The following is a 57671-nucleotide window of genomic DNA, read 5'->3' on the forward strand; positions in this document are numbered from 1 at the left end:
TTTGAAATTTATTGAAAGAGGGGATGCCGACTTAATTCTGGAAATTCCGTCAGGTTTTGAACGAAATCTGGTGAGAGAAGGTAGTCAGAAAGTCAATATTGCTGCAGATGCCATCAACGGAACGAAATCGAATATTGGAAATGCGTATTTAAACGTTGTGCTGGCAGATTTCAGTTCTGACCTTGATATTCGATATAAATTACCGCAACAATCAGCTTCAGCTTCTCCTTCATTAATTACGTTGAACAGCACAAACTGGTACAATCCGAGAGCAGAATATAAATATTATATGGTTCCAGGTATTTTGGTATTGCTGCTTACTTTGATTGGCGGATTTATTACGGCATTAAATATTGTAAAAGAAAAAGAAATCGGCACGATTGAACAGATAAATGTAACGCCAATTCAAAAATGGCAGTTTATTTTAGGCAAACTCATTCCTTTTTGGATTGTTGGAATGATGGTTTTTACCATTGGACTTATCGTTATGTATTTGATTTACGGAATATTTCCGCTTGGAAGTCTCTTCGTTTTATATCTGTTTGCAGGAGTTTATTTAATAGCCTTATTAGGTTTGGGACTTTTGATTTCAACATTTGCCGATACACAATTGCAGGCCATGTTTATTGCTTTTTTCTTTATGATGATATTCATGCTTATGAGCGGTTTCTTTACAAGTACTGACAGTATGCCAAATTGGGCAAGAACCATTTCAGAATTTACGCCTGTTACGCATTTCATTAAAGTGGTTCGGCTTATTGTTTTAAAAGGAAGTGGCTTGCATGAAGTGGGAAGAGAGCTTCTGTACTTGTGTATTTTTGCTGTTGTATTGAATGCTTTAGCAATTTATAACTATAGAAAAACAAGCTGATGATTATTTATATTATAAGTATTGGCGCCAATTAAAATTACGAGCTCGTTGTAGGCATTAATTTCTTTTTTTATTAATTTACATCACCTTAAAAAACAAGCTTTTCTATAAAACTAAAAGATGGTGAATAACAAAGAAGAGAAAAAAGAACAAAGCGCTGTATATCTGCTTCCTTGGGTTACGGCAATTGCTATGTTTATACAATCATTGGATGGGACGATTCTCAATACTTCACTGCCATCAATAGCTAGAGATATGGGATATTCTCCAACCGAAATGAATTCGGTTATTGTAACTTATACACTTACGTTGGCAATGTTTATTCCGCTCTCGGGTTGGCTCGCTGATAAATTTGGCACAAGAACCATGTTTATGATTGCTGTCTTTTTGTTTATTATGGGATCTTTATTTTGTGCGCTTTCTGTTGATTTAAGAACTTTTAATATGGCGCGTGTTTTACAGGCAGTTGGAGCTTCGATGATGGTGCCGATTGCACGATTGGCTATTTTGTATCAATATCCAAAAAGTGAATTACTGAAAACAATGAATTTTATAACCTTATTTGGATTATTAGGAATGGTAGCAGGGCCAAGTTTAGGAGGTTTCCTTTCTGATAATCTGAGCTGGCATTGGATATTTTTGGTAAATATACCAATTGGTCTTATCGGAATTTCCATGGCGTATCGGGTTATGCCTAATTTTAAACATGCAGTTGGGAGGTTCGATTTTAGGGGATTAATGTATTTTAGCTTAGCGCTGATTTCTATTACTTTGGTTTTAGAACTTATAGGGAGCGGTCGAACACATATGATCGTAATTTTAGGTTTATTGTTTCTATCGGGCTTGCTTTCTCTCTTCTACTATATTCATTATAAAAGAACCGAAAAACCTATAATCGATCTACGTCTTTTAAATATAAGAACCTTAAAAATAGGGCTGATAGGAAGTTTGATTACGAGATTAGGAATAGGAGGACTGCCCTTGCTGTTGCCACTGATGTTGCAGACAAGTTTTGGTTACTCGGCTTCTGTATCAGGATTATTGTTGCTCCCTTCTGCCTTGTCAAATGTGGCTGTGAAACCTTTTATGGTGCATATTATAAAATTTTTTGGGTACCGAACAGTTTTGATAAGTAATACTATATTGCTGGGAATTATATTAATTATTTTGGGATTTGTAACACGAGAAACTCCGCTTGGCTATTATATTTTGCTGATGATTTTCTACGGAATTTTTACTTCTATACAAATGTCTGCAATGAATACTATCACACTTTCAGATCTGGATCAAGATACAGCAAGTGGAGGAAATACAATGCTTGTTATTATGCAGCAGCTTTCGGTAAGTTTTGGAGTTTCTGTAGCCAGCCTTTCGCTTTCTCTATTTCAGACAGGTATTTTCGAGTTGGATACAGCCAAAGCATTTGAATACACTTTTATTACATTGGCTGTTTTTACTATTTTTTCAAGTTTTACCTTTTCAAAACTGACTAAGACAGATGGACAAGGGTATGTGTGATTTTATTTAAAAATCCTTCCAATAATTTTTCCAATTTCAGCAAAATCATCGACGTTGCTAACCGCTCTTTTTTCGGTTGTATTTTCAAGAGTTTTTGAAAAAGGAAAAATCAGCAAGTAGTTATTATTACTTAAATTTTTATTCAACAATTCTGGTACTTCACGCATCTGTGGGAAATATGAATGCATTCCTCTGTCTGCCATAAGTATAATAAGCCCTTCATCTTGTTTCAAATTGTAGGCAGCATTTTCGGCTTCCGACCAGCTTTTCACCACATTAAATTCCCCTTCAATATCTGCTTTTTTGGCAATTCGAGTTAAAATTTGCATGGTTCGATCATTTCCATAAAAACTGATTATAGCTCCTGAATTACGTCCAATATTCCAAATTTTAAGCATCGAATGAAAAAAACCGGCATCTTTTTCTGCTTCAGAAGGAATCAGTACAATATATTTTTTGATAGTGCCAATAGGCTGTACGCCATGGTATACCAATAGATTGATGTTTTTATTGTGAAGATATCCATTATAAAGATTATAGATAAATGAAGCAGAAAAGCCTTTATTTTCTTCCAAACCGATTATTAAGTCTGTGATATTATGTTCTTTTATGGCATTATTGATTCCGCGCACCACATCCGTATCATGACGTGTGATGGCATTGAGTTTTACATCTGCAGCCGAAGCAGTGTTTACAGCATCGCCCAATATTTTTTCAGCATTTTTTACTGAGGATTCATTCGCATCTTCATTAATAATATTGATGCCAAAGAGCTGTTTGTTTTTGCTTGTTTTAACCATCATTCCAAGATTAACCATCTTTTCTACTGTATCTTTATGATTAAGGGCAAGAAGTATATTCTCAGTCTCTTCATTATTTCCGGATACCGTATTGTCATTATCGGCCTGTGCAATACGCTGTGCGCTTGCCATCGAAACAAAAGAAGAAACCGTACAAGAAACGAGTATAAGAAGAATACTGCCGTTAAGAACATGTTCATTTAAAAGTCTTAGCGGTTCTCCAGTGGCTGTTTCACCAATAATAATATTATACCCAACCATTACAGAGGCAAGGGTAGCAGCAGCCGATGCCGAACTCAGTCCAAAGATAAGCTGTCCTTCATCATTGGTAAGTTTGAAAGTCTTTTTGGTTAAATAGGCCGCCACATATTTACCGCCGATAGAAGCAATAAGCATTATTGTAGCAACACCAAGTGTTTCCCAACTTTGAATAAAAGCATTAAAATCGATTAGCATTCCTACACTAATTAGAAAGAACGGAATAAAAATAGCATTACCTACAAATTCTACACGATTCATCAATGATGAGGTATGCGGTATAAGCCTGTTAAGAGCAAGACCAGCAAAAAAGGCTCCAATAATGGCTTCAATACCCGCAAGTTCTGCAAGAAGTGCCGCGAGATAAATCATTACAATCACAAAAATATATTGCGATATTTTGTCTGATACATTCTTGAAAAACCAACGCGCAATAATCGGAAACACCAACAGAACAATTAAGGTGAATAAAACCATTGAAATTGATAATTTCAGCCAGAATGCTGTCCCAACTTCTCCTTGTGACATTCCGACCACGACTGCCAAGACAAGAAGCGAAAGAACATCTGTAATCATTGTTCCGCCTACAGTAACATTTACGGCAAGGTTTTTAGAAATTCCCATACTGCTTATCATTGGATAAACGACTAGAGTGTGGGAAGAAAAAAGACTTGCGAAAAGTACCGAAGTAAGCAGAGAAAAATTCAGAATGTAATAACCGCCTAAAAAACCGAGTATAAATGGCGCTGCAAAAGTGTAAATAGAGAAAGTGATGCTTTTCCATTTGTTTTTCTTAAAATCGCCCATATCAATTTCGAGACCAGCCAGAAACATAATGTACAATAAACCCGTAGTTCCCGTAACTACAATGCTGCTGTCTCTAGAAAGCACGCCAAATCCGTTTGGACCAATTAAAGCACCAGCAATAATAAGTCCGAGAAGATGGGGAACTTTAATTTTATTAAGCAGTAAAGGTATGCATAATATGATAATAAGTTCTATTAGAAATTTTAATAAAGGATCCTCTATTGGAAGTGTGATATGGTGTATACTAAGAAACATTCGTTATTTTTTTTGGATAGGAGTTAGTTCAACCGAAAATACTGCTTTACAGTTGTCCTGTCCAGTTATAGTTTGCGTACCTTTTATGACATTCTTTTTAATATCATTGAGCATAATATTAAATTTGGATGAGTTTTTGAAGGTACTGTCTTTTACTGATTCTAATAGTATTTTTTCAGGACTGTATTGTGCTTTAAATACGCGGATAAGTTTGTTATTGTTGAGTACATTGGCATAAATTCCAGTAGAATCGGAAGTGAATTTCCAAGTTTCGCTGCGCTGGTCACCAATAACATAATTACTGCAATTAGATTCTCTGCAGACCATTTTGCTGTTCCAATCTTGTGCGAGATTCTCTGGCCAATTTTTAATTTCAGTAATCGTGTCTTTGGTTTGTACTAATGCCGAGAGACTGTCTCTCATTTTCAATAAAGATTCATATTCAGCTTCTTTGTCTGCAAACTGCTGTTCGCGATGTAAAAGCTCGTTTTCTCTTTTGGAGAGTTCCTGCTCTTTTTTGTTGTTACACGAAAAAAGCAGAAGGGCTAAAACAATAAGAATGGGCTTTTGTAAAGACATATTTTTTGGTTTGGTATTTACAAGTTAAGAAAAAAATGAGATAAAAGCTAATGTGGCTTGGAATCTTTGGGGTTGTGATTAGAAAAGTAACAATAAAAAAATGTGAAGTTTACAGAGATATTTGTGCTGTTTTTAAGTTGAACATTTTGCAGAGCGTAGGCATTCTTTCAAAAAAATGTTAACCTCTTAAATGCACAAAACCCCGCCATTGGCAGGATTTTGACTAGTATTTATTCGATTCCTTTTTGTCGATTTTTTTTGCGTTCACGAGAAAGCTACTTGCACCAGCAGGGTGTCTCGTCCTAAAAGATGAAACTATGCTTTTTTTTTGTGCAAAAATGCCAGAGACATTTTTTCAATTAAATATATAAGGAGGGCATTTCCGCAGAAAAAAAACAAACATTTAAAACCTCGCCGTTTTTGGCGAGGTTTCTTGTTTTTTTATGGTTACTCTTTGTCGATGCTCTCTGCGGGCACGGAAAGAATTTCCGCGCTATCGTTGCGCATATCTGAGCGATCGGGTAATAAATCGCTTAAAAAGACAAAAGCCACTCCGTTATAGAATGGCTTTTGTGTTTTTGATTCTCTTTACGTTCACGAGTGGGACGCTCGCGCCAGCAGGGGCTATTTACTTCTTAGATAGCAATCCTTTTTTCTTCCAGCCTTATTTATAATAAAAAGCTTATTCCCTTTTATTAAATATTTATCCACTCCATTCATATCAGAATTTTTAATTTTTGGGCTTAAACTATCCTTAGATTCATTAAAAAATTCCGAAGTTAAAATTAAAGTATCAGAGTTCACTTTCCACTTTCCTATTATTTCTTTATCATAATATCTAAAATTATAAATAAAACTTTTATCTAAATTTAGCCTTAAGCTAACTTCAGATTTCCCATAGAGTGTACAGGTGCTAAAATAAGTATTTGTCTTTATTGATTTACAACAAATAAATAAAGCTAAAAGTAAAAATATAAGTATTTTTTTCATTATCTTCTTCTATAATAAGTTCTTCCATCAATTCTAAAGGCATGTCCAATTCTATTTGCAATATTTTGTAAATGTTGTTGTTGATTTGGTGAACCAATTGTACTACTGGTTGGTTGTACATTGTTAAAATTATATGGACCAGTAGGAATTCCCGAATATTCAGCAGGCAAATTATTTGCACTATAATTATTTTTATCTCCAAAAAGCGCACCTCGTTGGTAGGCTTCAACTTCATCATTTTTATCGTAAAATAAATTTGTATAAGGCACTCCAGATAATGCAGGACCTATACTATAATTACCAGTTTCAAATTGAAAAGCATGTTTAAGCTCATGTGCAAATAATCCTAAAGAAGTACCACTTGACACAGAAATATCTATATTCCCATTTGCAAAATTAAAACTTGTACTATTAGTTGTTGATGTATTTCCTATTGCATCTGATTGAGTGCCATTTGAATCTTCTATTACGTTATAAACCTGACTAGATGCTGCTAATGTTGCAGTTTCTCCTCTCGTTGTTTCTAATTCAGCATTGTTTGTTGTAAGCGAATTAATATTTCTATTCCATCTAGCTATTTCCCTATCACTACCTCCGTTTGAAATTTTAGATTGATAATCTGCAATACTTCTATTGTTTTTTTCTTGTCTAGAATTTATATCTGCTATCAATCTATTAACCCATCGCCATGCGCTTTCAGTAAATTCATTACCATCAATATCTAAATTAAGTACAGGGTTGTTTCCTGCATAATGATAAGGCGAAGTCGAAACATATTTTTCTGCCAAATTATCAATGTTCATCCAACGTCCTAAAGCAGAGTCGTAATTTCTCCAACCATAATCATACATGTTAAGTCCTAGCTCGTCTTGGAGCTCTTTATTGTTGTACTTATACTTTTGAGCAGTTGAATTTCCAAGATTATTAAAAGTTTCTAAATGCGATTTTTGTTTTAAACCGAATGGGTAATAATTATTTTCTTCAACAATGCTTAAACTTTTATTATAACTTAGTCTAATATTTCCTAAATGGTCTTTGTACTGATAAATGTACTCATAAACTCCCGAATTACTATGAACATATCCTTCTGGATGTGCAAAAAACTGCAAGTTACCATTTTCATATTGAAAGCCTCCAGCGTAATCTGTGATAATACCATTTACTACTTTCCTTTGTTTTACTCCCATTGCATCGTAAGTGTAATCAATATTACTTCCTTGAATGCTAATCTGATTAGGCAGATTTAAGTAATTGTATGAAATATTAGTAATAGCTTTGTTGGCATCAGTTTTTATATTATCATTGATATCATAACTATAATCGTTATTAGTGCCACTAGATCCGTTATTGAATCCTTGACTATTATTAGAACTATCTTCTACTTTCAGAAGTCTATTACCGTTATCATAAGTATAACTCAAATTGTCTATGATGCCATAGCTTGGTGTATTTAATATGGTATTTCCATTTCTAAACATTGTTAAGATGTTTCCATTTTTATCATAAGATGTTTTTTCGTTATAACGGTCTAAATTGTCTTTAGCATCTATTAAACGGTTAAGGGCATCATAGCTATATTGATAACTTTTTAAGCTTGGATCGGTATTACCCGTTCTCCATAGAGTTTGACTTATATTACCATTATATAAGGGGTTTCCAGCTGATGGGACATTATAGTTTATTTGAAAGGCAAATAGATCTGTTCCCATGTTATTAATTTCATTAATACTTTTGAGCCATCCTCGCACATTGTATTTATAATTAATAGTTTGTACCCCACCAACAACTTTTGTAATTAATTGGCCTAAATTATCATAGGTGTTAGAGGCAATTGTTTCTTCTGCTTGACTGTTAATTTTTTGCTTTTGCGTTAATAAACGTCCTGTATGATCGTAAGTAAAATTATCAATTATTTGAATTGTCGCATTACTGCCTTTTTTATGGGTAGTAGTTGCCGTTGTAGTTTTTCCAATAAAATCTAATGTTGATTTTATAGTATTGCTAGCATCAAGAAAATTGTTTCTATTGTATGTATAAGTATTTCTTCCTTTTGCATCAAAGTAGCTAACAGAGGTAGTCCATGTGGAAGTTCCTAAAACACGTGCTTTTGTACAAACTGGTAATCCTTTTGGTGCTGTATTATATAATTCAATAGGTGTAGCGCCGTCTAAATCAATATCATTATAATGATCATAGTAGGTAATTGTCATAAGGTCTATACCATTTTTTGGAAAAGCATTATTGGAATAAAAGATGTTCACACTATTAATATTTAATGGTGATGATGTTCTATTTTCAAATACGAATGCACTTCCATTGGCTAACCCTTGTATGAGACTACGTGAAGTTTCGGAATTATTTACATATTCGCCAGTGTATATAGGTCTTCCAAAGGCATCATATTTGGTAAAGATCCATTTATTCGTTGATTTTAATATTGCGTCTTGTGTTAAAATCGGTCTATTCAGTTTATCATAGACTATATATTCCCAGCCTTTTCCTGGAAGTTTTTTTTCTACAGGACGGTTCTTACTGTCATATTTATACTGATAGCACAAATCATTGAGGATGTTTTCATTACTGTTTACAATTATAGCGCTAAAGGTGCTGCCTGCTTGGGCATGAAAACCTTTAGTAGGATCATTTGGATCAGGTGCTAAAACTATTGTATTACTAGCTATTAAGTGTAATGGACTTTGTGAAGTAACGGTTGCAGTAGAGGTTACATTGGCTTGAATATTTGTTGCCGTAGAAAAAAGATCTGCAGCTTTTGGTGGAATCACATAAGTTAGGTTGCCGTAAATGTCATAAACATAATAAGTGTCGTGGGGTACCTCTGAAGATATAATTTGTCCATTATCATCTTTGTAATCAGTATAGCTCCTCTTTAAGATGATACGTCCTTCTTTATCTTTAAATTCTTCGGTAGTATTATTTTTTCCTGAACTCCAGTTTTCATCTTTAGTTATATTCTTATATAATTGTAAATTGTTATAAGTTCCCTGAAGTTCAATATTTGGAATTTCTTTATTGCCATTAAAAAAAGATACCACAAAACGTTTTACATTATCATTTGTGACGTCATTTGCATAATATTCGAATTTAATATTATGATCTCCATCCCAAAACTTATTTAGAACCCAAGAGGCACCTGGTGCACTTTGTTTCCTTACTCTGCTTAAAGGAGAAGCTTCAGAATACTTTTCAGAGAAAGCATTACCCAGTCTTCCGTATGGGCTTGTAAAATCATCAGGAAACTTATTGGCATAAAATTCATCTAGTTCGTAGATATCTCCATAATAATCTGCTATAAGACTAGATTCAAAATTAAAACTACTAGAAGTACGAGCATAAGGAAGGTATTGTCTTTTCTCTCTTCCAAAATAGTCATATGCAAAAGGAGTAATAATATCCTCTTTTTGACCTCCTGCTTGCTTATCAATACGTTGCCAAGGACGTCCTAAACCATCAAAATAAGTGATTGTCTCTTTTTTTTGATCGGCAGAAACACTTCCGCTAGTTGTTTGTACTTGATATGTTGTGCTTTTAATATAATTTTTTGTTGTTGTTTGAGCTAAAACCATTAATGGTACTAATATAGCTGAAACAAGATATATTTTCTTTTTCATATCCATAGGTTTTATTGCTTATAATTATACTCATTTTGGCTAACCAAATAGCCATCAGCATCTACAACTTTTATCAATTTTCCAAATTTATCATACTGATAATACATCGTATAGCCTTTTGTATCTGTAATACTAGTTACGCCAATTAAAGGATCATAAGTATAAGTTGTTACCATAGCATTTACTGCTGCATTTCTTAAATTAGTTAGTGCAGTGCGTAGTGTGTTTTCCAATGTTGCTGAATTATCAGAATTTGAAGCATTTACAGCATTCGTAATAGAACTCTGAATGTTTGCGGCATCTGCAGCGGTAAAATTTTCAAGTTTAGCAATCGGGTATTGGTCATTGTATCCCCAAACATAATATGTTGATGGACCATCAGGATATTTGGCTTCTAGCAATTTTCCTTTTGCTGTGTAATTCTCAAAATTTAAAACAGATTTATAATAAGAACTATAAGCACTCTCAGAAATCGGAGAGTTAAACTCCGTATTAAATATGGTTTTAGGTAAGTAAAACCCCAAATTCAAATTGTTAAAGTACTCCGTTTTTTTACCTTCCGTTACAATATTATTTTTGATTGTAATAGTTTCTACTGGCGTCCCAACTATATTTTTGCTGACCATTCCATTACTTACAACATTATTAAAATCAAAAGGATATTTTATCTTTTCTATTATTTGGATATTGTCATTTGAATAAGAAGTAGATTGAAGTAAATCCTTAGAATTGTAACCATAATTTGTTTCCGAAATCATACTTTTTCCATCATCAGTTTTGAGGGTATTGGTAAGTTTTGTTTTTAAAGGGTATTCAATTTTGTAATAATACTCTAGGACATCACTATCAAATCTTTTCTGTCCTCTGTCTCTAAATGCTTTTATAAGATTACTGTAGGTTGAGGTATATTCAAATTCTTCTTTCTCTACAAGCGTCTTTGGCCCTCCTTGACTTGTTTTAAATTTTTCTGTAGATTTTAGCAATCCATTAGTGTAATTAATATAAACAGGAGAGTCTGGAAAATTATCATCAAACCTATCAGACTCATTATTATTATGAAAATTATATCTTGTGGTGGAAACATCATCTTCTTCGTCAAGAATATATTCTTCTACCCAGTCGTATGCTACAGAATTACCATTATTAAATGTTGATAAAGGAGCCTTAGATTCTGATACCTGCACAATACAACTCGCAATGTAATTTGGAATTCCTGCACGTCTTCCAAAATAATAAAATACAGGTTCTGTTAACATCATTCCTGTTTGATAAGTAAATCTTCTTCGTTTTGCATCAGTTATGATTTCGCTTATTCGAATACCTGCTGCTGTATAATTAGATGTTGGACTTGGAGTTGTCGTTGTATTTTCATAATACAATCGCCAATAAGCCAGTACATCTTTCGGTGGTGTATAGGCGGTAAATTCATACGTACCAGGATCTAACGTGTATTGCTTAATTGGTACCGAAGCTTCGCTTCCCTGTCCCAAAGGAGCCGATCCATGTACAAATTCATAAATGTGAGGACAATCATAAGTGTAAAGAGTATTTAAACTTGGGCTAATTTTCCTTATTCTACCCAAAGGATTTGAGTTAGAGTTACCATAATAATAACTTGGATCTATCGCACCTGTAGAATTTTCCAAATTTCCCGTAATCGTTAATGTGGTTGGATTAGTAATTTGGAAGGTATAAACGCGAGAAGGTGGATAAAGATCTTGATAAGGATTAGTGCTATAATAATTATAAACAGGCAAATCTTCTTGCAGATAATTGGTAAATGGGGGCGGAACCTCGTAAGTATTATTTTGAAAATAGCCTGCAGGAATCAAATTCGGTTCATATTTGTATTCTGCTGTTCCTCCTGTTGGATAGGTGATTTTTTTTAGCGTTCCAATGATAGCCTTACTAAAGTCTCCCTCTTTTTTAACTCCTGTATAATTTATATTGTTGATTTTTAATCCAATATAATAGTTTTCGCCATATGTTTTCCCATTCTGAAATCCCCAATAATCAACATTTTTAGAATTTTTGGCTGGAAAATTGCCTTCAAAATAGTCGAATTTATAGCCAGAATTAAGAGGAATGTTTGCAAAATATGCTGTGTTATACTCATTTGATGATGGATTCTCGGTGGTATATTCTGTAAGCTTATTTAATTTTAACCTTTTAAAAACATTAGCATACGTAGGATTTCCATTATAATCATTATTAAAATAACTGTAATCAAATTTGTAACATTTTATTAATGTATTAGTACTGTTATAAACACATACTGCATCTAATTTTTTACTATCTCCTTTTATATCTGATCGCTCAGAACTTGTGAATTCAACACGACCAAAATCACCTGAAATTGTTTTTAGCCTTAAGGCGGTATTTACCACTTTTGATTTATAATAATAAAGAGCTGTTTGGTTATTATAATTGTAATTCTCACAGGATTCTTGAGTTGGAAGATATTGCATCTCTGTATCATAAGTAAAGTTCACCTCGTTTCCTTTGTTTGTAATTATTTTACTAAGACACCAACTTGTTACCATAGCATAAGGGGCCTGTTGGTTGGGTTGAAAAAATGTCTCACAGTCTAAACGAAATGGGCTCCATTCTATAAAACTTGAGGGATCACTATCATATTTAGTATTAGAGGTTTGTATATTTTTGTTTAACCAACCAAGGCCAGAATAATTTCTTGTTATTTCCCATTGGTTATAAAAATATTGATTTCCTTCTTTATCTGTTACTTTAAAAGTAACGACACCTGGTGATCTCATAATTTCAATTTTTAAATTATGGGATTTATCAAACAAAACTGGGCCTCGTGATTTGTCAAGTATAAATTTACCATTCATGTTTGGCAAGCTATAATAAAAGATATCAGGCTCAGGATCATATTTTAAATCGTAATTAAGTTCTCCTAAAACTCCTGAATAATAGCATGATACTCCTGGATACCCACGCATTTCATAATGATTATCAAGCGTAGAACCTATATCAGGAGCATCATAGTAACCATTTTGGCAATATTGATAATTTTTGTCAGAACCTAGTAATAAAAAATCATCAACACTTTTAACTGTTCTCGATATTCTGCTACCAACATCAAGTGACCACCCTAATCCTACCCAAGTGGCTTCTTGATCCGCCCTTATGCCTGAAGCGTGATAATTAAGATTTATAGGAAGTTTAAAATCATCTGAATTGATTTCATAAAGGGGTATACTTATATTTGGTGTTCCAGTATAATATGTAACAGGCGAATCTGCATATTTAGCCAATTCAGCCGCCTCTGGAGTCATAGGTGTAATATGAGGATACGCTGTATCTAGATTTTGGGAGTAAATGTTCATTATGCCCGTAAATGTAATGAGAGCAGTAATAATTTTTTTCATAATTTAAGTTTAGATATTAGATTTTTTTTTGGTTTTAATGGCAATAGTTTTTATTTTGTAAGGCATGTTCAAAATGAATAATTTTTCAACAAGTATACTAGTTTTTTATGAAAGTTTAATATTACAATTGCAAGAATATGTTAACAAAGAAAATCTTATTTGTTAATATGTTTTAAAATGTAATTTGCTGCAAATAAGGTTTGTACTGTGGGAAAATAATTAAAATACGGTGTCCTAGTAAAATCAGCATCTAAGCTTTAAAATAAAAATTAAATCTTACACCTGTAATCTTTGAAAAATGTAATTTGTTACCTAATTAATTTGTAATTAAAATTGATATTTATTTTTTTGAATAGGGTAGCGTTATAAAATTGTTGCACTTAAAAAGAAATTTTATAAAACGTATTTGGCTATTTAGCTAACTTTAAAATAATTCTATTTTGTAAACAATGAAAATGGAAAGTTTTAAAACAAATCTGTATGAGGTAGAAATTAGAAAAAGAACTGTTTAGGAATGATAAAAATGATTGCGAGATAAATGGCTTTTTACTTTAATTAGTATTTAGAGTGGAGCAATTGTACTAATGATTTTTTTTGATGAATTATATACCAAGTAAAAAATGCTCAAAAGTTTAGAGACATTTGTGTAGCTTTCAGTTGAACATTTTGCAGAGCGGGGCATTCTTTCAAAAAAATGCAAACCTTTTAAATGCACAAAACCCCGTCATTGGCGGGGTTTTTGACTAGTATTTATTCGATTCCTTTTTGTCGATTTTTTTTGCGTTCGCGAGCAAGATGCTCGCGCCAGCAGGGGGTGTTTATTTTTCTTTCTTATATTTTTTTAGATATTCATTGGCCATTTCTCTTGTTTTATTATCAACTTTTGGTGAATTTAAAATATAGTATACGTCGTAATAAGCTTGGTTATAATGATATTTATTAGCCATTATAAGAGAATAATATAATGCTGATGTTTGCTTTTGTTCGCCAATATTATAGATCGATTGAATTTCAAAATAGGCTTTTGTGTCTCCATATTCTATAACTCTTTTACTTAAAGAATCCATCAGCTCTATATTTTTCAACTTCTTTTGAAAATAGCTAGCTGAATTTTCTGATTCTATAATTATTTCATCATCTTTTTTTTCTTTTTTACAAGAAGTGAAAATTGACAATAAAATAAAGAAAATTAGATTAACTTTAATTTGTTTCATAATAATAATTTTACTTTTTTCTTATTCTTTTTAAGACATCTGTATAAAGTTCTCTATGAACTCTTATACCATTTTTGTATGAGACCATATATCCTAGATTATCACCAGAATCTTTTATAGCATCGATTCCTGATATTTTATAAGTTCCATTCTTCAATTTTGAATAATTGTAATAACCTTCTGCAGCAACTACTCTCATCTTTGGATATGCTTTAGAAATTATTTTAGCCAGATTTACACCATTAATATCGTTGGTATCACCTGATTTACATGAAAACAAATAAAGAACTATTTCCAGCCTTATCTTTGGCATTTATCCAGTTTGGACTCATTTTTTCCATCATGCTTTCAAATGCTTCTACGCTAGTAATATTACCACCATTAATATAATCTTCAATAAGACCAGGCGCTCCATGTGTCTAAACACTAAATATTCCGTCTCCTTTTTTATATTTTCGAGTATTTACGATTATTAAAAACATCATCTTTAAAATATGTGAATAAATTTACTGGAGGCCCATCGTCACTAATGGTACCAATTTCTTCTAATTCGCCGACGGTTGCATTACATTTATCTTTATTTTTGTCATCCAACGTCTTTAGTATATCCATAGGTAACTCTGTGACTTTTAGAAAGTATAGAGTTTAACAACTATAAAAAAAATGCGCAAAGTCGGAGACGTTTGCGCAGCTTTTCAGTTGAACTCTTCGGGGCTCGGGAGCTCACAACACCATTATAGCCTTGAGTTTGTTTAATCACATTGAGGATTTATTTTTATTGGTAAATGGGGATATAAAAACCGTTCTATCGAATTCATATCTTCTACTCTCCAACTATAAACATCCATTTTTTTTATTCCATTTATATAAAACTCTTTTCTACTCACATCCGTTGAAAAACCTCCAATTTGAGAAGGTAAATCAGATATTTTATTTATAACAAAATTTAAACTATCTAAATCATTTTTTGAAGATATTTTAAAAGAGTTTATAGATTTTTCTAAATATAACTTTTCAAAAGGTCTTTTATAAAAATCCTTAGACTTACCATTAATTATTTCTCCATTTCCAGATTCATTAAAATATATTTTGTATACACATTCACCTGGTCCTCTAACCAATAGATAAAAAGGATATTTAGTGTAGTCTTCAGTTATTGTTTGCTTCTTACAACTTACTATTAAAATCGACAGGATAATTAATAATAAACTTTTTTTGATATTAAAAACCATAATTAACTCTTTGTTTATCTCCTTGTTCTTTACGTAATGAATTTTCTGTAGGGTATGAACCAGTTTTTTTTGAATCAGGTCTATAAAATCCATCAAAACCTACTGTATAAGCTTCTTCCTTATCGATTACTTCAGATTGAGTTTTACCAGAAGCATCTTTATAATAATGTGGAACATTTCCGTCCTTTACTTCTCCATTTAAAAACGCTAAACTATGAACTAATTCGTGATCGAAAAGGTTTGTTTGAGACATAACCTCTTTACTAACCTTACCAGTATTACTATCTTTTGCTAAATATAAGTGACCACCTCCTACATCGATTGTGGTATCAGTTCCTTTGCCATTTCTAGCGTCAGCCTGAGTTTTTGAATTATCATTTGTCGGACTTGTTGATGCTCCAGGTTTACCTGTTGCAATGTTTATAGTTAAAGCTTTATCACTTGATATTATATCTCTAATAAGCTCTGTTCCTAGTTTAAGATTACCAGTTCCTCTTTTTGCAATATCTATAGTGCCTGTCTTGCTATTATAAGCTAGTTTGTCATTTGTGATTTTTTGTAGACTAGATACTAAACCAGTTATTTGTTGATTTGTAAGTGTCTTTCCTGTTACTAAATCCTTTCTTCCAATAATAATCGGATCTCTACCATCAGGATCTATAAAAATTAATGGGTTATTGAAACAATAAACATAAGGACTATATCTACGCATTTTTTCTGCCAACGGGTCAATGTTCGTCCATCTTCCAAGTGCAGGGTCATAATTTCTTGCACCATAGTCGTAAAAGTTAAGACCCAGCTCGTCCTGAAGCTCCTTGCCGTTGTACTTATATTTATTATCCACACCATTTATACCGCCATTATATCCTTTATGCAGCAGCCCAAAGGCATAATAATTGTTTTCCTGTACAATTTCGCTAATGTTCACAGCACCGTTATTGTCTTTGTCCTGAAAGCTCAAACGTATATTGCCCAAGTGGTCTTTGTACTGGTAAATATAGCTATAATTTCCTGAACTGTTTGCAACGTATCCTTCCGGCTGTCCAAACTGTTTCAATGTGTTGTTCTCGTAAATAAAGCTGCCGGCATAATCGGTGGTGCTGCCAGTGCTTACGATTTTACGCTGTTTTACGCCTGATGCATCATACACATAATTTATGGTTCCGCCTGCCATATTTACAGTGACAGGGAGATTTAAATGATTATACGCTACAGCCGTAATGCCTTTGTTGGCATCGGTTTTCATATTACCGTTATTATCGTAGGTATATTCTGTTGCCGTATTGCTTCCATTATTAAAGCCTTCAGTATTCCCAGAAGCATCTTCCACTTTGGTAAGCCTGTTTCCAGCATCATAAGTATAGGCAAGATTGTCCATAGTTCCGAATGCCGTGGCAGCAGGATTGGTATTTCCTAATCTGAGGATGCTCATGATGTTTCCGTTTTTATCATAGCTCAGGTTTTCATTGTATCTGCCTGGGTTCAGTGCAGAATTGTCTGCTGCCTGAGTCAGGCGGTTTAAATGGTCATAGGCATAAGTGTAGCCTTTCAGACTGCTGTCCGCATTTGCTGTCTTCCAGAAAGTCTGGCTTATGTTTCCATTATACAGCGCCGTTCCCGATGTAGGAGTATTGTAATTGATCTGGAAGGCAAACAGGCTGCTTCCCGGTGCATTTACATTGTTTATTCCTTTAAGCCAACCTCTTATATTGTAGCTGTAATCCATATTCTGCAGACGCGATTGGGTTATTTTCCCTCCAACTGCTTTTGTTTTCAGCTGCCCTAAGTTATCGTAGGCATTCTGAGCAATGACTTCCTGAGCCTGTCCGTTTATGCTCTGCTTTTGAGCCAGCAGACGTCCTGTATGGTCATATTCAAAAACATCAGTAATGATAATTTCTGCATTGCTTCCTTTTTTATGCGTGCTTGCAGTTTCTAAAGCTTTGCCTGCAAAATCAAGCTTTGTTTTTACCGTCCCTGTCACTGCCAGATAATTGTTTTTGCTGTAATTATAAATCGCTCTTCCTTTTGAATCGTAATAGCTTGCGCTTGTAATCCAGCTGTTTGTTCCCAATACCCTTACTTTAGAGCAGGTTGCAAGCCCTTTGGCATTAGTAAGGGGAGTAACGCCGTAAGATACAGCCGCGGTTCCACCGTCCAGATCAATGCCGCTGTAATCATCATAATAAGTGATGGAAAACAGATCAATGCTCGTGTTTGGAAAAGCATTATTGGTGTAATTTACTGCTGTTCCATTAATTGTTAAAACCCCAGCTGTTCTGCTTTCAAGTATCGCTGAGCCATCTGCTGCTGCCTGTGCCTGCGTACGTGATAGGGCAGCGGTATAGTCCCCTGTGTAAACTGGTCTGCTGAAAGCGTCATATTTGGTAAAAAGCCATTTGTTGGAAGCCTTTAAATTGGCATCCTGCGTAAGTACGGGCCTGTCCAGTTTGTCGTAGACGATATATTCCCAGTCTTTTCCCGGCAGCTTTTTCTCTGCCAGACGGTTTCGGGAATCGTATCTGTACTGGTAGCATAGATCGTTTAAAACAGCTGCTGTAATGGCGCCGTCTGCTTTTGGCGGAATGACATAGGTTAGATTGCCATAAATGTCATAAACATAATAGGTTTCGTGCGGAACATTGGTTAAGACTCCATTTACCATAGAATTCCCGTATGTCTTTTTAAGCACTATTCTATCTTCTTTGTCCTTAAATTCTTCAGTGGTGTTATTGGTTCCAGAAGTCCAGTTCTCATTTTTAATGACTGTTTTATAAAGCTGGTTGGCGGCATAATACACGTTGGCTCCGCTATTGCCAAGAGCAATATCATATATTCCTTGTGAAGCATTCCATGCAGTCACTGCGGTAAATAATTTTACATTGTCTGCAGCGGCATTGGCAAGGTAGGCCGATTTTACTTCATGTCCCGATCCTTCTGCCCAAGCGCTTCCGGGCGCTGCCTGCGCCAAAATGCGGTTTAAGGGTGAATCTTCAAAAACTTTCTTTGAAAAAGGGTTAGGAACGCTGCTGCTAATGTCTGCAGCATAATTGGCAATATAATAATTATTGGCGGCTGTTTCGGCTCCTATTCTGTATGAGGCAACGGTTCCAGTGGCCATGTAGGGCAGATAGTCTTTATCCTGCCTTCCAAAGCCGTCATAGGCTACAGCTGTTACCAGATCTTCCTTGCTTGGAGAAGCTTTAATGGCAATGGACTGCATCGGCCTGCCTAAACCGTCAAAATAGGTGATGCCTTCCTTTACATCTTTATTGTTGGAAATTCCCGCCGAACTTGCCATCGGCGTTTGAAACGTTCTGGTGAAGATGTAATTTTCATTTGAAAAAGTGGGTGCGATATAGGAATCCGGATTAACAGTCGCTAAAAAAGTGCTTCCTGCCTGAATCAAAGTGTTCGGCTGTAATGTAATGCTCTGTGTAGCGATCAGTGTTTCTGATCCTGTTACGGTATAGTTGCTTTTAGTAATGTTTGCAGGAATCTGTGCGGTAGCTTTAAAGGAAATAAAAACCAACAGTACAGTTAAATGTTTTAAAATATTTTTCATCGCGTATATTAGTTTTTATAGTGATACTGGTTTTCAGAAATTAGATTGCCCTGTGCATCTTTTACAAACTGAAGTCTTCCGGCACTGTCATAGCTATAGGTAATTTTGTCGCCTTTAGGATCGGTAATGGTGCTTACCCCGACAAGCGGAAGATAAGTGTAGGTGGTTACCATGGCATTTGGCAGTGCCGATCTCAATGCATTAAGCGCAGCGATTAGATCTGCTTCAGTGCCCGTGTTTGAAAGGCTCTGCAGGGTTGCGACATAAGGCGCAACCTGGCTGTACACTGCGTTTTCCACTTTTGCTATCGGCTGCGATTTATTGTAGCCCCAGATAATGGAAACTGGGGTGCCGTTTTCTACGCTATATTCTATAACATTTCCATTGCCGTAAGCGGTTCCGCTAACCGCATCAGTATCATATAAATTGAACTTTATTTTACGGTTGGCATCATTAAAAGGAAAAGTTTCTACTAATCCTTTTGAGGAATGCATTTCTTTAGGCAAAAGCAGACTGCCTGTCGCGCTGCTCTGCTCATATTTAGTGATAGATTCTGAAGTCTGCACATTATTGACAAAAGTTTCTGTTTTTATGGGCTTGTCAATTTTATTCTGGTTTACCAGCTGCTGCATTTCTGCCGTCTGTCCTGTTGAAATCAAATCCTGAGGATAGCTCAGCTGTGTTCTCAGTGTTTCCAGTTTGCTGTTTATCGTTTCTGTTTTGGTCAGCTGGTAATGGGCAGGATTTTCATAGCTGTAAGTAGTTGTTTTTTGTGCTGTTGCAACTTCATTTTCGTCATAGTCCGTCTCGATAGTGGTGGTAATCTGTTTTTTTCCCTGTGAGGTTTTACCCATCGCATAATAAAACTGCCCAGAATAAAAGTCACTGCCTTGATTATATGGTGTAGCAAATGAAAGTGGGTAATCTCCAGGATGCACTTGTGACGGGAAATTATTGAAAACAACATTATAAGGTAGGCTAGACTGTTTTAGTATTGTATATCTATTTTCAACACTTTTAATTTTTTTGAATTTATTTGGCGTTATACCATCATTTTTGTAAGTATCTGTTCTAAGTAACGAGCCTTGGTTCCACAGATCATTTTTATAAAAACCAAAAGTATTCATGAGATTTAGAGTGGCCCCGATATTAAAAGAAAGCATGGTATTAAAAGCAGGATTTTTAAATATTGTTGGTAAGTTGGCACCCGAAATGTCAAAAAGACGAGTTATAGGTATGTTTTCATAATAATATTCAGTTTTTCCGTTTTGCTGTGTGCTATTATTTGAATCTATTTCAGTTACCTTTCCATAAGTAATAGAAGGTGAGCCTCCCATATTATTATCAAAGATCGAAGAAGTAGAAAAAATTGGCATAGCATCACTTTTTCTGTCTTCAGCAAATACACCTCTGACATAACTTCCATTGCCTTCTTCAACTAATACATTTTCGTTCTCATACTTGTAAAGTTTTGTAAACGAAGGATTGGCACTTTTGCCATCATAACTTTTGATAGATGCAATACGCAATCCGCCCACAAGTTTAGTTACTAAAGATGTCTGAGAGCCTCCATTTTCCTGCCATGAAGCCGTAATATAGGTAATTGGACAACCATAAGCAGATACCTGACCAGAGCGATACTCATAAGCACTTAGAGTGTGTGTGGATATTCCAAAATCAGCAGCAAATGTAACGGTTTGGCCTGGAAATTTCCCACCAGAATATAAAGGTCTGTTATAAATTACTCCATCATATACAACTCTTGTAGTTCCTCCAGACTCTTGTGTAGCTTCCGTAAAAGAATAAGTTATTTTTCCGCTTCCGGAAATATACGAAGAATTTGGAGTAAAAGGAATAGTTTGAGAAGAAGGCAGATTTGTTATATTGCAATTACGTCCATATGCAATTGCGGTTTCAGATCTATAATTGATAATAGGGGTTGATATGTTCTTGTAATACTTATTAGCTTCATATTCAAAAACTGTATAGCCGCCTTCTGGATAGGTTATTTTTTTCAATATACCAGATTGCATTAAAGTTTCATTTGCAGAACGATTCCCATTACCAACAGTACATGTTGCACTTTGATTAGCATAATCGGATATTCGTTGCACAATTGTTGGAGGCGATAAATTACCCGTGTTTCCATTTATATATCCCCAGTAATCTTTCCGCGTTGTCCCTCTTTCAGGTAGTGATGTACCATCATATTCAAAAGTATGTTTTACATTGAGAGTGTTATTTATAATCTGGTTTAGTTTTAAGGATTTCCTTCTACTGCTAAAGTTTCTTGCACTATTATAATCTCCTTCAGCTGCAGATGTTATAGATCCGCCAGATCTATCATAGTAAGTGTAATCAAAACTATATTCTTGAATTAAAGTTTTTACAGCATTTTTTAAACTGTATATACTTATTTTGTCTAGTTTGAAATCATCAACAAGATCCTCTCTCGTTTTTGTTGATGAAAAATCTATTACTCCATTACTAAAGTTTATAGAAGTTAGGTATTGTTTACTCGTATTTGTAGCGCCTGGAAAAATTGATTTTAAAACCGTATTACATGAAGCAAGAACACTGCTGCTTATTAAGGTTTCTCCTGTAACAATTTCATAATCTCTGGTATAGTCTATGGATTTGTATTTGAATGAAATAACATCATTAGGACTTTTGCTGTTTGCAGGAATAATTTCAGTTAAAAACCATGAAGAAATATAATCTGGTTTGTAAAAAGCAGTTACATTACGAACCATTTCATATGCATTATATCCGTCCAAACTTTGCCCAAATCGATAAATAGTACCATCATCTTTTGTTACTTCAATAGATGGAGTATTTGTAAAAAGTCCGTTATTAACTGAAGAGGTTTTCACCATAGTGTTTTGCAGATCTCTAAAAACAGGTTTATTGTCTACATAATAAAAAGTTCCTGAGAGTCCAGGAGCGTTTACTATAAATTCATCATAAGCAGTATCTACTTGCTCACCGCGAAATGAGTTGTATAATATTCGGTAATTGGCATCTGTAAAAGCTAAATTTGTAAGATCAGGAACAGTACCAACATCTGGTATGCCTTTTACATTTCTTACAATTGCTCCACCAGCATTTAAATTCCATCCTAAGCCCACCCAAGAAGCTAGCTCGTCCAATTGTATCCCAGAAGTGTTATAACTAAGACCTATAGGTACAGTCAATTCTTTGGCTTTTATCGTATAAAGCGGAATATTGACGTTTAATTTTCCTGTTGAATAATCTACAGGAAATAAGCCCTGTTTTGCAAAAGATGCTGCGTTTGGACTAACAGGGAAATAATTGGGTAGGTTGTTGGTAACTTGAGAAATAGCTGAATTTGTTATTAAAGCAACTAAAAAAAGAAATTTTAGAGTAGAAATTTTAGGCATATTGATTTATCGTTTTACTAACTTTTTTTTGTAAGAAAAATCAAATATAATTAAAACAAAGTTCAAAAATGTTAAAATTTGTTGTAATATATTAACAATGTATTGTTCATTGTTAATAATGGTTTTATTTAAAAAGTAATCCAATCGTGGTGCTAAATTCGAATCTTGGTAAACATCATTACTACTAAAAAACAGTCACAAAATCTTGTAGAATGGATTTGCAATTTGAGTCTTGCAGGAATATAATGAACAAAAAAACCTCGTATAATTACGAGGTTTTTTTAATCAAAATTTTTATTGAGTTTATAGCTTTATATCTACGAAGAAAATATTTTCAAATTACTTATTGATTTTGTTCAAAGCAAGATTTCCTAAAACTATTTCAGCTTTAGGACCTTGGTTGGTATTTTGTAAACTCTGAACTTTCCATTCGATGGTTCTTTTTTTAGGCAATGTATCAAGACTTATAATAATATTATTTTGATACCCTTTATAAAAAGCATCCTTATCTGTGTAATCAGATCCAATAAACCATGTAGAGTAATATCCTTTTAAACTTTCTTTATCACTAACTATAATTAATTGATATTTATTGTTAACTATTTCTGCTTTTTCGTTTTCTGCTCCTGAATATCTCCACTGATATTCTAACCATGCAGATTTAACATTTATTGATAAAGTATCATTAATCTTATACTGTTTTTTACTCGTTGCATATTCTTTAATAAAAACAGCTCTTGTTTTTGATTCTTCTATACTTGTGCTCACTCCAATACCGCCATTTTCAACAAAGAAATTGCAAGAAAAACTAGATATTGAAATCAGTATGCACAATAAAACACTTAAAGACTCTTTTTTTTTAAGCGAGTGATCCAGAAAAGTTTTAAGCTTCATGACATTTTTTTTAATTAATAGATTTATTCAAGCGGCCCTACAATAACTTTATATTGTGGTTTAGGGGGAAGATTTGGTAAATGTATTACTCTTCCTCCACGATTATTATTTATGATATAACTCATACGCAGATTTGGAATTGAAGTTAAATAAGTATTTGGATTATATGCATCAGGGGTATATCCAGGATTTAATCCGCCGGCAACTAAAGCACGGGAGGCTACATCAATACAGCTTGCATATAAAACATTATAATCGCTATCTACAGCTTCTGCTGCGGCTTCTTTCATTTGTTTGTCAGTTTTAGCATCTGTTTTAATCTCATAAAGGCGTGTGTACGAACCTTCTTTATCTCTATTATCTTTGCTTAATAAGAAATTTTTTAAACTTCCAACATATTTGCCTTTAACTGGGTTTTTATCAGATGGTCCATATGATCCTTTGTGTTTTGTAGTACCATTTTTAGAATAATAATAATAACCAGTTTTAGGGTTTCCAATTAAAACAGCTGCATGTCCTAGATTATGAACGTGTGCGGGAGCACTTAATACTATAATATCCCTGCCGTCAGGGTCAATATTGTTTATAGTATTATTGTTAACATAATTAAATGGAGATAAAGCTTTATAACTTTCTGATGACGGATCCATTGTTGTAAATCGTCCAATGCCAGGATCATAATTTCTAGCACTAAAGTCGTAGGTATTGAGTTGTAGACCTCCAATGTTATCGTCTTGCAATTCTTTTCCTCCAAATTTATATTTTTGTCCTGCGCTATTTCCTTTTCCTAAAACAAATGCACTATTGAAATCTTTTTGTTTTAGACCAAAGGGATAATAGTTGTTCTCTTCAATAATTTCAGAATTAGTTATACTGCCATTGTTGTCCTTGTCGCCGTAGCTTAAGCGAATATTTCCCAGATGATCTTTGTATTGATAAATATAATCAAAAGTTCCTGCATTATTTGCTGCATAACCTTCTGGATGATGAAAAAATCTTAAAATTGAATTTTCGTATACAAAATCATCGGCGTATTCCGTTATATCATTTGCGTTTATTGTCTTGCTTTGTTTTATTCCATTTGCATCATAAACATAATCTATAGTTCCTGTTGTAAGGATTATTTTAACAGGCAGGTTTAGATGATTATAGAATATACCTTGTGTGGAAGATGTGCCAATACCTTTATTTAAATCGATGGTCAAGTTTCCATTAAGATCGTAATCATATTCTTTTGCCGCTGTACTGCCATTTTTGAAACCTTCATTGCTTGGCGATAAATCTTCAACTTTAACAATTTTATTGCCATTATCATAGGTGTAGGTTAACTCATCCATTTTTCCAAATGTGGCTGCATTATAATCTAGATTTCCAAATCTAACTAAACGGTTTATATTACCATTTTTATCATAGTTTATTTCTTCATTGTATCTGCCTGGATTATTGGTTGAATTATCGTCGGCATGTTTTAATCTGTTTAAACTATCATATGTGTAATTGTATTTTTTTATGCTGGAATCTATATTAGCTGTTCTAGATAATATTTGACTAATGTTTCCATTATACAATTTACCTGAACTGCTATCATTGTAATTTATCTGAAAACCAAATAAATCATTACCAGATACGGTTAAGTTATTATTATCAGTATCTGAATCATTTATGGTTTTTAACCAGCCACGAATATTATAAGTCAAATTAACATTTTGCAACGCAGGTTGAGATATTTTTCCGCCTACATTTTTTGTAATTAAATGACCTAAATCATCGTAAGTGTTTGAAACAATTTTTTCTTCGGTTTGGCTGTTTATTTTTTGATTTTGAGTTAAAACCCTTCCCATATGATCATACGAAAATGAATCCTTTATCGTAACTAATGGCTGGTTAAGTTTTTGATGTGTAGTGACAGTTTCTAATGTTTTGCCACCAAAATCGAGCTGATTTTTTAGAGTAGTTACAATATTAAGATAGTTGTTCTTATTGTAGCTGTATATTAGTCTTCCTTTTACATCGTAATATTTTACATCTGTAATCCAGCTGTTAGTTCCTAAAACTCGAGTTTTAGAACAAATGTTTAATCCTTTTGCATTTGTAATAGGTGTTGTATTGTATGAATCAACAGCTGTGCCTCCATCTAATTCTGTTCCTAGATTACTATAATTATCATAATAATTAACGGTGAATAAATTTATACTTGTATTCAGTACCGTACCTGTAGGAAATGAATTATTAGTGTAATTGGCAGAAGATGTTCCAATTGTGGTCGATGTAGTAGTTCTTGTTTCTAAAAGATTAGCATTATTATTAGCAGCTGTTTGAACAGTACTTCTAGTTAGATTTACATTATCTGTATATTCGCCAGTATAAACAACTCTGTCAAAAGCATCATACTTGGTAAATAACCATTTGCGATTTGTTCGTAAATTTCCATCCTGAGTTAAAATGGTTCTGTCTAATTTATCATAAATGATAAATTCCCAATCCTTTCCAGGCAGTTTTTTTTCTACAAGTCTATTTTTTGTATCGTATTTGTATTGATAGCATAAGTCATTTAATATAGCATCGGTTATATTTCCATCGGCTTTTGGAGATAATACAAAACTAAGATTTTCATAATCATCATAAATATAATAGGTTTCATGAGGAGTATTAGTTTCTACACCATTTATTACTGATAAACCATAAGTCTTTTTTAGTATAAGACGCCCATCTTTATCTGAAAATTCTTCTACGGTGTTATTGGTACCGCTTACCCAGTTTTCATCTTTAATTATTGTTTTGTATAGCTGACCTATATCATAATAACCAACTAAAGAAAGTGTGGGAATATATACATCCGATTGTTGAGTCAAACTAACTTTAAACAATTTTACTTCATTTAAAGCATTGGTTTGATAGACATTTTTAATTTCATGTCCATTGCCTAAAGCCCAGTCAAAACCTGGAGAAGCTTTTAATAAAACACGATCTAAAGGAGAATCTTCAAACTTTTTTTGAGAAAAAGGATTTGGATTAGCACTATTAACATCCGAGGGATAATTCAATTTATAATAATTGTTTGTGTTTGTCTCTGAATTATTTCTGTATGATGCAGAAGAATCAACATTGTCAATGTAAGGTAAATAGTCTTTACTTTTTCTTCCAATATTATCATATTCAAGACGAGTTACAACATCTTTGTAGAATGGAGATGCTTTTATGGCAATTTTTTGCATTGGTCTAGCCAAGCCGTCAAAATAAGTTATATCTTCAATTACATCCTTATTTGAGGTGATTTCAGCACTGCTTTTCAGAGCTTTTTGATAACTGCGGTTAAATATATAGTTTTCATTACTAAATATTAGTGCAGTGTAGTCATCTGATGAAATTCTCGCCGTAAAGTCACTCCCAGATTGGATTATAGAAGTTGGCTTAATTATTATACTTTCAGTTGCAATAAGAACTTGTGGACCACTGCTTGATGTAATTGTATAATCTGTTTTTTCTATAGTTTTAGGAGTTTGAGCATAAAATGCATTACCAATAAAAAACAATAGTATAAGTGAGTATTTTAATTGATTTATCATCGTACTGTTAGTTTTTATATTTATAAGCGTTTTCAGAAATTATATTTCCCTCAGCATCTTTAACAAGTTTTAATCGATTTAACTCATCATAGTCATAAGTTGTAATATAACCCTTAGGATCTGTAGTTGTACTTAAGCCAATTAATGGTTTATAGGTATAAGTTGTTATCATTGCATTTGGCAAATTGATTCTCAATTTATTAAGCTCAGTTATCAATGATTGCTCGTCAGATCCATTTGAGAGGTTTTGAATAGTAGTAATGTAAGGATCTACCTGTGCCGAACTTGCATTTTCGATTTTTGCAACTGGCTTTGTTTGGCTGTATCCCCATATATATACAGTCGATGTACCGTCTTTTTTACTAACCTCTTTTAGATTTCCATTTGAGTAGTAGCTTTTAAAAGTTACATCCTCAAAATAATTAACGGATTTTGTAAAGTCAAGCACAGGTTTGCTTTCTTTTAAATAAGAGTCTACAAAAGCTGTATTTGATCGTTCAAGATTATATATTTTTGATTTTACGATATTGGTATTATCATATACATACTCTGTTAATGAAGATGAAATAACTTTTTCTGTTCCATCATTTAATGTCTGTTTTACTTCTATAGGAAATTGCAGGTTATTATCATTCATTGCTTTTAAAACATAGGCAAAACCATTTAAGATATAGTTGTTTTCAGTTTGACACTGACACCAAACGTTATAACAGTTTTGATCTGTTCCGCACTTATACTTGTTATCTATTTCGCATTGTTTTCTATAAGCTACACAATCAACAATGTATTTTAGATTTGTATTGTAATCCGATGGGTACTTGTAATAAGTCGAGAACTCTTGCCCTTTACTATTTGTTGATTTAGTTTTTTTAATAAGATTATTGATAGGGTTGTATTCTGTCTCGTCAACAATTGTAATAGGATTCAACTCATCATTATCATAAGTTGTTGTGATTTTTTTTGAGATATTGTATTGATAACTGAATATTCTATAACTATGACTAAAATCCATTGCCCAGTTGTCTCCAGAACTATATTGATTAAAACGACTAGGGTTTTCGTTATAAAAATAAGAAGTACTGCTTACTTTTTTCTTGTTAGAGTTAAATATACTTAATTCTTTTAATTTTCCTCTTTCTATTGAAGTGTCATCAAAACGAAGAGCATTCATGACATGTGATTTATTATCAGGATTTGCTAAAAAAGTATTCAGGTCAGCTGACTGAAGATTAGTTATATCAGGATTACTAATGTTGGTATTAAATTTTGAAATTTTAAATCCGCCATTTTGATAAACTTCTGCAACTTCAGAATAAGTAATGTAATTATCATTATAGTTCATATAACCAATATTGTTACCAGTGAGAGTATATATCCTCCATTGAGAAGCAGGGTAATTATAATAAACTAATGCGCCAATCCAACCAGACGATGCAGGTCTTACAAAAGTCATTCTGGTTACATATTTTGGCCAAAAATTTACAATACCACTAGATATTCCGGGAGTTGCATTGTTATAATTTTGGATATATTTAAATTCGCGACTACTTATGTTTCCTTTAGCATCGTTATCTGTAATTTTTGAAACTCTGATTCCACCAGCAATTGGAACATTAGTATAGTCATATAACTTTGGAAAGAAGTTATTATCTGATTTTCGTTCTAATTTTTTTGAATACGAATGGAGTTCATATTCAAACTCAGATGTTCCTTTTGTTGGGTAAGTAACAGAAGTTAATACTGCGGTATTTGAATAAGAATTTGGTTCTTGTATACTTGAAGTGTATTGAATATCGCCGCTTTGGCTGAAGTTAAAAGTAGGTAGCTGTAATTCGCCAGTATCATTTCCACCATTCCAAAAACCCCAGTAATCTTTACTGTTTGTAAGTGGGTTGGGCAGAATTTGATTTTGTTTGTAAGTGAACTTATAAGGATTTCCAAATTTCTCTTCAATATCTGTTAAAAATACCCTATTGTAATAATTTTGATATTTAAAATTAAACTCTTTTACTGATTGAGTATCATATTTAACTTGTATCGCATTAAGTTTTAGATTTTTTTGATTGAACCTTTGGTTTAATCCTATACTGCCTAAATCACTTGTATTGTAAAAAGTGAAATCATTTTCAACATAGTCAAAATTAATTGTTGTTTTATCAATAATAATTTTTTCAAGATAAGAAGTTTTTGTTGCAGTATGGTATCTTCCGGATCTAGGTCCTCCTAATCCTTGGCCTGTAGTTTCATTATAGGATAAATTGAACCAGTTTCCAGCATTAAGCAAATAATGTTGAGTGTCACTTGTGGTTCCAGATGGATTGTTGAAGTTTTTGTATTCGTATATAAGTTCTCGTCCATTAGGAGCTTTAACTTTTCGTAAATTCCATGAGGTAATTTTTGGTGCCAGCCCATAGTCGTGATCTAAATCCAGCCCCATTGAATATTCTAAATATTTTTTACTTCCTCCAAATGTGTAAACATAACCTTTAGAATCAGTTATTGTGATTTCAGAATCGACCAATTCAGATTCATGCGTAGCAGCATTACATCTTTGAGCTGCAAATTTACTTAAGTCAACCTTAAAATTTCCGTCTGCTATGACACGAACTTCACCATTGAGATCAAAGAAAAATTTTCCAGAATATCCCATAAAATTGAAATTGAACATATCTGGACTTGTTTCATAATTTTTTGAATTGTACCTTATTTTAATATCAGGTAGAAATACATAATCAGAAGTATTTAAACTTCTATTAAGAAAGGCCTTTTGTTTTGCTAAGGCATAATAACCAGAAGTAATAACTTCCAAACAACCACTGCAAGTTATTGATTGGTCAACCACGTCATCCGGTAAACCTTCTATTGATCGAGTTATACTTCCTCCTGCATTTATATACCAGTCTAATCCAACTGCACTTGATCGCTTGTTAGGCTTGAAACCTGAAGAATTATAATTAATATCAACCCCAAATGAGAAATCGTTATCAGAGTACTTGTAAATAGGTATTGATAAATTTAATGATCCAGTGTACTGTGAAACTGGAATGTTTCCATACCTAATGAAATCATAAGTTTGAGGTGACGGAATATCTATTCTGTCTTGACTATGAGCAAATAGAGAAATAAAAATTAAACTGATTAATAAAATTTTTTTCATTGGCTGATTAGGAATTGGTTTAGATTTTTGTTTCCCAAAACTAATGAATAATTCTATTAAAAAAATTGTTTAAATTTCGATATTGTAAAAAAAAAGTTAATAATTTAAATTTAATAATAGGAAATTATAGCAAAATAAGGGTGTTAGGTGTGTTTTTTGTAGTATTTTAATGTGAATAACTCTTCTAAATTTTATTTTTTACTACCCAATCGCACTACTCAACTGAAACATTGGCAAATACATAGCAACTAATAAAACAGCCACTAATACTCCCACAAAAAGAATAATAAAAGGTTCTAAAACGGTTGTCATAACTTTAGATTGCTGGACTACTTCTTGATTATATTGCTCGCTTAACTGTTTGAAAACATATTCGGTTTGGTTGGTTTCTTCTGCTACTTTTACAAGCGATATGATTCGGTTATCAAAAAGGGGAGTGTTCTTTAGGCTAGAGCTAAGACTGTTTCCTTTTAGGATACTATTTTCGACTTGCTCCAAAGCTTCTTGTAAGGGAACAAACTGAATCATTTTTTTTACCATTTGTATGCTGTTTAAAAGCGGAACCTTAGCTGTTGTTAACAGCGTAACTGCCTGAGTAAATTGTGCTAAGTAAACTTTGGTCATAAAAGGTCCCAAAACAGGAATTTTTACCAGAAAAAAATGAAGCGCTTTTTTGTATTTATGATTGTCTTTAAAAAATTGAGTAGAAGAAATAAAAACAAGTAGACCCAATAGAAAATAGAAACCGTAAGTTTTTGTCCAGATAGATAATTTTACAATGAATTGAGTCAAAACAGGTAACTCCATGTTATTTTGTTTGAATATATCCTGAAACATAGGAACCACATAACTGAGCATAAATATAACTACCAGTACAGCCGTACTTAATACAATAGAAGGGTAGGTGAGGGCAGCGACTATAATTCTTTTTTGCTCATTTTTGCGTTCAAAGAAATGACCTAATTCTTGGCATACTTGTGCTGTAGTTCCTGTCTCCTCACCAATTTGGATGGAATAATATTCATATTCCGTAAATGATTTTGACGCACGCATTGCATCAGAAAATGGTTTTCCGTTTACAACATCATTTAAAATATTCTGTATTAAAGTTTTGTCAGCACTTTTTTTTAATGATTCAATTATCAATGATAATCCTTCTTTAAAACTAACTCCAGCTTTTAGCAATACGGCTAACTCGAGATAAAAAGCCTGCTTTTTTTTATTATTGAAACTCTCTCCAAAAAGTGTTATTTCTTTTTTTAATAATGTTTCGATACTATTAGAACTCTTTGGCTTAACAGTTTTTTTATTTGGGGTGTTTTCGATCTTAAAGGCCATCTTCCTGATTCATAAAAAAGGTTAAATCATTTTTTTTCGAAACAAAAATTCGATAATCTGGTAATTCTGTTTCTGCTAATATTGACAAGGCATCTATTGGCCCGGAAATTATTTCTTTTCCTTTAAATAAAGCTTTGTTTGGAATAATTTTCAGTTTGATAGTATCTTGGTTTCTAAGACTAAAATTTTCTTGAAAAGAATAGGTTACAGTATCAATTTCTGAAGTCATTATTAGAGTTTGTCTACTATTGTCATAAATTATAGTATGGGTTTCATTAAAATCCTGCCACAGTTTTTGTTCAAAAAGTGCTAGTGTACTTGTTTTTTCAAAATTAGTCTGAATAGTGTGTATTTGCTTCTGAACAATTCTTAAAACACTGAAAGCCATTCCAACAACAATAGCTGTTATGATCATAACCACTATTAACTCAGAGAGTGTAAATGATTTTAATTTTCTTGGAGCCATACAACTTGCTGTTTTGTAATTTCTTTCCCAGAAGTACTGTTAACCGCCGAAAGAGAAATTATTTTTTTTGATGAAATGTTTTCTAATTCAATATTGATATTCCAATCTTTAAAATTTTCTTGATAGGGCAGTTTTATAATATTGTTTTGAACTTCATATTCTAATTCACTTATTCTGGTCTCTACACTATGAGTGTTTTTAGAAAAAGTATTAAAAACTAGATTATTCAATATTAAACTGGAAATAATAAAGATGATGACAACTAAAACAGTTGCAACAACAGCTTCAATTAATGTAGCCGATTTTATTTTTTTTAGTATAACCATTTTAAAACAGTTTTAGGTTGTTGTTCTAAAATGATACCGCCGTAAATTTCAGGAATATTTTCGTTTTCGATAGTTGCATTATAAACATGATTCACAAAAATAGATCCTGCCTGGTTGGCTACAAATTGTTTAGTGTATACAGAACCAGAAACGGTTCCTCGAATATCAAAATTACCATTGCAGTATATTTGTCCTTTTATTCTTGAATCTTTTTCTAAAACAATCTGAGTAAGAAAATCTGATTTTTCTTTTGTCTGAAGATAAATTACACTGCCTTTTATAATGCTTCCAGTATCTATAAAAATTTGATTGTCTGGAGTTATACTGTAACTAGGACTTTCTGCTTCGGCATTTTTGTTATCTTGATAAAGCATTAATGCAGAGGGATATGATAAATCACATTTTTTTCCCATTATAATTTTTCTTGAGGCAATTGCCTGAAAGCATCCTGAAGTCTCATCTTCTATTTCAATAATAGGGGCTATTAGAACTACGTCTTTAAGTAGAGCAGTTTTCTTGATTTTTATAGAAGTTTCAGATTTAATTAAAATGTTTCCAGAAAGTATCTTGTTTTCTAGAACTATAGCATTTGCAGAGGAAAATCCTTTTGTTTTATTTTTAAAAGAATTGGTGATTTTTAAACCTGAATTCAAGTTTATATAATCTTCTTGACGAACTATTTTATATTCTTTTAAATAGAAATTGACCGCATCTATTAAACTTTTCTCTAGTTTTGGAAGTTCAGCAGTACTTTTTTCATTTTTACCATAAATTAGTTGGGAACCATAATAACTATTTCCGGCTATGTATCCAGAGTTTACTCCCTGACGAGGAAGATAGGCTATGCCTTTTATTTTTGTATTTCCGACAACAGTTAATGCATTGTGGGTTTCCTGCAGGTAGAGAGTAGGAGATTTATCTGCTGTTAGCATAGAACCGATAATGGCAGTTTTGACAAACGTTTTTTTTCTAAATTGCGTTATTGTAATGCCTTTTTGAAATATTCCCCATTGGGACAGGTGTGTTTTAATGGTTTGATTTTCCTTTTTTAGAAAATCAATTTTGGCGGTATCAGTATTTAATTCTTTTTGCTCTAAAAGTGATTGAATTCCAATATCAGCAATTTGAATATTTTCAATAGCTCCTTTTGATTGCTCTTTCATGTAAATAAAAGTATAGGCATATAAAACCAATCCCGCTAACAATAGAGCAATTAATACAGCAATAAAGACTGTAAATTGTAAGGCACCAGATTTTATTTTCAGTTTTAGTTTCAATCCTGAAGCATTATAATATTAAGGTTACCTTTATACTTGACATATATAGATTCTTTATCACCAGATTTTAGAAAAATTTCATTTTCAGTATCTCCAATTTTCATGTAATGGGTTTTGTTATCTATAAGAAGTATATAAAGAGTGTTTTTTCCTTTAGAATCAGCAATTACACCTTTATAAATGATTTTTGGCCATACCAAAGCTTCTGCCTGTTTTGCTATTTTAGGTGCCGTTGCATGTTTTTTTTGAGGCTTTGAATTGGTTTCATTGACGTACATTTTGCCTAAAAATGGATCTCTGTAATTGACATTGATAGTAAAAGATTCTCTTTTATTAATTTTAATTGGCTTAAAAGTAAATTCTGGATTATCTGGCGCTGTAGTCTCATCTGGATTAGTAAATGAAAAAAGCTGAAATAGGACAGCACCCCAAACAAGTAAAACAAGAGGTAGTAAGATATATATGTTTTTTTTGTTTTTCATAATTTATTTCTGGGTAGATTCTTTCTCTAATTTTGCAACACGCAAAGCTAAACTTTTTAATGATTCAATCTCTTTCGATTGCTCTTCAATTTTTTTATTCTGCTGAATAGAATAAAGTGTCAATTCTTCAATCTTCTGCAAAAGTTTCGCATTCATTTCTCCCAGATTAATTCCGTTTTTTAAGACTTCTTCTTCATTTGGAATATTTTCCAAGTGGCCCTTTTCTGCAATATGTTTTTCTACTTCTTCAAGTGTCGGCAAATTATACTCTTTTTTAAAAACAAAATCAGACCAGCCCGTCATATCTACTTTTACTTCTTTGGAATGGATTGTACCATTAACATCTAGTTTGTGGTTTGGTACAATCATACCAATTCCAACATTTCCGTTATCCATAATAGTAAATCGATTCGTACACATTCCTCCTCCACAACTTAAATTGTCATATGCCCAAAATTGTAAGCTGTTTCCATATCCTCCCGTCATGTTATATATCATCCATGTACTTGCAATTCCATTACCGCTTTTAGTGGGATTTATTAGCTGGATATGTCCGCCAGTATCATTTGAAATAGAACTCAAGATAGCTCCATTCACAAATTGATTTCCTGTAAAAGAGTTACTACCTCGTGTAGCAAGCTCTATCCAATTAGTATTTTGGGCAACTAATCCTGTAGCTATTTTTCTAAAAAACAATCTATCATTTACTGTGAAGGCAGATCCTAATTGTAATTGATTATTGTTTTCTGGGTTTCCATGTCTCATAGTAAATAAATGCTGCCACTCACTGCTACTGTCCGGCGTTTTTCCATTTGGATTAGAAGCTCCATACAAACCCGATAAGAGGGGAACAGAAAAGTCAGTTATATAAGGCGCGTATCCACTTGCTATTTGCTGAGAATAGGAAATAATTGAGGTGAAAAATAAAGTAATTATAGTTGTCGTTTTGATACTCATAATTTATTTGTTAGATGATATTTTACTTTTAAGATTCTCTATTTCCTCACTCTGTTTTTTAATCTCTCTTTTCATTTCAATCATATATATTGTCATTTCTTCAATTTTCTGCAAAAGCTTTGAATTCATTTCTCCCAGATTAATTCCGTTTTTCAGGACTTCTTCTTCACTAGGAATATTTTCCAAGTGCCCTTTTTCATTAATATGTTTTTCTACTTCTTCAAGTGTGGGCAGATTATACTCTTTTTTAAAGACAAAATCTGGCCAGCCGTACATATCTACTTTTACTTCTTGCGAATGTATAGTACCTTTTACATCAAGTTTGTTTTTAGGATCTACAATCCCAATACCCAAATTTCCATTTGCATTTAATGTCATTTTTATTGAAGACCAGTCTGATGAGCCAATTTTTGAAGTGTACCAATTGTGGCTATGATCTTCGGTAGCAGGAATACCTTTAGTTTTCCAGTGCCCAGCGTAATAGTTTATATTGTTACCATAGCTTCTTATCATTCCATCATAATCACCATCGATTCCCAATTCAAGACTTGAATAATTTGTTAGTCCGCCCACTCTTATTCCTGCAATACCATTTGCTCCTCCAGAACCGACATTGACATTTAACAAAGTTTCTGGCGCATTTGTTCCTATTCCTACAAATCCATTTATCAATTGATTTCCTGTAAAATAGTTTTCACCAAGACTAGTTATTATTTCATTCCATGGATTCCAAAAACCACGGTCTCCATTTCTAGTTCTAAAGGAAATACGATTTTTTGAATAATCAGAACTTATTTGTGTGTCATAATTATTGTATTCATATCCTCCATAACTAATAAGCGAACCGCTCCAAGGGGTCCCAGCTGATGGATAAGAAAAAGTATAACCACCTTTAAAAGCATCAGCCATTCCTGGAGATGAAATATTGCTGGTTGGATTTAAAGTTTGGGCATGTGTATAAAATGATAGAAGTATACTTAACAAAAGAAATTGTTTTTTTTTCATTTTATTTAATTTTAGAATCAAGCATTTTTTTTAGAATTTCTATTTGTATATTTTGCTTTTCATTTTGTTTTTGATTTTCTTTCTTCATTTCAATTATATACAAAGTCAATTCTTCGATTTTCTGTAAAAGTTTTGAATTCATCTCGCCCAGATTAATTCCGTTTTTCAAAACTTCTTCTTCACTTGGAATATTTTCTAAGTGGCCTTTTTCTGTAATATGTTTTTCTACTTCTTCAAGTGTTGGCAAATTATACTCTTTTTTAAAGACAAAATCTGACCAGCTCGAAGCCGTTACTTTAATTTCTCTTGCTCCAATTGAACCTTCTACAGCTAATTTATGAGATCCAGTTGTTGTTGTGCCAATTCCCACATTTCCAAAAACATCTGTCATTAATAATTGTTGCCATTTTCCCCACTCAGGACTTAACGGATATGCATTTCTATAAAAAACTCCACCATTATTGAAGTTTAATTGGTGGTTAGCACCACCTGAGTTGTCTGTGTCTTCCCATTGTGCAATGGTTAAATTAGTTGAATATGGTCCGCCTCCAGGAACGCCTATTACACTTCGATCTTTAAAATCTGCCCTAATCGAATGTTCGATAAAATTAGGAGCATCATTAACAGCTCTAGTATCATTTATAATAAGAGAAGTTGAACTTTGAGCATAAAATAAATTAGAAAGGCAAAATGTAAATATTAATAAGACAGTATTTTTTTTCATATAGATATTTTATTTTAGTTGTTGTTCAATTTTTGAAAGCCTTTCAGCTAAAGACATAAGAACTGTTTTTTCTTTTTCCAATTCTTTAATTTTATTTTCTTGAGAAGAAATTTTTTTATTTTGCTCAATAATGTACAAAGTCAATTCTTCAATTTTGAGTAGTAGTTTAGAATCCATTTCTCCCAGTTTAATTCCGTTTTTTAGAACTTCTTCTTCACTTGGAATATTTTCTAAATGCCCTTTTTCAGCAATATGTTTTTCAACTTCTTCAAGAGTTGGCAGATTATATTCTTTTTTAAATACAAAATCGGACCAGCCAGTCATATTTACTTTTATTTCTTTAGAATGAATGGTGCCGTTAACATCTAGTTTGCTTTGTGGGTTTATAATTCCTATACCAATATTGCCACTGGGGCTAACTCTCATTCTAATTTCTGCCGTTGTACTAATACCGTCCCACGTAAGAAAACTGATTCCTTTATTATACGAATTACTTATGTTGTCATGGGAAGTACCCTGAATCATTAATTCGCCATAATTATTAAAAGGAAAAGCGCCTGATCCATTTTCAGGAAATCGTCTTGTTCTGTAAATAAGAGGAGTAGCCCAATATGCATTAGTTGCTGTCCACATTTCGGTGTTGTTTTCTGTTTTAGGAATTGTTGTTGAAGAGGCTAAAATTGCATTTACGCTATTATCTGCTGATGTAATAATTCCTTGTGCTTTTGTACTTTGAAAATTTACAAGAGCTAGTATTGCTATGAGTGTGAATATTTTCATTTATTTTTTTTTGATGTTGCTTTTTTTTAAATCAGCATTTTCTTTTTCAACTTTTTCCAATCTTTTATTTTGTTCAATAACATACAATGTTAATTCTTCTATCTTTTGCAAAAGTTTAGCATTCATTTCTCCTAAACTGATTCCGTTTTTTAAGACTTCTTCTTCACTTGGAATATTTTGTAAATGTCCTTTTTCTGCAATATGTTTTTCTACTTCTGCAAGTGTAGGCAGATTGTAATCTCTTTTAAAAACAAAATCTGACCAATTCTCCATATTTACTTTTACTTCTTGTGAATGTATAGTCCCTTTAACATCCAATGTGTTTTTAGGATTTGAAATTCCTATTCCAACATTCCCGTTTGAAGAAATTCTCATTCTTTCTTGCAATTGTGAAATTGTAGGGTTATCAATATTTCCTTCCCATCCAGAATAAAAAACAAGCGCTTTTCTTCCATAATTCTGATCATTTATACCTCTTAATGCGACACCATTATTAGTTTCATAACCGCCAGTTAAAAGTAAATACGGAGTACTGGTATTATTATCTCCTGTAGCGGCGTGAATTCTAAGTCCAGCATCAGAATTGGAGGCATTAATTTGAAATTTTGTTTCAGGATTATTTGTTCCTATACCGCTATTTCCCGCTCCACCTATTCTTAAATTACCAGAAGATGCTACGTCACTTTTTGAATCCAATAAATTTCTCCATTCTCCCCATGTATTTTCATTGTAAAATGCGCTCCTATACATAATTTGCCCTCCATGCCAGTTATTATTAAAATAGAGTTGAGAAACAAGATGTGCAGCCCTGCCATAAATCTCTAATAATGAGCCATATTGTGAAGGAGCACTAGCACCATTATAATTATCCCAAAGTTTTAATGACATAGGTGTTATGCCAACTCTTGGCAGACTATTAAAATCTTTTTGTTCGGTAGACCACTTTAAACTATTTGAGCCTAGGTTGCCATCAAATGTTTGGCCGTAGATAAAAGAATGAACAGTAATGCTGAATGTCAGAAGTAATATTTTTTTCATTTCAATTTATTTTGATTGCTGTTCTAATTTTGATACTCTTTCAAAAATAGAAAGAAGAGATTCATTTTGTTTTTTTAATGTGTCAATCTGATCTTTACAGTTTTGAATTTCATGAACTAGGTTATTATTTTTTTTGTCCTGTTCAATTGCGTACAAAGTCAGTTCTTCAATCTTCTGTAAAAGTTTAGCATTCATTTCTCCTAAATTGATTCCGTTTTTTAAGACTTCTTCTTCACTTGGAATATTTTCTAAATGTCCTTTTTTTGCAATATGTTTTTCTACTTCTTCAAGAGTAGGGAGATTATATTCTTTTTTGAAAACAAAATCAGGCCATCCAATCATATCCACTTTTACTTCTTTGGAATGAATTGTACCGTTTACGTCGAGTTTGTTTGCCGGATTTCCATTTCCAATTCCCACATTTCCATTGTCCATAATTGTGAAACGATTGGCACACATTCCGCCAGCACAGCCCAAATTATCGTAAGCCCAAAACTGTAAACTATTACCATAACCACTTGTCATATTATAAATGTTCCAACTACTGGCAGTACCATTTTCTGTTTTTAAAGGATTTTTTAGCACAATTTGCCCTCCAATTACATCAGAAATCGAGCTTATAAAGGCACCATGAGAAAATGTATTGCCGGCAATTTCTAATTTGTGACTAGCATTTATAACATCTATACCTACATTCCCAGAAGAGCCTATACTTAAAGCCTGTTTATCTATTCCTGAATTAGAAACAACATTGAGTGATAAAGCATTATCAAGTAATCTTAAATATGATCCTCCTCTCACAGGATTTAACAATTTTAATAATCCGTTGACTGTTGTATAATTGCTAATATTATTTCCGATACCTACTCCAGTGTAAGTTAGTCCGGGCTCACTAGACCATAACATCAGATCGGCCTGATTTTCATTAATTCCTCCGCCAGTTGAATGAAGTAAAATGCGAGAATTGTTATGATTGCCTTGAACTGTTAAAATATTAGATGGAGCATTAGTACCAATACCAACAAAATCATTTCCTGAAACTCCTTGAATTGTACCTGCCGGAGTATAAATTTGTGCTTTAACAGAAATTATTGAAATGATAGTTATAAAAGCAATAAGTTTAATTTTCATACTATATATTATTTAGAGTTAAATAACTTTTCAATTTTAGAAAGTCTTTCGGTTAATGATTCAATTTCTTTAGATTGTTCTTCAATTTTTTTATTTTGCTGAATAGAATAAAGAGTCAATTCTTCAATTTTTTGCAAAAGTTTTGTATCCATTTCTCCCAGATTAATTCCATTTTTTAAAACTTCTTCTTCACTTGGAATGTTCTCTAAATGACCTTTTTCTTCGATATGTTTTTCAACTTGATCCAATGTTGGCAAATTGTATTCTTTTTTAAAAACAAAATCTGACCAATTTTCCATATCAACTTTTACTTCTTGGGAATGTATAGTTCCTTTTACATCTAATTTGTTTTGAGGATTAACAGTTCCAATTCCGACATTTAAGTCTTCATTAATTGACAAAGCAGGACTAAAAAGGGCATTGTTGTCTCTCCAACCTAATCTTAAGTATCTATTATTTGATCCTGCATAATCAATATTTGTTTTAATTTGGATTGCACCACTGTTTCCAGGACCAGATAGCGTGTGGACTTCTCCATGTTGCCCTAAAAATAAATTACCTGTAATTGATTGGTTTCCTGCTAAATATTGATCGCCATTAAACGTATTAGCGCCGCGAGTAGCTAACTCATTCCAAGATGAATTTGATGAATTTGTAATTTTTCTGAAAAAAATTCTGTCATTATTATTGAATGAAGAAGAAAATTGTAATTGGAAATTATTACTAGAATTGGAATGCCTCATTACAAAAAGATGTTGCCAGCTATAACTTTCATCTGGATTTATGCCATAAGCGTTTATTTCATAAATTCCTGATTTTAGAGGTTGATTATAATCATTTATACTTAAACCAGAAGCAAAGCCATCGCCAATTTGCTGTGAATACGAAATAATGGTAATAAAAAGAAGGGTAACTATAATTATTTTATTTTTCATTTTTAGAAAGTAATTGATTTTTAAGGCTACTAATTTCTGCATTTTGTTTTTCATTTTCTTTCTTCATTTCAATCATATACAAAGTCATTTCCTCAATTTTCTGAAGCAGTTTAATATTCATCTCAGATAAGTTAATACCATCTTTTTTCATTTCTTCAGCAGAAGCAATTTCAGGAAGATGTTTGTTTTTTTTGATGAATTTATCAACAGATTCTAAAGAAGGAAGATCGTAACCTTTTTCAAAAACAAAATCGGCGCCAGCATCAACTGTTACTTTCACTTCGCGTGAAGCAATGTTTCCTGCAACGGTTAACATTGAAGAAGGATTAGCTGTGCCAATGCCAACTCTAGCAGCATTTAAAATTAAAGGCTGATCTCCTGCACCAGTTTTAAGGAAAACAGGATAATTATTGCTAATAAATGTTGTTGAATTTGGCGTATTGCTGATTTCTAAAGATCTGGCATCTCCACTTCCAATTCTTGCGGGGTAAAAATTCGATTTTCCATAAACAGTGAGAGGTGCATTTGGCTGATAGCTTCCTATACCAACATAGCCATTACTGGATATATGAAAAAAAGGTGCAGATTGGTTATCTGACCAATTATAAATAGAAAAACTAGATTCGGTAACCATATTTGCTCCTGAACTAATTGCCCAAGTTTTTCCAGCAGGATTTTTAAGAAATATTTTAGTAGTATTGGCATTAACACTTTCGCTTCCAAGAGTTAGAGCTCCTGAAACTTCTAATCTAGTTTTTGGTGTAAAAGTTCCAATTCCAAAATTTCCAGAATTTATAAATGAATTTCCGTTATCTATAAAAAAAACATCATTACCAATTCGTGTGCCTCCTGAAAAATCACTTTGAAAATTTAATACTAAAGTGTTATAGTCTGCATGTACAATAGCTCTACCGCCAGAACCTCTTTCGGGATATTTCAGTATTACATCAGCTAATCCATTATAAGTAAATATGTTATTTCCATTTGGGGAATTAATCTGAGAGAAAGATTTTATTGATAAAACTATAAAGAGAAGGTACGTTAGCTTTTTCATTTTTCATTTTTTTTTAATTGCTCTATTTCTTTTTTCATTTCAATCATATAAAGTGTCATTTCCTCAATTTTCTGTAAAAGCTTCGCATTCATTTCTCCTAGATTAATTCCGTTTCTTAGAACTTCTTCTTCACTTGGAATGTTTTGTAAATGCCCTTTTTCGGCAATATGTTTCTCAACTTGATCTAGAGTAGGTAAGTTGTATTCTTTTTTGAAAACAAAATCGGACCAGTTCTCCATATCTACTTTTACTTCTTGTGAATGAATAGTCCCTTTTACATCTAATTTGTTTTGAGGACGAGTTGTGCCAATTCCAACATTCCCGTTAACATTAATAGCCATTTTTACACTTGAGTTTGTAGCAAAATTAATTCCACCAAGATCACCCCCAATGTGATTGTTTACAATATTAAGATCAAAATAATTGCCAAATCTATGACCAGCATTTGAATATCCTGAGTTGACTTCGAAATCACAGAAATTATGATAACCAAAACGGACAATACTGCTTCCTCCAGTTCCAGTTCCTAATCTGGTTAAAGAAGCAATAACTTCATTTTGATTAGTGTTTAATGAGCTTGAAACTTCAAATTTAGAAGATGGATTGTCTTTTCCTATTCCAACATTTCCGTTTGAAATTTGCATTACAGGATTACCTGTATAGTCTCCAAAACGAATTCCTCCATACCAATGCAAATCTAAACCTGAAGAACCTGGAATTTGATAAGTATCAATTCTGTAATTAGCTGCGTCACCAAAGCCAACGATAGGTAAATTTTGGCTATAAACAGTTGATGATTTTATTATGATTAACAGTACTGGAGTGAGAATTCGATAAAATTTTGAAGTACTCATAATTTATTTCTGTTGGTTTTTTTCAAGTTTTTCAATTCTTTTATTTTGTTCAATAATATAGAGCGTCATTTCTTCTACTTTTTTAAGCAAAGCCATATTCATCTCGGCAAGCATTAAGCCGTTTTTTTCGATTTCTTTTGCCGAAGGTATTTCAGGAAGATGTTTGTTTTCTTTAATATAAGATTCAATTTCTTGTAATGATTTCAATTTGTAATCATCAGCAAAAACATAATCAGGCACTAACGCCCCAGCCATATCAACTCTTACTTCTTGTGTGTGGATTTTTCCTTTTACAGTGAGTTTTTCGTCTGGTACTATTGTGCCAATGCCAAGATTTCCTCCTAAGATGTAATGATTTCCACCTAAACCATTTATCTTTAAATCATTGTCTAAGCCATCTGTTGTACCAAAGTCAGGAATATTAATACCAATAGGATTTTGATTGATTTTGATTTCATTTGAATCAGTTACAGTGTCAACTTTTACTTGTAAGTAAGTAATTTTGACTCTGTAGTTGGCATAAGATCTGACATCAAAATAAACGGGTAATTTTCTGTTCACCTCACCCCCAAGAGTAGATGTTAAGTCAATAGGTGTTCCAAGTGAAATTTTTGCTGAATGGAAAATTCCGTGTGATTCTACTAGTTTAACTAGAGGAGATCCTGAATGAGATCCTTGAAAAAATCCATTTTCAATGATATATTTTTCATAACCTGTACCATATGAAGTTTGAAATAATTCTACAATGATTAGACCTCCTGCCTGCCAATGATAAGAATTATATCCTATGGTTGCAATTTCATATCTCTTGGCTTGAGTAGCATCTGCCATTAAATTAGAAATAACACTTGTCTGTACTCCATTCTGATTGATGTCATTTTGTGAATATAGTGCTATTGTAAACAAAAGGGTAGTAATTATTAGAGATTTTTTCATACGGATAGATTATTGATTATTCAATTTTTTAATTTCGTTATCTTGTTTTTCAAGTTGCTCTTTAACTCTTCTTAATTCCTTACTCTGCTCAATCATATGAAGTGTCATTTCTTCCATTTTTTTTAGCAAAACCATATTCATTTCGGCTAGCATCAAACCATTTTTCTCGATTTCTTTTGCCGAAGGTATTTCAGGAAGATGCTTATTTTCTTTAATAAAGGATTCAATTTCTTGTAATGATTTCAATTTATAATCATCAGCAAAAACATAATCTGGCACTAACGGTCCAGCTATATCAACTCGTACTTCTTGGGTATGAATTTTTCCTTTTACTGTAAGTTTTTCGTCTGGAACTGTTGTTCCTATGCCAACATTGTTTCCTAATATTAAAAAGTTATTAACTTGGTGAGTTTCATTCATATTTGGAATAAAGTCCTGAATGTTTGTCAATATATCTGTATTTACAGGCTGACCGCTAATTTCATAATTGACCGACTTCATGTTTTCTCCAGTAGACTTTGTCCACCCTGCAAATTGAAATCCCCAGTCGTGCATAGCTGGTGAGTAGGGAACATCTACAGCTAAATATTTTTTCCCGTTATACATGCAAGTTTTTAAAGTCCAATTACCACTATAATCAGAGTTTCTAATAGAACCATAAGTTTCACCATATGCCGATGAGGTATTGACTTCTGCTATATTTATTCTGTTAAGAGATCCAGTAGTTCCTCTAAAAGCGGTAATGGTTCCCACGGCATTGTTCATGCTTATTGTAGTGCCATTATAGATTTCGTGAAGTAAAATTAAATTTTTGGTATAATCCCCACCGTTAGTTCCTATATCAATAACTTTATAATCAGGAGTTAAATTAGTTACTTGAGCCTCTGCAAAAAAAGGTAATAATAATGCAAAATATACTATTGTTAATTTTTTCATTATTTAAGTTTATTTTTTTAATTGGTTTTCTAGAGATTTAATTTTCTCATTTTGCCTTTCATTTTCTTTTATTATTTCACTATTTTGTTTCTTCATTTCAATCATGTACAAGGTCATTTCTTCGATTTTTTGAAGAAGCTTAATATTCATTTCAGATAAATTAATTCCCTCTTTTTTCATTTCATCGGCCGAAGCAATTTCTGGAAGGTGTTTATTTTCTTTTATGAATTTGTCTACAGATTCTAGAGTAGGCAAATCATAATCTTTTTCAAACACAAAATCAGCGCCAGCGTCTACAGTTACTTTTACTTCGCGTGAAGCTATATTTCCAGCTACAGTTAATCTTGAAGAAGGATTAGTTGTACCAATGCCAACATTACCGTTTCCTTTTATCGTAAATAGTTCGTGAGCTCCAGCTCCAATATCTCGAACTCTTAAAAAGCTGCTTCTTGCTGCATTTTCATTTGTACCAAAAGAGTTTACATCAATTGTCAAAGCATCTATTTGATTGCTTGAGGCAAGGCCATTTAAGTAAATTGATGTTGCTATTAAAGTTCTTGCTGTAATATCTGTATTTATATTATTTAAATTACCTGAATGCCAGATTTTGTTCCAGCCTTTCCATCCATATTCCCATCTCCCAAAATAGAGTTCGTTTTTTCCTACGCTATTCATTAAGCTTGAATAGTTGTTAGCATCAAAACCAAAATTTAAACCTTGGTAATAATTGACTCCAAATGTATTATTTGATGGAGATATCGCTATCCATTGGCCATTAACTCCAGAAAAAGAGGAGAGATTTGTTTCTAGAGTTTGTTGCGGAAAATAGCTTTGAGATTTTACAAATAATGTAAAAAAAAAGGAAAGAAGGAGGAGTAATTTTTTCATTTTATTATTTAGTATTTGTTTCTAATTTTTTTATTCTAGCCTCCATTTTTTCAAAATTTTTATTTTGTATTTGAAGCTCGTTAATCTTTTTATTTTGTTCAATCATATACAAAGTCATTTCCTCAATTTTCTGAAGTAGCTTTATATTCATCTCAGACAAATTAATTCCCTCTTTTTTCATTTCTTCAGCGGAAGCAATTTGAGGTAAATGTTTATTTTCTTTAATAAATTTATCGACAGATTCAAGAGAAGGCAAATCGTAATCTTTTTCAAAAACAAAATCGGCTCCAGCATCTACGGTTACTTTTACTTCGCGTGAAGCGATATTTCCGGCTACAGTTAATTTTGAAGTTGGGTTTGCAGTTCCTATTCCTACATTTCCATTTTGAATTGCTTTGATAGCAAGGGAGGCACCTTCAGCATTAAAAACATTGCCTACATAAAGATCCCAGTCAGATGTCATGGGAAGGAATTTTGAAATTGCTAAATCATTTCCAGTAATATTTAAAGCTGTGAAAGTGCTATTTAAATTTATTGCAGTAACTCTTATATAGATTGTGACTCCATTAGATACTAAGCCCAAAGTGTTAATTGCTCTGATTCTAAAGCGAGAATTAGAATATTCAGTATTACAATCAACAGTAAAATTTGACCCTGTTCCAAGATAAGGATTATTATTTGTACGCCCAGTTTCTCTCCATAATGAAGGGTTGGCATGAGAAATAGCCGCTATATGTGTTGCAGCAGCAGCCATATTTCCTCTGTCGTATGAAATGGAAATTTGATAATAGCCACTTGCTCCAGCTGATATAGGATTTACTTTTAAAAATTCGATATAGTCTCCTACAGCATATCCAGCAGAAAAAGTAAGACTTGTTTCGTATTCTGTTGTATATAATAGATTATTTTTAATATTGTCCGTAGCAATAGCTTTTGTAGTAGAAAAAATAATAAGTAAGTAGAAAAGTAGATTTTTGATCATTAGTTATTATTTGTTATTGGTTAGAGTTTCAATTTTCTTTTCCAGTTTATCGATTTTTTTATTTTGCTCAATCATATACAAAGTCATTTCTTCAATTTTCTGTAGGAGTTTTATATTCATTTCAGACAAATTAATTCCCTCTTTTTTCATTTCTTCGGCTGAAGCAATTTCTGGTAAATGCTTATTTTCTTTTATGAATTTATCAACAGAATCTAAAGAAGGCAAATCGTAATCTTTTTCAAAAACAAAATCAGCTCCAGCATTTACGGTAACTTTTACTTCGCGTGAAGCAATGTTTCCTGCTACCGTCAATTTAGAGTCAGTTTTTGCAGTTCCGATACCAACGTTTCCATTAATCCCATTAATGACAAGAGCATCGTTTGTTAATTGTGTTCCATCCCCATTATAAATTTGAAAGTGAAGATGTTTGTCAGTTCCACCATTATTTATTTGAAAAGCCTGTCCATTGGGATCAAAAATTTCACCATTAAAGGACTCTCTGTTAAAAGCTATAGTTCCAAAATAAGGGGCACCTCCTGGGTTAATACTCACACCTGTTCCTGCTGATTTTACAGTTAGTTTTGATTTTGGGTTTGTAGTGCCAATACCTAAATTTCCGGTTACACTTTGATCACCTACAAAATTATTTGCTCCTCTAGTTGCTAGTTCTATCCATGACGGATTTTGAGGATGTAACGGACCTGATAATTTTCTAAAAAAAAGTCTATCGTTTTGCAGAAATGAAGAAGCTATTTGCAATTGATGATTATTAGCCGGATTGCCATGTCTTATTACAAATAAATGTTGCCAATCATAACTTTCATCAGGTGCTCTTCCAATAGCATTTGTTGAGCCATACACTCCCGATTGTAATGGCTGTGTCAAATCAGTTAAATATGGTGCAAATCCATCGCCAATTTGTTGTGAGCTTGAAATTGATGTAATAAAAAAGAGAGTAAATATGATAAGGTATTTGGCTTTCATGAAATTTATTTAGATTGTTTTTCAAGTTTAGAAATTCTTTCAGAAAGAGATCTATATGTCTCATTTTCCTTTTCTAATTTTTCAATTTTCTCCGATTGAAGATTATTTTTCTTTTCTTGATTTATTACATGCAGAGTGAGCTCCTCAATTTTTTGAAGTAACTTTATGTTCATTTCAGATAAATTGATTCCATCCTTTTTCATTTCATCAGCAGAGGCGATTTCCGGCAAGTGTTTATTTTCTTTTATGAATTTATCAACTGACTCTAACGAAGGCAAATCGTAATCTTTTTCAAAAACAAAATCGGCTCCAGCGTCTACAGTTACTTTTACTTCGCGTGAGGCAATGTTTCCTGCAACAGTCAATTTTGAAGGTCGATTTTTTGTGCCAATATCAACGCCATTACCTAAAATCGTAAAATTATCCACTTGATGCGTTTCATTCATATTTGGAATATAATCCTGAATGTTTGTCAATATATCTGTGTTTACAGGCTGACCGCCAATTTCGTAGTTTACAGACTTCATGTTTTCTCCTGTAGATTTTGTCCATCCTGAAAATCTATAACCTAAATCATGAAAAGCATCACCATAAGGCACATCCAGAGCTAAATATTTTTTTCCATTGTAGATGCAGGTTTTTAACGACCAATTTGCGAAACTATCATATCCTTTTATTGTTGCAAATGTTCCATTATATACAGAAGAAGAATTTATTTCGACTACGTTTATACGGTTATAAGCTGAGGTATGTCCTCTAAATGCAGTTATCGTTCCTACAGCATTATTCATGTTTATTGTAGTTCCATTATACATTTCGTGCAGCAATATTAAATTACGCGTAAAGTCTGTCCATCCATTATTGCCTATATTTATTATTTTAAAATCATCAGCTACCGTAGAAACCTGAACTTGGGCTTTTGTAAATAAAGGATAGATTAATGATACTAAAAAAAAGAATTTAATTGTCTTCATCATTGCTTATTTTTTTAATTGCTTTTCTAGGGTATTTATTTTTTCGTTTTGCTTTTCATTCTCTTTCTTCATTTCGATCATATAAAGGGTCATTTCTTCCAATTTTTTAAGTAATGCCATGTTCATTTCTGCGAGCATTAAGCCATTTTTTTCTATTTCTTTTGCTGAAGGAATTTCAGGCAGATGCTTATGTTCTTTAACGTAATCTTCAATTTCTGTTAGTGATCTTAATTTATAATCATCTGCAAAAACATAATCAGGAACTAAAGGACCGGCCATATCAACTCGAACTTCTTGCGTGTGGATTTTTCCTTTTACGGTAAGTTTTTCGTCTGGAATAGTTGTTCCTATACCAACATTTCCGGAGAAATATGCATTTCTGCCTTGGTAAGTACCTGTAGTAGTGGCATATTCAGATATTGATGTCTTATAGTTGTGAGCAGGACCATTAACTTCATTGTATGGCAGACTATTTTGGACTCCGTCATACACAGTTGGGTTTACTGCATAATTTGAAAGAAAAGAATAAGTTGTTCCGCCACCTCTAAGCCAAATTATAATTGAACGTTCAGCATTTCGGATTGAGACATCTGTCCAGCCAGCAATAAAGGTAGTATGAGATCCGTTGTATGAAGTTGACGGAATAATGTTTGCTGTAATGAATGCGGAATCATTTCCCCATTCTGTAACGTGAAAGCTAAATTCAGACATTAAAGAACCTCTCCATGAAGAATCTAAATGTACATAACTTCTTCCTAATGTTAGATTTGTGGGTACATTATAAGCCCATCCGCCATCATAGAATTTTACAGGATAAAATTTATCAATATCTCCACCGACATTAAAAGTACCGGATACTTGAGAATGACTGATGGTAAAAAAGAAAAGAAGAGATAATAAGTATATTTTTTTCATAATATTATTTCTTATGTTTTAATTCTAAAATATCTTTTTTAAGTACATCGTTTTCCTTTTTCATTTCAATCACATATAGAGTTAATTCTTCAATTTTCTTAAGTAAAGCCATATTCATTTCAGAAACATTAATTCCATTGTTTTCAAACTCCTTTGCTGAAGGTATTTCAGGTAAATGACTATTTTCTTTTATGTAATTTTCGACTTCTTGAAGAGATCTCAAATTATAATCATCTTTAAAAACATAATCAGGTGCTGGAACATTCAAATCCACTTTTACTTCCTTAGAGTGGATGTTTCCGTTAACGGTTAATTTGGCATCCGGATTTGCGGTTCCTATTCCTACGTTTCCATTTTGAAGTGCTTTAATGGCTAATTTAGCACCATCTGATGTGAAAACATTTCCAACATACAGATCCCAATCAGTGGTCATAGGAAGAAATTTTGAAATACTGGTGTCTTTTCCCGTTATATTTAACGGATCAAAATTTCCGTTGAAATTGATAGAAGTAACTTTTATATAAACTAAAATCGGCGTATTTATTCCCAAAGTATTTACGGCACGAATTCTAAATCTTGGATTTGCATATTCAGTATTGCAATCAATTGTAAAATTAACCCCACTTCCTACATAAGCATTGTTATTAATACGGCCAGCCTCTCTCCAAAGACTTGGATTAGAATGGCTGATAGAAGCAATATGCGTAGCAGCAGAAGCTATATTTCCTCTAGTATAGCTTAAAGATACTTGATAATACCCACTTGCTCCTGCTGAGTTTGGATTAACTCTCACAAACTCTACATAATCACCAATTGCATATCCTGCAGGAAAAGTTACGCTGGTTTCATATTCATTTGTATACGCGAAAGAGCTATTTTTACTATTTGTGGCTGTAGTTTTTGTAACAGAAAAAATAATCAATAAACAGAAGTGTAGTATTTTTTTCATTTAATTGTTATTGTTTGTTAGTAAGAGTTTCAATTTTCTTTTCCAGATTTTTTATTTGTTTGTTTTGCTCAATGATGTAAAGTGTCATTTCTTCCATTTTTTTAAGCATAGCCATATTCATTTCAGCCAGCATTAAACCATTTTTCTCGATTTCTTTGGCAGAAGGGATTTCAGGCAGATGTTTGTGTTCTTTAACGTAATCTTCAATCTCTTCCAGTGATTTTAATTTGTAATCATCAGCAAAAACATAATCAGGAACCAGCGGTCCAGCCATATCGACTCTTACTTCTTGTGTGTGGATTTTGCCTTTTACGGTTAGTTTTTCATCTGGAGCAATTGTCCCAATACCAATATTGCCATTTAATGCAATTGCCATTTTAGTAGAATAGGTTAAGTTTTCGGCAGAATTTGAAGGATCTGCTGTTTGAAAAAGCAAACCATCTAGACCTGTATCTGTACCTGCAAATAATCTTACACCAAATGAGCTGCTAAGATTGGTATGAGTGATAATTTCTAAACCACTTCTACCATTACCATACTGTCCTAACTTTATTTCTTCAAAATTATATGATCCGGGAAAGCTTACTTTGTAATTATTATTATTTATAAAGTCACCAAATTGTAAAATGGTTTGAGGAGATGAGGTTCCAATACCAATATTTCCATTTGGTAAAAATGTCATATATCTATTCTCTAAATCTTTGCCAATAAAACTGCTTAAAATAGTAGAAACTCCATTTGTGACGAATCCTGTTGATCCAAATGTAAAATAAGATTGATCTCCAGACTCATTGGCGACGGAATAAGCTCGCGTCCAACCACCAGTATATCCAGGAAAGTTTGCTTTTATTTGAGCACCATAAGTTGGATAACTAAGCCCAATACTAACATTATCAAAAGTGGTGTTTTGTGATCTAACTGAATTTATAGTATTAAAGAAAAGAACTATTAAAATTATTTTTTTCATATAGGTTTGGTTATGGTTTTTAGGAAGATTTTTTAATTTATAGTAAAATTAAAAACGGTGCTTCTTGCACTTTCGTTTCCAGCATCATCAAACGATTTGACAAACCAATAATAAGTACCTTTAGTCATGGTTTTATTGTATGGACTGGTTCCTTTATCTTTAAAGTGTAGATTTGTCAAGGCACTTTCTGTGTAGACATACAAACTGTCTTTTTCGGGGCTTCCGGTAATCGGAGTTCTATTCCATTGAAAGTTTATGCTTGTGTTAGTAGTTGTACTAGCATTTACAGGATTGGTTGGAGTAGGAGTGTTTGGAGCTTTAGTATCTACTAAAATTGATCTTGAAGTATAAAGCGTTTCTGCAGCTCCATTACTGGCACGTACTTTCCAAGTATATTTTCCTTCGTCAAAAGTAAAGTTAAATACAGTAGTTTCTGAGCTTTGATCTTTTACTAAGGTATTATTCTCATCTAAAATTTGAACTTGATAAGTTGTTGCTCCAATAATTGCATCCCAAGATAATTTTTGGTCAGCGGTTTTGGTTGTTAAGTTGTTAGTTGGCGTTAACAAAATAACCGTATTGTTTTGAAAATCATCATTGTTTAAAATTTCGAAACTTCTTTTAGAGTACGCTGTTTCATATGCGCTATTAACTGCTCTCACTCGCCATTCGTATTTGCCAATATTTAATTGCTGTGTAAAACTATTTTTAGATACAAGAGTGTCTAGAACAATTTGCTGTGGAGTTTCAAAATTTGGTGTAGCAACTTGTAATTGGTATTTATCTGCATTTTCTACATTATCCCAAGAAAATGTTATTCCAGAAAAAGATATAACAGCATTATTGCCTGGAGCCGTAAGTGAGACTTCACTTTTTGAGATATCATCAACCATTAGTATTTCTTCGCAGGAAATAAAAGTTAGGAGTAATAAAAGTGAAAAATATTTAAAAAAGGATTTGTTCATTATAAAAAAAATAGAGTTATAAAATAAAATAAGATTTGAAAAATTACATATCAAAGAGATCTTTGTTGTTTTTTCTTTCGCTTATTTTTTGTTTAGTTATTCCGGTGCATCGATCATTCTCGTTTACAATATCGGCGACATTCCAATGTCCTTTTGGTGATTTTGTCCAACAGAACGAACTCACTTGATAAGCAACAATAGTTTCAGGATTAATATCGATAACATCTGTTTTTTTGCCGGCTTTGTACAGTGCAATTGTATATTTTTTATATTGATTATTTGCCAGATAATAAGCATCAGATTGTCTGATTTTTGCGATTTCATCATTAGATAAACTCACAGCCAAACTTGAAATTATTTTTAGGTTTTGGGTATCGGTTAATAATTTTAAAAGCGAAGCGTTGTAATCGGCGTTAATTTCATCAACCAGTCCGGCAACATCTAAAATCTTTATTGTTACCAGTTCAGGCTTTATAGGAAGACTGTCTATAAAAGCGACTTTAGTCTGGTTTTGATTGTATTTAGCTTTTGATTTATAGATTTTATTCAGCTGTCTGTTGTAAGGAACAACTCCAATTTCTACTCTAATGTTGTTTTCGAGTTTAGGCAAAGCTTTTGGCTCAAAAGTATTTAGATTGTAAGATAATTTTGAAGTTCCAATACTTCCTAATTCTACAACAGAAGAAGAAAATTTATAATTATCATTTTTAATTTTAGTTGTCTGACAGGCACTGCAGATTAATATAATTAAGACAACAGCTTTTTTTAACATAGTATTTTTTATTGTAATTATTTTTTTATATTTTTTTAACAAATCTAATCAAATTGATGTAATGTAGTGTTAAAATTTAGTCTTTTATTTTCAAATTTTAAACTTTTCTGTTATGATTTTTTTCTGATGTAATATCTTATGTTTGTACTTCTTAACTAAAATTCAAAATATGAAGTATAAATTATTTTTTCTTGTAATTATTTTAAATCAAATTGCATACAGTCAGACATTTTCAACAAATTTAACACCAGTAGGATGGGAACATAACGTTTTGTTTAATGCAGTTACACGATATACTGTTACACGAACAGGACCAGTGGTGGATTTGCCTACATTGTTTGATGGTGGAATGATGCCGTATTACACTTCGACACCTATTTCTCCATCAAATCCAGTAGTAATTCTTATTGAAGGGTTGCCAGAAGCTCATATACAAACAGGGGCATGGGTAGGTTGGACAACACGTTATTGGCCGACAAATCATTTTAAAATTGAAGGATATGATAATGGATGGGTGACTTTTGCAGATTATTCTTCAAGTGAATATGTTGGCTACAATTTTTCAGTTAAAATTCCCACTCCAGGAACTTACAGAAAACTTCGATTTACATTTTATAGCGCTGAGAATAATGGAAATTTAGGTCTTTCAGAGTTATTCTTTATTCACCCAGAGGCTACTTATCCGTATGCAGGATTACTTTCCTACGCTGCAACAAATTGGAAAGAGAATGGATCTAATTTGATTTACAACTTAGGAAATGTTGGTATTGGTGTCAGTTCTCCTCAAAATAAATTGGATGTAAAAGGGACGGTACATGCGCAAGAAGTAAAAGTAGATATGCAAAACTGGTCTGATTTTGTTTTTGAAAAAGATTATGACTTGCCAACGCTTAATGAAGTCGAAAAACACATTAAAGAAAAAGGACATTTAGTAAACATTCCAAGTGAAGAAGAAGTTCTGAAAAACGGAATTAATTTAGGAGAAATGAATTCAAAACTCCTTCAGAAAATAGAAGAACTCACTTTATATGTTATAAAACAAAATAAAGAAATTGAAATTTTGAAGAATCAAGAAAAAAGTAATGTTTTGAATGCTCAAAAAATTAAAGAGTTGGAAACAGAAATTAATAACCTAAAAAATAATTCTAATGAAAAATAAGTTTAGAAGTAAGATCCTGCATTTTATTGCCATAGTCTTTATAAGTGTACCTTGTTTTGCCCAAACAGGCAATAGTTTTGAATTTACACTTGCGTCTCTGTCATTTCCAAATGGAGTTGCAAATCAAGCGGTAAATATTCAATTTCCTGATGTTCCAATATGGGGTTGGATCGAAATAACGATAACATCTTCCTATTCTAATCAGCTTTCTACAGGTAAGCTGACCAAACGTTTTGAAATAGGCCGTAATACTCCCGCTCAAGGTGGATATTTTGTTCAAAAGACAGAAATTCCAGCCGCCTTTGGAAGTGTAGCAACTCAATGGCATATAGGAGAATTTAATAAAGATACTAATAGTATCCCAATCTATCATTTAGTAAGTACTAGTAATAGATTGACTATTAAAATTGAAGGTGTACTTACTGATTCTAACGCTGTAAATACTATAAAAACAAGCACTGTAATTAGTGCTATAGAAACTATCACTTCTCCATTTGGAAGGCATTATATTAGCATTATGCAGGATAGAGTAGGAATTGGAACCAATACGCCTGACTCAGCTCTCGCAGTAAACGGAACTATACATTCTAAAGAAGTAAAAGTAGATATGAATGGTTGGTCTGACTTTGTTTTCAAAAAAGATTATAAGCTGCCTACAATTGATGAAGTACAAAAGCATATTAATGAAAAAGGACATTTAGTGAACATTCCAAGTGAAGAAGATGTTTTAAAGAATGGAATTAATTTAGGTGAAATGAACTCCAAGCTGCTTCAGAAAATAGAAGAATTGACTTTGTATGTTATTGATTTGAATAAAAAAGTAAATGATCTACAAATCAAAAACGATAAGCTTGAAAAGCAGAATGGTACTTTGTCTAAAGTGATTTTGGATTTGAAGGGAAGATAAATTGTTGTTTACACATAAAAAGCGGGTTAAATTTATGTTTAACCAGCTTTTAAATTTATGAGCTCTCTTCGCTACTGTTTACAGAACCGTTGTTGTCTTTATCTTGAAGGCTTAAACGAATATTGCCTAAATGATCTTTATACTGGTAAATATAATTATAAATTGATGAACTGTTTGCGTTCACGAACAAGATGCTCGCGCTAGCATGGTAAACCAAGTCCTATTTTAACAGTTTGGGACACTTTAAATTGCTATAAAAGCAAAGCCACTCCGTTATGGAATGGCTTTATTACAAAAAATAATTAGTTTCATTACTTTGAATACTCGATTAAATAATAATCTGAATTTTGTAATTTTTTCTCTTTTCCAAAAATTTCATTTATCTCGTATTTGGCACTTTTATATCCTAATTCATTAGATTTTATTAAATGATACATAGCTAAACTTTTGGTTTTTTTATCTAAATCTTTTAAAGACTTGTTTGCGGAGAGTTCCACAAGTATAACATAAATATCAAAATGAGCCTGGGAATTATTATATTTATTTGCCATTATCAATGAATAATAAAGTAATCCTTTATAGTCTTCATTTAATATGAAATCCTGCGCAACTGAATTATATGCCATCTCATCTCCGTTTTTAATTGCAAGATTAAATAAACTATCCGTTACTTTAATATTTTCTTTTATTTTCACATAGCTTGGTACTTCATCATGGTCTTTAAGTACAGATGAATCTTTTTTTATTGCTGGAGATTTAACTATTGTATTTTCTTTTTTTTCCTGACAAGAAAAAAGTAAAATTGCAAGACATAAAGTCAAGTAGATTAATATATTTTTCATGATTCTTATTTTGTTAATCCAGTTGTTATTTGAGACATGATTTTTGTTGTTTGTAAATCCATTTTAAGTCCTACCTGCTTACCATTTCTAAAAGTCAAGTATCCTCCATCATTTCTATAATTATCAATTTTTGTAATTTGAGGAATACCATCTCTCCATCCATAATTCACAAATCCATCAGGAGCAACAACTGTTAAACCAGGAAGAGTTGAAACTTTTTCAGCAAAAGTTACATCTCTTTTTATATGTTGTCCAGTATTATGAGATATATAATCCTCAGATGCTACATTACATGCATAAAAATACAAAGTTATAAATTTACCATCTTTTCGTGCCTGTTTCCAAGCTTCGCTTTTTTGTGACATCATAGCATCAAATTCTTCGGCAGTTGTAGCAATTTGCTTTTTACCATTGTCATCATAATATTCGATACCTCTAGAGCTTGCATGTCCAAATACAGTAAAAATTCCATCACCTTCTACATATTTGAAATCTTTTGGAACTCTATGAAATGCTGAACCTTTAGCTTCTGAAGGGCCAAATAAATCTATTGGAGGTTCATTAGTTTCTTTATTTTCATTATTTGAACTACCTGCTTGTTGAAATAAACTTCTAAATAATTTTTGTGCATCTGCTCCTGTATACAAAGTTCCATCCTTGTGTTCTACAACCTCCATACCATCAGGGTCAATAAAATAAACAGGATTATTTATTGCATAGGTAAATGGAGAAACTGGATAAAATTTCTCAGCTAACGGGTCAATATTCATCCATCGGCCAAGTGCAGGGTCATAATTACGTGCTCCGTAATCGTACAAATTTAGCTGGTTTCCTCCAATATTTTCGTCTTGAAGTTCTTTTCCGTTGTACTTATATTTATTCTCAATTCCAATTTTTAAAGTATTATACCCTTCATGTTTTAGCCCAAATGGATAATAGTTGCTTTCTTCTTTGATGGTCAGTGCTTTATCATAGCTTATGCGCACATTACCTAAATGATCTTTATACTGATAGACATATTTATATGTACCAGCGGAAGGTTCAACATAACCTCCTGCTGTTGGGAAAAGCTGTAAGAAAGCATTCTCATACTGATAGCCGCCCAGATAATCTGTAACCACATCATTAGGAACTCCAGTTCTGTTTACTCTTTTCTGAAGCTTCTGCCCTGCCGCATTGTAAATATAAACAATGTTTCCGCTTGCGGCAAAGCTAATTTTTATAGGCAGATTCAAATGATTGTAGACAATTTCTGTTATGTTTTTATTAGCATCAGAAATCATATTTCCATTAAGATCATAACCATATTGGTCTGCAGCATTGGTTTGTGCAATTTGGGTAATGAAGCCAAAATAGTTGTTTCCTTCTTCCTTTACCCTTTTTAACCTATTGCCCTGATAATAATAGATCATGTAATCCATCCATTCTAAGTTTGCCTGCGCGACTACATCTCCAGAGCGATGCAAAAAAGTGATGTTTCCGTTTTTGTCGTACTGCAGCTTTTCAAAATAGCTAGAATTTTCAGCAACTGTTGTACTGTTTCTAAAATCGGCATTGGTTAGTCTGTTTAGTTTGTCGTAACTGTAATTATAACTTCTCAGTACATTTTCAGAATTAGAAGTTTTCCATTGAGTTTGACTGATGTTTCCATTATACAATGCAGCGGCTTCTGCTGATGGGTTATCGTAACTGATCTTAAAAGCAAACAGATCTTTCGGATCGTTTGGCTTTGCAAGTGAATTTACATCGTTTATTCCGGTCAGCCATCCACGGATGTTATAAGTATAGTTAACGTTCTGGACATTATTGCCAACCTGTTTAGAGATAAGCTGCCCAAGTTCATCATAGGTATTGCTTGCAATTACTTCAGGGGTTCCGCCATTTATCTGATGGGTCTGTACCAGTAGACGGTCTTGCGCCGAATAGGTGAAACTGTCTCTGGTCATAAGTTCAGCATCAGATGCTGTTCTTTTATGTCTGGTAATGCTGTAAAGAGTTTT

At 32.7% G+C, this 57671-nt stretch carries 44 protein-coding genes (2 of these 44 cut by a window edge); 4 read left to right on the forward strand and 40 right to left on the reverse strand.

The window, feature by feature from the left end; translation table 11 throughout:
- Both ACWA1F_RS12995 and ACWA1F_RS13000 read left to right on the forward strand, forming a co-directional pair.
- Positions 1-871 carry the 3' portion of an ABC transporter permease gene (locus tag ACWA1F_RS12995; protein WP_456894160.1) on the forward strand. It extends 254 nt beyond the left edge of the window, so the window shows 871 of its 1125 coding nt (coding positions 255-1125); the start codon falls outside the window, past its left edge; its stop codon occupies positions 869-871.
- Positions 872-991: 120 nt separating this feature from the next.
- Positions 992-2389 (forward strand): DHA2 family efflux MFS transporter permease subunit, encoded by a 1398-nt coding sequence (locus tag ACWA1F_RS13000; protein ID WP_456894162.1) that lies wholly within the window; start codon positions 992-994, stop codon positions 2387-2389.
- A gap of 2 nt (positions 2390-2391) precedes the next feature.
- On the opposite strand, the gene ACWA1F_RS13005 is transcribed toward ACWA1F_RS13000, so the two are convergent.
- The 38 genes from ACWA1F_RS13005 to ACWA1F_RS13190 form a co-directional block, all read right to left on the reverse strand.
- On the reverse strand, positions 2392-4509 hold the full coding sequence (locus tag ACWA1F_RS13005) for a cation:proton antiporter domain-containing protein (RefSeq protein WP_456894164.1): 2118 nt from the start codon (positions 4507-4509) through the stop codon (positions 2392-2394).
- Between the two features lie 3 nt (positions 4510-4512).
- Positions 4513-5088 (reverse strand): hypothetical protein, encoded by a 576-nt coding sequence (locus tag ACWA1F_RS13010; protein WP_456894166.1) that lies wholly within the window; start codon positions 5086-5088, stop codon positions 4513-4515.
- A gap of 624 nt (positions 5089-5712) precedes the next feature.
- Complete coding sequence (locus ACWA1F_RS13015; protein WP_456894168.1) at positions 5713-6078, reverse strand: hypothetical protein; 366 nt, start codon at positions 6076-6078, stop codon at positions 5713-5715.
- Positions 6078-9707 carry a DUF6443 domain-containing protein gene (locus tag ACWA1F_RS13020; RefSeq protein WP_456894170.1) on the reverse strand — a complete coding sequence of 1210 codons (3630 nt, stop codon included), beginning with the start codon at positions 9705-9707 and terminating at the stop codon, positions 6078-6080. The genes ACWA1F_RS13015 and ACWA1F_RS13020 overlap by 1 nt, the downstream gene beginning before the upstream one ends.
- Positions 9708-9718: 11 nt before the next feature.
- Complete coding sequence (locus tag ACWA1F_RS13025; RefSeq protein ID WP_456894172.1) at positions 9719-13099, reverse strand: RHS repeat domain-containing protein; 3381 nt, start codon at positions 13097-13099, stop codon at positions 9719-9721.
- Between the two features lie 818 nt (positions 13100-13917).
- Complete coding sequence (locus ACWA1F_RS13030) at positions 13918-14313, reverse strand: hypothetical protein (protein WP_456894174.1); 396 nt, start codon at positions 14311-14313, stop codon at positions 13918-13920.
- 10 nt (positions 14314-14323) lie between these two features.
- A complete protein-coding gene (locus tag ACWA1F_RS13035) occupies positions 14324-14626 on the reverse strand; it encodes a hypothetical protein (RefSeq protein WP_456894176.1) in 303 nt (100 codons plus the stop codon).
- A gap of 439 nt (positions 14627-15065) precedes the next feature.
- A complete protein-coding gene (locus ACWA1F_RS13040) occupies positions 15066-15545 on the reverse strand; it encodes a hypothetical protein (RefSeq protein ID WP_456894178.1) in 480 nt (159 codons plus the stop codon).
- On the reverse strand, positions 15535-19110 hold the full coding sequence (locus tag ACWA1F_RS13045) for a DUF6443 domain-containing protein (RefSeq protein ID WP_456894180.1): 3576 nt from the start codon (positions 19108-19110) through the stop codon (positions 15535-15537). The genes ACWA1F_RS13040 and ACWA1F_RS13045 overlap by 11 nt, the downstream gene beginning before the upstream one ends.
- A gap of 8 nt (positions 19111-19118) precedes the next feature.
- Positions 19119-22511: an RHS repeat domain-containing protein gene (locus ACWA1F_RS13050; RefSeq protein WP_456894182.1), complete on the reverse strand. Its 3393-nt coding sequence runs from the start codon at positions 22509-22511 to the stop codon at positions 19119-19121.
- A 339-nt stretch (positions 22512-22850) separates the two neighbouring features.
- Positions 22851-23405 carry a hypothetical protein gene (locus tag ACWA1F_RS13055; protein ID WP_456894184.1) on the reverse strand — a complete coding sequence of 185 codons (555 nt, stop codon included), beginning with the start codon at positions 23403-23405 and terminating at the stop codon, positions 22851-22853.
- A 23-nt stretch (positions 23406-23428) separates the two neighbouring features.
- The gene (locus ACWA1F_RS13060; RefSeq protein ID WP_456894186.1) at positions 23429-26971 is read right to left on the reverse strand and encodes a DUF6443 domain-containing protein; all 3543 of its coding nucleotides are present in this window, start codon (positions 26969-26971) and stop codon (positions 23429-23431) included.
- A gap of 7 nt (positions 26972-26978) precedes the next feature.
- Positions 26979-30128, reverse strand: a complete 3150-nt coding sequence (locus ACWA1F_RS13065) for an RHS repeat domain-containing protein (RefSeq protein WP_456894188.1) — start codon at positions 30126-30128, stop codon at positions 26979-26981.
- A gap of 201 nt (positions 30129-30329) precedes the next feature.
- Positions 30330-31466 (reverse strand): type II secretion system F family protein, encoded by a 1137-nt coding sequence (locus ACWA1F_RS13070; protein ID WP_456894190.1) that lies wholly within the window; start codon positions 31464-31466, stop codon positions 30330-30332.
- Complete coding sequence (locus ACWA1F_RS13075; RefSeq protein ID WP_456894192.1) at positions 31456-31932, reverse strand: PulJ/GspJ family protein; 477 nt, start codon at positions 31930-31932, stop codon at positions 31456-31458. Before ACWA1F_RS13075 ends, ACWA1F_RS13070 begins: the two co-directional genes overlap by 11 nt.
- On the reverse strand, positions 31914-32258 hold the full coding sequence (locus ACWA1F_RS13080; protein WP_456894194.1) for a hypothetical protein: 345 nt from the start codon (positions 32256-32258) through the stop codon (positions 31914-31916). The genes ACWA1F_RS13075 and ACWA1F_RS13080 overlap by 19 nt, the downstream gene beginning before the upstream one ends.
- Positions 32246-33535: a hypothetical protein gene (locus ACWA1F_RS13085; protein WP_456894196.1), complete on the reverse strand. Its 1290-nt coding sequence runs from the start codon at positions 33533-33535 to the stop codon at positions 32246-32248. Before ACWA1F_RS13085 ends, ACWA1F_RS13080 begins: the two co-directional genes overlap by 13 nt.
- The gene (locus ACWA1F_RS13090) at positions 33532-34017 is read right to left on the reverse strand and encodes a hypothetical protein (protein WP_456894198.1); all 486 of its coding nucleotides are present in this window, start codon (positions 34015-34017) and stop codon (positions 33532-33534) included. The genes ACWA1F_RS13085 and ACWA1F_RS13090 overlap by 4 nt, the downstream gene beginning before the upstream one ends.
- A 3-nt stretch (positions 34018-34020) precedes the next feature.
- Positions 34021-34974 (reverse strand): hypothetical protein, encoded by a 954-nt coding sequence (locus tag ACWA1F_RS13095; protein WP_456894200.1) that lies wholly within the window; start codon positions 34972-34974, stop codon positions 34021-34023.
- Positions 34975-34977: 3 nt separating this feature from the next.
- Positions 34978-35979, reverse strand: a complete 1002-nt coding sequence (locus ACWA1F_RS13100) for a hypothetical protein (RefSeq protein ID WP_456894202.1) — start codon at positions 35977-35979, stop codon at positions 34978-34980.
- Position 35980: 1 nt separating this feature from the next.
- On the reverse strand, positions 35981-36703 hold the full coding sequence (locus tag ACWA1F_RS13105; RefSeq protein ID WP_456894204.1) for a hypothetical protein: 723 nt from the start codon (positions 36701-36703) through the stop codon (positions 35981-35983).
- 9 nt (positions 36704-36712) lie between these two features.
- Positions 36713-37483 (reverse strand): hypothetical protein, encoded by a 771-nt coding sequence (locus ACWA1F_RS13110; protein WP_456894206.1) that lies wholly within the window; start codon positions 37481-37483, stop codon positions 36713-36715.
- A complete protein-coding gene (locus tag ACWA1F_RS13115; RefSeq protein ID WP_456894208.1) occupies positions 37484-38521 on the reverse strand; it encodes a hypothetical protein in 1038 nt (345 codons plus the stop codon).
- A 6-nt stretch (positions 38522-38527) separates the two neighbouring features.
- On the reverse strand, positions 38528-39652 hold the full coding sequence (locus ACWA1F_RS13120) for a hypothetical protein (RefSeq protein WP_456894210.1): 1125 nt from the start codon (positions 39650-39652) through the stop codon (positions 38528-38530).
- A gap of 8 nt (positions 39653-39660) precedes the next feature.
- Positions 39661-40587, reverse strand: a complete 927-nt coding sequence (locus ACWA1F_RS13125) for a hypothetical protein (protein ID WP_456894212.1) — start codon at positions 40585-40587, stop codon at positions 39661-39663.
- Positions 40577-41641 (reverse strand): hypothetical protein, encoded by a 1065-nt coding sequence (locus tag ACWA1F_RS13130; RefSeq protein WP_456894214.1) that lies wholly within the window; start codon positions 41639-41641, stop codon positions 40577-40579. The genes ACWA1F_RS13125 and ACWA1F_RS13130 overlap by 11 nt, the downstream gene beginning before the upstream one ends.
- Positions 41638-42495, reverse strand: a complete 858-nt coding sequence (locus ACWA1F_RS13135; protein WP_456894216.1) for a hypothetical protein — start codon at positions 42493-42495, stop codon at positions 41638-41640. The genes ACWA1F_RS13130 and ACWA1F_RS13135 overlap by 4 nt, the downstream gene beginning before the upstream one ends.
- A 3-nt stretch (positions 42496-42498) precedes the next feature.
- Complete coding sequence (locus ACWA1F_RS13140) at positions 42499-43431, reverse strand: hypothetical protein (RefSeq protein ID WP_456894218.1); 933 nt, start codon at positions 43429-43431, stop codon at positions 42499-42501.
- 9 nt (positions 43432-43440) lie between these two features.
- Positions 43441-44367: a vacuolar protein sorting family 37 protein gene (locus tag ACWA1F_RS13145; protein ID WP_456894220.1), complete on the reverse strand. Its 927-nt coding sequence runs from the start codon at positions 44365-44367 to the stop codon at positions 43441-43443.
- A 9-nt stretch (positions 44368-44376) separates the two neighbouring features.
- On the reverse strand, positions 44377-45255 hold the full coding sequence (locus tag ACWA1F_RS13150; protein WP_456894222.1) for a hypothetical protein: 879 nt from the start codon (positions 45253-45255) through the stop codon (positions 44377-44379).
- 4 nt (positions 45256-45259) lie between these two features.
- On the reverse strand, positions 45260-46237 hold the full coding sequence (locus ACWA1F_RS13155; protein WP_456894224.1) for a hypothetical protein: 978 nt from the start codon (positions 46235-46237) through the stop codon (positions 45260-45262).
- A gap of 6 nt (positions 46238-46243) precedes the next feature.
- A complete protein-coding gene (locus ACWA1F_RS13160) occupies positions 46244-47221 on the reverse strand; it encodes a DUF4200 domain-containing protein (RefSeq protein WP_456894226.1) in 978 nt (325 codons plus the stop codon).
- Positions 47222-47226: 5 nt separating this feature from the next.
- The gene (locus tag ACWA1F_RS13165; RefSeq protein ID WP_456894228.1) at positions 47227-48198 is read right to left on the reverse strand and encodes a hypothetical protein; all 972 of its coding nucleotides are present in this window, start codon (positions 48196-48198) and stop codon (positions 47227-47229) included.
- A 3-nt stretch (positions 48199-48201) separates the two neighbouring features.
- Positions 48202-49110 carry a hypothetical protein gene (locus tag ACWA1F_RS13170; RefSeq protein WP_456894230.1) on the reverse strand — a complete coding sequence of 303 codons (909 nt, stop codon included), beginning with the start codon at positions 49108-49110 and terminating at the stop codon, positions 48202-48204.
- A gap of 4 nt (positions 49111-49114) precedes the next feature.
- The gene (locus tag ACWA1F_RS13175; RefSeq protein ID WP_456894232.1) at positions 49115-50059 is read right to left on the reverse strand and encodes a hypothetical protein; all 945 of its coding nucleotides are present in this window, start codon (positions 50057-50059) and stop codon (positions 49115-49117) included.
- 7 nt (positions 50060-50066) lie between these two features.
- Entirely contained in the window at positions 50067-51026 is a 960-nt protein-coding gene (locus ACWA1F_RS13180) for a hypothetical protein (protein ID WP_456894234.1), read from the reverse strand.
- A 32-nt stretch (positions 51027-51058) separates the two neighbouring features.
- Positions 51059-51991, reverse strand: a complete 933-nt coding sequence (locus ACWA1F_RS13185) for a phage tail protein (RefSeq protein WP_456894236.1) — start codon at positions 51989-51991, stop codon at positions 51059-51061.
- Between the two features lie 43 nt (positions 51992-52034).
- Positions 52035-52763 carry a hypothetical protein gene (locus ACWA1F_RS13190; RefSeq protein ID WP_456894238.1) on the reverse strand — a complete coding sequence of 243 codons (729 nt, stop codon included), beginning with the start codon at positions 52761-52763 and terminating at the stop codon, positions 52035-52037.
- Positions 52764-52932: 169 nt separating this feature from the next.
- Here ACWA1F_RS13190 and ACWA1F_RS13195 point away from each other — a divergent pair, with 169 nt between their 5' ends.
- Both ACWA1F_RS13195 and ACWA1F_RS13200 read left to right on the forward strand, forming a co-directional pair.
- Positions 52933-53922, forward strand: coding sequence for a hypothetical protein (locus tag ACWA1F_RS13195; protein ID WP_456894240.1), 990 nt, complete (start codon positions 52933-52935; stop codon positions 53920-53922).
- Positions 53912-54829: a hypothetical protein gene (locus ACWA1F_RS13200; RefSeq protein ID WP_456894242.1), complete on the forward strand. Its 918-nt coding sequence runs from the start codon at positions 53912-53914 to the stop codon at positions 54827-54829. The genes ACWA1F_RS13195 and ACWA1F_RS13200 overlap by 11 nt, the downstream gene beginning before the upstream one ends.
- A 311-nt stretch (positions 54830-55140) precedes the next feature.
- Here ACWA1F_RS13200 and ACWA1F_RS13205 read toward each other — a convergent pair whose 3' ends face one another.
- The gene (locus ACWA1F_RS13205; RefSeq protein ID WP_456894244.1) at positions 55141-55671 is read right to left on the reverse strand and encodes a hypothetical protein; all 531 of its coding nucleotides are present in this window, start codon (positions 55669-55671) and stop codon (positions 55141-55143) included.
- A 5-nt stretch (positions 55672-55676) separates the two neighbouring features.
- Positions 55677-57671, reverse strand: partial view of a DUF6443 domain-containing protein gene (locus tag ACWA1F_RS13210; RefSeq protein WP_456894246.1) — the 3' portion only. 1626 nt of this gene lie beyond the right edge of the window; 1995 of the gene's 3621 nt are visible here — the last part of the coding sequence; its start codon lies off the right edge, out of view — the gene reads right to left on this strand; the stop codon is at positions 55677-55679.

The organism is Flavobacterium erigeronis (genome assembly GCF_054075165.1).

Excerpts from the sequence above, each read along its gene's own strand:
- ACWA1F_RS13130 (WP_456894214.1), bottom strand. The coding sequence starts at position 41,641 with ATGAAAAAGCTAACGTACCTTCTCTTTATAGTTTTATCAATAAAATCT.
- ACWA1F_RS13160 (WP_456894226.1), bottom strand. The coding sequence starts at position 47,221 with ATGAAAGCCAAATACCTTATCATATTTACTCTCTTTTTTATTACATCA.
- ACWA1F_RS13100 (WP_456894202.1), bottom strand. The coding sequence starts at position 35,979 with ATGAAAAAAAAACAATTTCTTTTGTTAAGTATACTTCTATCATTTTAT.
- ACWA1F_RS13150 (WP_456894222.1), bottom strand. The coding sequence starts at position 45,255 with ATGAAAAAATTACTCCTCCTTCTTTCCTTTTTTTTTACATTATTTGTA.
- ACWA1F_RS13185 (WP_456894236.1), bottom strand. The coding sequence starts at position 51,991 with ATGAACAAATCCTTTTTTAAATATTTTTCACTTTTATTACTCCTAACT.
- ACWA1F_RS13140 (WP_456894218.1), bottom strand. The coding sequence starts at position 43,431 with ATGAAAAAATCTCTAATAATTACTACCCTTTTGTTTACAATAGCACTA.
- ACWA1F_RS13025 (WP_456894172.1), bottom strand. The coding sequence starts at position 13,099 with ATGAAAAAAATTATTACTGCTCTCATTACATTTACGGGCATAATGAAC.
- ACWA1F_RS13165 (WP_456894228.1), bottom strand. The coding sequence starts at position 48,198 with ATGATGAAGACAATTAAATTCTTTTTTTTAGTATCATTAATCTATCCT.
- ACWA1F_RS13010 (WP_456894166.1), bottom strand. The coding sequence starts at position 5,088 with ATGTCTTTACAAAAGCCCATTCTTATTGTTTTAGCCCTTCTGCTTTTT.
- ACWA1F_RS13055 (WP_456894184.1), bottom strand. The coding sequence starts at position 23,405 with ATGAAGCTTAAAACTTTTCTGGATCACTCGCTTAAAAAAAAAGAGTCT.
- ACWA1F_RS13170 (WP_456894230.1), bottom strand. The coding sequence starts at position 49,110 with ATGAAAAAAATATACTTATTATCTCTTCTTTTCTTTTTTACCATCAGT.
- ACWA1F_RS13205 (WP_456894244.1), bottom strand. The coding sequence starts at position 55,671 with ATGAAAAATATATTAATCTACTTGACTTTATGTCTTGCAATTTTACTT.
- ACWA1F_RS13075 (WP_456894192.1), bottom strand. The coding sequence starts at position 31,932 with ATGGCTCCAAGAAAATTAAAATCATTTACACTCTCTGAGTTAATAGTG.
- ACWA1F_RS13065 (WP_456894188.1), bottom strand. The coding sequence starts at position 30,128 with ATGAAAAAAATTTTATTAATCAGTTTAATTTTTATTTCTCTATTTGCT.
- ACWA1F_RS13155 (WP_456894224.1), bottom strand. The coding sequence starts at position 46,237 with ATGATCAAAAATCTACTTTTCTACTTACTTATTATTTTTTCTACTACA.
- ACWA1F_RS13015 (WP_456894168.1), bottom strand. The coding sequence starts at position 6,078 with ATGAAAAAAATACTTATATTTTTACTTTTAGCTTTATTTATTTGTTGT.
- ACWA1F_RS13050 (WP_456894182.1), bottom strand. The coding sequence starts at position 22,511 with ATGCCTAAAATTTCTACTCTAAAATTTCTTTTTTTAGTTGCTTTAATA.
- ACWA1F_RS13005 (WP_456894164.1), bottom strand. The coding sequence starts at position 4,509 with ATGTTTCTTAGTATACACCATATCACACTTCCAATAGAGGATCCTTTA.
- ACWA1F_RS13105 (WP_456894204.1), bottom strand. The coding sequence starts at position 36,703 with ATGAAAAAAAATACTGTCTTATTAATATTTACATTTTGCCTTTCTAAT.
- ACWA1F_RS13110 (WP_456894206.1), bottom strand. The coding sequence starts at position 37,483 with ATGAAAATATTCACACTCATAGCAATACTAGCTCTTGTAAATTTTCAA.
- ACWA1F_RS13090 (WP_456894198.1), bottom strand. The coding sequence starts at position 34,017 with ATGAAAAACAAAAAAAACATATATATCTTACTACCTCTTGTTTTACTT.
- ACWA1F_RS13095 (WP_456894200.1), bottom strand. The coding sequence starts at position 34,974 with ATGAGTATCAAAACGACAACTATAATTACTTTATTTTTCACCTCAATT.
- ACWA1F_RS13060 (WP_456894186.1), bottom strand. The coding sequence starts at position 26,971 with ATGATAAATCAATTAAAATACTCACTTATACTATTGTTTTTTATTGGT.
- ACWA1F_RS13195 (WP_456894240.1), top strand. The coding sequence starts at position 52,933 with ATGAAGTATAAATTATTTTTTCTTGTAATTATTTTAAATCAAATTGCA.
- ACWA1F_RS13020 (WP_456894170.1), bottom strand. The coding sequence starts at position 9,707 with ATGAAAAAGAAAATATATCTTGTTTCAGCTATATTAGTACCATTAATG.
- ACWA1F_RS13120 (WP_456894210.1), bottom strand. The coding sequence starts at position 39,652 with ATGAAAATTAAACTTATTGCTTTTATAACTATCATTTCAATAATTTCT.
- ACWA1F_RS13135 (WP_456894216.1), bottom strand. The coding sequence starts at position 42,495 with ATGAGTACTTCAAAATTTTATCGAATTCTCACTCCAGTACTGTTAATC.
- ACWA1F_RS13115 (WP_456894208.1), bottom strand. The coding sequence starts at position 38,521 with ATGAAAAAAATATTACTTCTGACATTCAGCATTACTGTTCATTCTTTT.
- ACWA1F_RS13180 (WP_456894234.1), bottom strand. The coding sequence starts at position 51,026 with ATGAAAAAAATAATTTTAATAGTTCTTTTCTTTAATACTATAAATTCA.
- ACWA1F_RS13080 (WP_456894194.1), bottom strand. The coding sequence starts at position 32,258 with ATGGTTATACTAAAAAAAATAAAATCGGCTACATTAATTGAAGCTGTT.
- ACWA1F_RS13145 (WP_456894220.1), bottom strand. The coding sequence starts at position 44,367 with ATGAAAAAATTAACAATAGTATATTTTGCATTATTATTACCTTTTTTT.
- ACWA1F_RS13040 (WP_456894178.1), bottom strand. The coding sequence starts at position 15,545 with ATGGTTTTTAATATCAAAAAAAGTTTATTATTAATTATCCTGTCGATT.
- ACWA1F_RS13175 (WP_456894232.1), bottom strand. The coding sequence starts at position 50,059 with ATGAAAAAAATACTACACTTCTGTTTATTGATTATTTTTTCTGTTACA.
- ACWA1F_RS13000 (WP_456894162.1), top strand. The coding sequence starts at position 992 with ATGGTGAATAACAAAGAAGAGAAAAAAGAACAAAGCGCTGTATATCTG.
- ACWA1F_RS13125 (WP_456894212.1), bottom strand. The coding sequence starts at position 40,587 with ATGAAAAATAAAATAATTATAGTTACCCTTCTTTTTATTACCATTATT.
- ACWA1F_RS13035 (WP_456894176.1), bottom strand. The coding sequence starts at position 14,626 with ATGCCAAAGATAAGGCTGGAAATAGTTCTTTATTTGTTTTCATGTAAA.
- ACWA1F_RS13030 (WP_456894174.1), bottom strand. The coding sequence starts at position 14,313 with ATGAAACAAATTAAAGTTAATCTAATTTTCTTTATTTTATTGTCAATT.
- ACWA1F_RS13045 (WP_456894180.1), bottom strand. The coding sequence starts at position 19,110 with ATGAAAAATATTTTAAAACATTTAACTGTACTGTTGGTTTTTATTTCC.
- ACWA1F_RS13070 (WP_456894190.1), bottom strand. The coding sequence starts at position 31,466 with ATGGCCTTTAAGATCGAAAACACCCCAAATAAAAAAACTGTTAAGCCA.
- ACWA1F_RS13190 (WP_456894238.1), bottom strand. The coding sequence starts at position 52,763 with ATGTTAAAAAAAGCTGTTGTCTTAATTATATTAATCTGCAGTGCCTGT.
- ACWA1F_RS13200 (WP_456894242.1), top strand. The coding sequence starts at position 53,912 with ATGAAAAATAAGTTTAGAAGTAAGATCCTGCATTTTATTGCCATAGTC.